Below are 56,068 nucleotides of genomic sequence, written 5' to 3' on the forward strand. Positions count from 1 at the left end.
AGAAAACCCATGAACAAAATTATCCTGCCGGCACTGGCCATGTTGATGTTGGCGCAATCCCCGGCGTACGCCATCAACGACAAGTACCGCAAACAACTTGAGCAATCCGGTTGTACACAGGTCAGCGAAACCCAAGGCTGTGATATCCACAAGAGCAAGGCCGAAAATGCCAAGGCCGGCTTCACCAACCCCGCCGCGGACAGCTCAACCGTTCAGACGCCATATGCCGGGCAATGGGTCGCCAAGAGCGATGCCGGCGCGACCGTTGCCACCATCCGCATCGATGCCAAAGAGCAGGTCTGGGTCAACGGCAAACGGGTAAACGCCAAACGCACCGATGGCACGCTGCAATTTCGCCAGGGCAAGCTCACCTTCACGATACAAGGTGATCGACGGCTGACAGGAGAGGATTACTGGACGGACAGTGATGCCAAGACGAAAGGCCCGATTGAGATCGAGTAGTCCCGATGTGAATACAAATGCCGATCCATCTACACGGACCCTGTGGGAGCGGGCTTGCCCGCGATGAGGCCAGAACATCCAACATCTATGTTGGCTGAACCATCCCCATCGCGGGCAAGCCCGCTCCCACAGGTTTTCGGCCACACTTAAGAAACTTAAGCCTCCCATCCCGCTCCGCTGACCGCCGCCTGCGCCAACGGGTGCAAGTCTTCGCCGTGATGCTCCGTCTGCCACGCCAGCAACTCTTTGCGCATGCCGGGCGTCCAGAACATCTGCAGATGATTACGCACGCTGAGCACGGCCTGTTGCTGATCCGGTTCATTGGCGAAGTATTGGGCGATCTGGTTGACCATTTTGATCAGGTTGGCCGTGCTCATCGGCGTACCTCCGCTTTCGCCTGACGGCGGTCCTTCAGCAGACGGTGCTGTTCGTCACTGAAGGCCTGGAAGCGTTTTTGCCACTCGGAAGGGTGGTAGACGCGGCTGACTTCCACCGCCGTGACCTTGTACTCCGGACAGTTGGTGGCCCAGTCGGAGTTGTCGGTGGTGATCACGTTGGCCCCCGATTCAGGAAAGTGGAACGTGGTGTACACCACGCCCGGGGCAACCCGTTCGGTGACCCGCGCGCGCAGTACGGTCTGCCCGGCACGGCTGCCGATGCCGACCCAGTCACCTTCGTTGATACCACGGCTCTCGGCGTCGCTCGGGTGGATTTCCAGGCGGTCTTCGTCGTGCCACGCAACGTTGTCGGTACGCCGGGTCTGGGCGCCGACGTTGTACTGGCTGAGGATGCGCCCGGTGGTCAGCAGCAGCGGGTAGCGATTGTTGACCTTTTCCTCGGTGGGCACATAGCCGGTGAGCATGAAGCGCCCCTTGCCGCGCACGAATTCCTCGATGTGCATGGTCGGCGTGCCGTCCGGTGCCGCGGCGTTGCACGGCCATTGCAGGCTGCCGTGGCGGTCCAGTTCGGCGTAGCTGACGTTGGTGAACGTCGGCGTCAGGCTGGCGATTTCATCCATGATTTCCGACGGATGCCGGTAGTTCATCGGGTAACCCAGGGCGTTGGCCAGGGCTACGGTGCCTTCCCAGTCGGCCTTGCCGCCCAGCGGTTCCATGACTTTGCGCACTCGCGAGATGCGTCGCTCGGCGTTGGTGAAGGTGCCGTCTTTTTCCAGGAACGAGCTGCCCGGCAGGAACACGTGGGCGAACTTGGCGGTTTCGTTGAGGAAAATATCCTGCACCACCACGCACTCCATCGCCGACAACGCCGCGGTGACGTGCTGGGTATTCGGATCACTCTGGGCGATATCTTCACCCTGGCAATACAAGCCTTTGAAGCTGCCACCGAGGGCTGCCTCAAACATATTGGGAATACGCAGACCCGGATCCGGTTGCAGGGTGACATTCCACGCCTGTTCGAACTGCGCCCGTACCACTTCGTTGGAAATGTGTCGGTAACCCGGCAACTCGTGAGGGAAGGAGCCCATGTCGCAGGAGCCCTGAACGTTGTTCTGCCCGCGCAGCGGGTTCACGCCCACGCCTTCGCGACCAATGTTGCCCGTGGCCATGGCCAGGTTGGCGATGCCCATAACGGCGGTGCTGCCCTGGCTGTGCTCGGTAACGCCCAACCCGTAATAGATCGCCGCATTGCCGCCGGTGGCATACAGGCGCGCAGCGGCACGGATGTCGGCAGCGGGTACGCCGCAGATCTCGCCAAGCACTTCCGGTGAGTTCTCCGCGCGGCTGACGAATTCGCTCCAGTGGGCGAAATTACCGTCCTCGCAACGGGCGTCGATGAAGGCCTGATTGAGCAGGCCTTCGGTGACGATCACGTGGGCCAGGGCGTTGAGCATGGCGACGTTGGTGCCGGGGCGCAGGGCCAAATGGTATTCGGCGCGGGCATGCACCGAGTCCACCAGATCAATGCGGCGCGGATCGATCACGATCAGCCGCGCGCCTTCGCGCAGGCGGCGTTTGAGTTGGGAGGCGAACACCGGGTGGGCGTCGCTGGGGTTGGCGCCCATCACCAGGATCACGTCGGCCTGCATCACCGAGTCGAAACTCTGGGTGCCGGCGGACTCGCCCAAGGTTTGTTTCAAGCCATAGCCGGTCGGCGAATGGCAGACCCGCGCACAGGTGTCGACGTTGTTGTTGCCGAACGCGGCGCGCACCAGTTTTTGCACCAGATACGTTTCTTCGTTGGTGCAGCGGCTGGAGGTGATGCCACCAATGGAGTCGCGGCCGTAGGTTTGCTGCAAGCGGCGGAATTCGCTGGCGGCGTAGGTCACCGCTTCGTCCCAGCTGACTTCCTGCCACGGATCGCTGATGTGTTTGCGGATCATCGGTTTGGTGATGCGATCCGGGTGAGTGGCGTAGCCCCAGGCAAAGCGTCCTTTGACGCAGGAGTGGCCGTGGTTGGCGTGGCCGTTCTTGTCGGGAACCATGCGCACCAGCTTGTCGCCTTTCATCTCGGCGCGGAATGAGCAGCCCACGCCGCAATAGGCACAGGTGGTGATTACGCTGCGTTCGGGTTGACCGAGTTCGACCACGCTTTTTTCCATCAGGGTCGCGGTAGGACAAGCTTGCACACAGGCGCCGCAGGACACGCATTCCGAATCGAGGAAATTCTCACCACCGGCCGCCGCAACCCGGGACTCAAACCCGCGCCCGGTGATGGTCAGGGCAAAGGTGCCCTGGGTTTCTTCGCAGGCGCGCACGCAGCGGTTGCAGACGATGCACTTGCTCGGGTCGTAATCGAAATAGGGGTTGGACGTGTCCTTGACGTCAGCCAGATGGTTGTCGCCTTCATAGCCGTAACGCACCTCGCGCAGGCCGACCTGACCGGCGACGGTTTGCAGTTCGCAGTTGCCGTTGGCCGAGCAGGTCAGGCAATCCAGCGGGTGATCGGAGATGTACAGTTCCATGACGTTGCGCCGCAACGTGGCGAGCTTCGGCGTTTGCGTGTGCACGCTCATGCCTTCAGTGACCGGTGTGGTGCAGGACGCCGGGTAGCCGCGCATGCCGTCGATCTCCACCAGACACATGCGGCAGGAGCCGAAGGCTTCGAGGCTGTCGGTGGCGCACAATTTCGGAATGGTGGTGCCCAGCAACGCGGCGGCGCGCATCACTGAAGTGCCTTCGGGCACGCTGATGCTGCGGCCGTCGATGTTCAAGGTGACTTGCACCTGACTGTCGCGGGCCGGGGTGCCGAGATCGATTTCGGTTTTCGGGTCGAAGAGAGTAATCATTGCTCGGCCTCCGAGGCTTGCAGACCGAAGTCGGCGGGGAAGTGCTTGAGGGCGCTGACGACAGGAAAGGGGGCCATGCCACCCAACGCGCACAGCGAACCGTATTGCATCGTGTCGCACAGGTCCTTGAGGATGATCGCCTGCTCATCGCGACCGCTCTGGTCCGATGCGGCCAGCATTCGGTCGATCACCTCGACGCCACGGGTTGAGCCGATGCGGCACGGCGTGCATTTGCCACAGGATTCCTCGGCGCAGAACGCCATCGCGAAACGCGCCATCTGAGCCATGTCCAACGTGTCGTCAGCCACCACCACACCACCGTGACCGAGCATCGCGCCGATACCGGCGAAGGCTTCGTAATCCAGCGGCGTGTCGAATTGCGACGGCGGCACCCAGGCACCGAGCGGACCACCGACCTGTGCAGCCTTCAGCGGTCGGCCACTGGCGGTTCCGCCGCCGTAGTCTTCCACCAGTTCGCGCAGGGTCAGGCCAAAGGCCCGTTCCACCAGTCCGCCATGACGAATATTGCCCGCCAGTTGGAAAGGCATGGTGCCCAACGAGCGGCCCATGCCGTAATCACGATAGAACTGCGCACCCTTGGCCAGAATCAGCGGCACCGAGGCCAGCGTCAGTACGTTGTGCACCAGCGTCGGCTGGCCGAACAGCCCCTTCAAGGCGGGGATCGGCGGCTTGGCGCGGACGATCCCGCGCTTGCCTTCGAGCGAGTCCAGCAGCGCGGTTTCCTCACCGCAGATGTAAGCACCGGCACCGACGCGCACTTCCATATCGAAGGCCTGACCGCTGCCGCCGACATTGGCGCCGAGGTAACCGGCGGTCCGGGCGATGTTCAGCGCCTGGCGCAGTGTGGCCACGGCATCCGGATATTCCGAGCGCACATAGATGTAGCCGTAGGTGGCGCCGACGGTGATGCCGGCAATGGCCATGCCTTCAATCAGGAGGAAGGGGTCGCCTTCCATTAACATGCGATCGGCAAAGGTGCCGGAGTCGCCTTCGTCGGCGTTGCATACGATGTATTTCTGCGCAGCCTCGGTAGCGCGTACCGTGCGCCATTTGATCCCGGGGGGGACCGCCGCGCCGCCCCGGCCCCGCAGGCCTGAACCGACCCCAGCGGCCGCAGTCTGCTCACCGCCAATGGCGACGGCTCTTGTTAACCCCTCGAAACCGCCGTGGGCCCGGTAATCGTCCAGCGACAACGGTCGGGTAATGCCGGCGCGGGCGAACAGCAGGCGTTGTTGAGTCTTCAGATACGGAAACTCTTCCACCAGGCCCAAGGCCAGAGGATGAGCAGACGGATCGCCACGCAGGGCTTCGAGTACCGACGGCACATCGTCAGCGGTCAGCGGGCCGAAGCCGATTCGGCCTTGCGGGCTGTCCACTTCCAGCAGCGGTTCCAGCCAGTACAAGCCGCGCGAACTGGTGCGTTGCAACTCCAGCGGTAGATTGCGCTCCTGAGACTGAGTGATAAGGGCGACCGCCACCTCATCGGCACCCACGGCACGGGCCAGGGAGTCACTAGGTAAGTAGAGGCTCATACGTCCTCCCGACAAGCATCAAGTAGGGCATCCAGACGCTCGGCGCTGAGCCGCGCATGCACCTTGCCGTCCAACTCCAGGGCCGGCGAACAGGCGCAGGCACCGAGGCAATAAACCGGCCGTAAACTGATGCTGCCATCGGCACTGCTGCCGTGATCATCCAGTTGCAGGCGCTCGCGCAACTGCGCCGCCAACTGCTCGGCACCGCGACTCGTGCACGACTCGGCGCGGCACAGACGCAGGATATGCCGGGCCGGCGGCGCGGTACGGAAGTCATGGTAAAAGCTGATCACCCCGCGAATCTCGGCCTGACTCTGATTGAGGGCGTGGGCAATTTCGGGGACGGCCACATCGGGGATGTAACCGATGCGTTCCTGAATATCATGAAGGATGGGCAACAGTGCACCCGGGGAGCCCTTGTGGCGCTCCAGCAGGTTGTTGACCAAAGGCACGTGCAACATCTCATCAGGCATACAGCATTCCTCACGGTCACGGACAAACCAGAGGGTTGTCGGTCGTCCGAAAGTGTCGGCTGCGGCACTCACACCACGTCACGGAATCGTGGCAATTTCAGGCCGTCGGCCAGGGCACCCTGAGCGGGCATCTTGTTGTGCCCGGCACGATCTTCGTCGCACCTCTACTGGGCATAAAGGGCAGCTTGCCACGCTGCTATTGATCAAACTGCACCAAAGCGACGTGTTCGGTTCTGCCTACGACTCTCCATTAAGTCTAGATGAGTGCGGCGCGGGGCGTTCACTCACTGGCGTAATGCCCTTCGGGCTTGTCGATGAGTGATGTATAGCAAGCATTGCAGGTTAGAAGAAGCATCAGATCGGTGGGTAATTCTAGGGAGCAGATGCGTTGATTTTCCGCCGGTGGTGTGGGGGCTGGCTATCAAGTCATACTCAAGCTATTCATTTGAAAAGGAGGGAAAGACCGATGATTGATTTCAACAACAAGGGATTCTTCAAACTCAAGCAAAACAACGAATACGCCGAACGCGTATCCGACCTGTTGATCGAAGGCGAACACGTCATCGACGCCTACAAATCCATGCGCGACGGAGTAGTGTTTACCAACAAACGCATCATCGCCGTCAACGTCCAAGGCCTCACCGGCAGCAAAAAAGACTTCACCTCGTTGCCGTATAAAAACATCGTCGCGTACTCGGTAGAAACCTCAGGCACGTTCGACCTGGACTCCGAATTGGAGATCTATTTCTCGTCGTTGGGAAAGGTGAAATTCGAATTCACCGGCAGGACATCGATGGTGGAAGTCTCAAAGCTGATCTCCCAACATCTGCTCTGAGCTGAATACTAAAAAGCCCCGAAAACTCGGGGCTCCAGCTAGCTAAATGCAATCCAATGTGGGAGCGGGCTTGCCCGCGAAAGCGCCAGAGCAGCCACCACAAAAAGCTGAACTGAACCACAAAGCCCTGTAGGAGCGAGCTCGCTCGCGAAAAAAGCAAGGCACCTGCTGACCCGCAGAATGCCCCCCATCTTCGCGAGCAAGCTCGCTCCTACAAGTGTCATGCATCACTCGAATGCCAGACAGCGTCCCATCTAGTTATCCGCTATCCCTCAGCCTTAGCCCCCGCCCGCTTGGCCGCTAGCTCATTGTCCCGATCCCGCGTCAGTACCTTCACCGCATCATCCACCACCGCCTTACTCATCGCCGTCAAATAATGCGCGGCCCAGGCGTGGTAATCCGTGTCTTTGTCATAAGCCGCATCTTTGGTTAGCTTCTTTGCGAGGAAGAGAAAGTCAGACGCCATGCCCAATGCATCGCCGAGTGGGACGTTGCGAGTGACATGGAACAGCGCTTGATCCCCACAGTAGATCGCGGGTGTAAGGCCGATGGTTTTGAGTTCGGGTTGTTCGGTCATTTGCCACCTCCGATGAGGGAGAGGCGGCCGGGGAGGGTGTTACGCGATTGGGAATTGCGTAGAGGGAAAAGCCAAATTTTGTACGGATTCATGCTGCGCATTATCAGACTCCTTGATATGAGGAGCTGCCACGTTCGTTTCCACACGAATGGGTGACAGCTGTGCGCAGGGTGGAAAACCGGGAATCAAGGAAACCGGCACGCCCGAAGACGTCCCACGCACAGCCGCCATAACTCACGCCGCCGGCATAAAAAAAGCGCCGGCAAACGTGATGGGGGCGCTGTTGCGCCTTGAATTACGCGGGTTTCCACACCCGGTCGCTGAATTTGCAGCGACGGTGGAAGGGTAGCGTGCAGGCCTCATTACTGCAACGTTCATAAGCTCTTTGCTCAGCGCTTTCTCTGGAAAAACTAGCATCAGGTATCGAAGGGAATATCCCTACAGCACTCTCTGAATGGCCTGACAACAATCCGCAGCGCACTGTTTGATGATCACGAAGCTTTCCTACCCTTGAGCTGCTCGCCGGTATCGCGTAGTTAAACGCGCTAATCTTGATGGCTGGTGGAATTTAAAGAACATGAGCGGAGCAACGATCATGGAATACGACGATAAACTGATTGAAGAGGCTGTGCTTGCCCTGTTGGCAACCTTTAGTTTTGATAACGGCAATGCTTGGAAAGGGTTCGACTTCGAGACCATGAACCGATTGCATGAACATGGTTTCATCAGTAATCCTGTAAACAAGAACAAATCGATTTGGTTGACGGCTGAAGGGCTGGAGCGAGGTCGGCAGATAGCCGACCAGTTGTTTGGGAAAAGAACACAAGTGGAACATGTATCCGACTCGGACACCTGATTTCATATTACGGTTATACGGTAGGTGTGGTTTATGGATCCCATACGATGGTTTTGAGTTTTGGTTGATCGGTTATTGGCCACCTCCGATGACGGAGAGGTGGTGGGAGAGGGGGAGCGGTGGGGCGTGACGCAATTGGGAGTTGCGTAGAGGGAGGCCAAATTACGGACTTGTTCTAGTCATGGTCAACGTCCTTGAGGGGCTGCCACGAGTCTTTTCACGGGCTTGGGTGACAGCCCGTGCGCGGGGTGAGAATCCGGCAATCAAGGCAACCGGTAGACCCGAAGGTCTCCCACGCACAGCCGTCATAAAGCCATATCGCAGACGAAAAAAAACGCCGCGATAGGTTTTGGGGCGCTTCTTGCCTTGATTGTTGCGGACTCTTACACCCTGTCACTTAATTTGCAGCGATGCACCGAGGTTATCGTGCAGACTCTTTTTCTGCAATAAAATTTGGGGCGAATTTTTTCTTCGTGGTTATGTTGTTGAGTTGGCAGTGCTCGGCTTTTAGTGTGCTCTGTAAAGTCAAGATAGCACTTGATTGGTAACAATATTTTGGGGGGTGATAATGGTAAATGAAACTGAATCAGCAGTGGTTAAGAAGGGCAAAGGTGGTGGAGGTTTAATAAAAATTCTATCTGTATTTTTTGCGGTTTTAGCACCGTTATTTTATATGGCTGGAAAGGTTTACTATGAGGGTTATCTTTTTTATTTTCATTTAAAGCCAACCATGTTCCCGATGGATGTTTACGAAACATTTTCTACAGCGACCATGGCGCTAATCTATGCATCATTAGAAGGTTTAAATGGTGCTCAACGGATTTTTGAAAAGCACTGTCAAGCTTTGGTGGTGCTTTTCTTGTTGTTGGTTTTTGGTTTGTTGTTATATCGATTTTTTGTTCGGCGTATGATGAGTAGGCTCAATGCTTGGCGCCCTGCGTATAGATGGTCCCCCCGAGTTCTATTCTGCATCGAAGAGTTTTTCAAATGTTTTGCTTTGGTGTTTATGCCTTTTTATATTTTGTTTTTTTGTATGTTTGCTGTTGCGTTCTTGCTGTTTTTGATTTTGGCACCTTTCGATTCTGTAGGTAAGCAGCAAGCTGAAAGAGATCTACGTGGAGAGTTTAAAAATTCTCCATTAGTTGGTGTGTTGGGACCAGAAGGTGACTTTGCGCGTTACAGGTTGATGGAGTGCTCGTCTAGTTTCTGCGCGTTATACGCCAAAGGATTAGTGGTGACAGTTCCTGTCTCCGATGTTAAGTGGGGCGTATCTGATGTGCGGGAGAAAACCAATTCTTATCGCTGTTGGAAAGCGGCAGAGCTTGAGCAGCGTCTAGTCAATAAGTCTGTCTATGTTGTATTTCCTAAAGTTTGGGGTGTAAGACCTTCAGCTGTTTATTTTTTATATTTTCCATCGCTGAGCCGTCTTGCTGACCATTGTAAGAAAGTCGATCGGTTATCTGTTATTTAGTCTATGCGGGGGAGGCGTCACGTGCATGGGAAAAAGATGATAGGGATACAAGGGGCAGTCCCCGCATTTTCTGTCGTATGCGCTGTGCGGCCGGTGTCAGCGTTTCCGCCGCACGCTTCAGAAATTGTTGTTCGGTCAGATCATCTATACCGGGTAATGCAGCCATGTGGCTAAACCCGCTGGAAGCTTAGGCCAATATCCAATCGAGTGCGTCCCGGAATACATTCACATGCGGAGTGTGGGAATGCTCAAGGTAGGGTTGGATTGAGTGTGATTCGATCAATTAAAGAATGTCTTTCAGATAATCCTTGAGCGCGATAAGTGGGGCATCAAGCTGCTCCATCGCCTGCGCAGCACTGAAATCTGCCGTCAATCTATACAGCTCGCGGCCCAAGACTGTGTCCGCACCGCCGATAGCGTTCAGCGCCAACTTCAGGCATTCATCCACTTTACTGTGGATCATCTCGACATCCCGCCGCCGCACCAGCAACCCAAACACCTCCCGCTCATAATCACTCATCATCAGATCATCCCGCAGAATCGGGCTTGAATCTTCAGTCTCGTAAGCCAGCTTGAGGCAGAACAGAGCAACAGTTTCCAGCAGCAGTTCCATGGGTGAATCCTTGGGAATTGTCGTACCCGCCGAGAGCGAGAAGGTCAAAAGCATCGCCAGCAAGCCGGCTCCTACAGGTCGGTGGGGCGTCATGTGCTTTTTTGCAGGCGAAAAAAAAGGCCTTGCAAAGCAAGACCTTTCTTAATTTTGGTGCCCCGAGGGAGACTCGAACTCCCACTTCTTGCGAAAACGGATTTTGAATCCGCCGCGTCTACCAATTCCGCCATCAGGGCTCAATGGCGGCGAAGTATAGAGATGAGATTACCGTCGGTCAATCAGGTACATAGAGAATTTTCACTATTTCGGCTAGACTTCCGGCCCCTGCTAGACGACACCCCATCATGCGCGTTGCTGACTTTACTTTCGAACTCCCTGATTCGCTGATTGCTCGCCACCCTTTGGCCGAGCGTCGCAACAGTCGCCTGTTGACCCTGGATGGGGTCAGCGGCGCCCTGGCACACCGTCAATTCACTGATTTGCTGGAGCATTTGCGCCCTGGCGATTTGATGGTGTTCAACAATACCCGGGTGATTCCGGCGCGGCTGTTTGGCCAGAAGGCTTCCGGCGGCAAGCTGGAAATCCTGGTGGAGCGGGTGCTCGACAGTCATCGCGTGCTGGCGCATGTGCGTTCCAGCAAGTCGCCCAAGCCTGGGTCGAAGATCCTGATCGACGGCGGTGGCGAGGCTGAAATGCTGGCGCGTCACGATGCGTTGTTCGAGCTGGGGTTCGCCGAAGAGGTGTTGCCGCTGCTTGATCGCGTCGGGCACATGCCGTTGCCGCCTTATATAGACCGCCCGGATGAAGGCTCGGACCGCGAGCGTTATCAGACGGTCTACGCCGAGCGCCTGGGTGCGGTGGCGGCGCCGACGGCGGGGCTGCATTTCGATCAGCCGCTGATGGAGGCGATTGCCGCCAAGGGCGTCGAGACGGCGTTCGTGACCTTGCACGTCGGTGCTGGCACCTTCCAGCCGGTGCGTGTCGAGAAGCTCGAAGACCACCACATGCACAGCGAATGGCTGGAAGTCAGCCAGGACGTGGTCGATGCCGTCGAAGCCTGTCGCGCTCGCGGTGGTCGCGTGGTGGCGGTGGGGACCACCAGCGTGCGTTCCCTGGAAAGCGCCGCGCGCGATGGCGTGCTCAAGCCGTTCAGTGGCGACACCGATATCTTTATCTACCCGGGCCGGCCGTTTCATGTGGTCGATGCCTTGGTCACCAACTTTCATTTGCCCGAATCCACGCTGTTGATGCTGGTTTCGGCGTTCGCCGGTTATCCCGAAGCCATGGCTGCCTATAAAGCAGCGGTGGAGCATGGTTACCGCTTTTTCAGCTACGGTGATGCGATGTTTATCACCCGTAATCCTGCGCCGACTGCCCCTAAAGAATCGGGCCCTGAGGACACTGTATGAGTCGTATGTCGTTTGAACTGCTGGCCACTGACGGCAAGGCTCGTCGCGGTCGTTTGACCTTCCCACGCGGTACGGTAGAAACCCCGGCCTTTATGCCGGTGGGCACGTACGGCACGGTCAAGGGCATGTTGCCGCGGGATATCACCGCCACCGGCGCGGAAATCATTCTGGGCAACACCTTCCACTTGTGGCTGCGTCCTGGCACCGAAGTGATCAAGAAGCACGGCGACCTTCACGATTTCATGCAGTGGAAAGGCCCGATTCTTACAGACTCCGGCGGTTTCCAAGTGTTCAGCCTCGGCGCCATGCGCAAGATCAAGGAGGAGGGCGTGACCTTCGCCTCCCCGGTCGACGGCGCCAAAGTGTTCATGGGCCCGGAAGAGTCGATGCAGGTCCAGCGTGACCTGGGCTCGGACATCGTGATGATTTTCGACGAATGCACCCCGTACCCGGCCGATGAAGACGTCGCTCGTGTGTCCATGGAGCTGTCGTTGCGCTGGGCCCAGCGTTCGAAAAACGCCCATGGCGATAACACGGCGGCGTTGTTCGGCATTGTGCAGGGCGGCATGCACCAGGATTTGCGCATGCGCTCCCTGGAAGGCCTCGACAAGATTGGCTTCGACGGCCTGGCCATCGGTGGTCTGTCGGTGGGCGAGCCCAAGCACGAGATGATCAAGGTGCTGGATTACCTGCCGGGCATGATGCCGGCTGACAAACCTCGTTACCTTATGGGCGTTGGCAAACCGGAAGATCTGGTTGAGGGTGTGCGCCGCGGTGTGGACATGTTCGATTGCGTGATGCCAACCCGCAATGCCCGCAATGGGCATCTGTTCATTGACACAGGCGTGCTGAAGATCCGTAACGCGTTCCATCGCCATGATGATTCGCCGCTCGATCCGACCTGCGATTGCTACACCTGCCAGAACTTCTCCCGTGCTTATCTGCACCATCTGGACAAGTGCGGTGAAATGTTGGGTAGCATGTTGAATACCATCCACAATTTGCGCCATTACCAGGTGCTTATGGCTGGTTTGCGCGAGTCTATTCAACAGGGTACATTGGCCGCCTTTGTCGATGCCTTCTACGCCAAACGCGGGTTACCTGTTCCGCCTTTGGACTGAGTTTTCTGACCCCAAGATTCAACATTTGCAACTGGAGTGCTAAATGAGCTTTTTTATCTCTAATGCCATGGCCGATGCTGCTGCACCTGCTGCTGCAGGCCCGATGGGCGGCGGCTTTGAGTGGATTTTCCTGGTCGGCTTCCTGGTCATCTTCTACCTGATGATCTGGCGTCCACAGGCCAAACGCGCCAAAGAGCAGAAGAACTTGCTCGGCAGCCTGCAAAAAGGCGATGAAGTTGTGACCACCGGTGGTATCGCCGGCAAGATCACTAAAGTGGCAGACGATTTCGTTGTTCTGGAAGTTTCCGACACTGTCGAAATGAAATTCCAGAAAGGCGCCATTGCCGCCACGCTGCCAAAAGGCACGCTAAAAGCGATCTAAGTTTCAACTTCTACTCAATCGACGGGGCGCGCAAGGCGCCCCGCGTCATAAGCGGGCGGCGTGATGCTGAACAAATACCCTCTGTGGAAATACATTCTGATCCTGGCGGTGCTGGCGGTCGGTCTGATTTATTCCGCTCCCAATTTATATCCTGATGACCCGGCCATTCAGGTCAGCGGTGCAAGCACTGCACTGTTGGTCAATCAGGCTGATCTGGATCGTGTGAGCACAGCGCTCAAGGAATCCGGGATCAACGTCAAGGCTGCCACCCTGGCAGCGAACGGCAAGGGCGGTCTGATTCGCCTGACCAAGGCTGAAGACCAGCTGCCGGCCAAAGACGTCGTGCGCAAGGCATTGGGTGATGACTACGTCGTTGCACTGAACCTGGCGCAAACCACCCCGCAATGGCTGCGCAGCCTGGGCGCGCACCCGATGAAGCTGGGTCTGGACTTGTCCGGTGGTGTGCACTTCCTGCTGGAAGTGGACATGGACAAAGCCCTCGACGCCCGCCTGAAAGTCTACGAAGGCGATGTGAAGAGCCTGTTGCGTAAAGAGAAACTGCGCTATCGCAGCCTGCCGCAACTGGGCGGTGCCATTCAGCTGGGTTTCAGTGATGAAGCATCCCGCGAACAAGCCCGTGCACTGATCCGCAAGAACTTCAACGATTTCGACATTGTTCCGGCTGACCTCAATGGCCAGGCGGTGCTGCGTCTGGCGATGACCCCGGCCAAGCTGGCGGAAATCCGCGAATACTCCATCAAGCAGAACTTGACCACGGTACGTAACCGCGTCAACGAGCTGGGTGTTGCCGAACCGATCGTTCAGCGTCAGGGCGCCAACCGCATCGTGGTTGAGCTGCCGGGCGTACAAGACACCGCAGAAGCCAAGCGTATCCTCGGCAAGACGGCCAACCTTGAGTTCCGTCTGGCGGCTGAGCCGGGTGCTTCGAAAGCCACCTCCGAAACCTTTGAATTCCGTGAAGGCAAGCGTCCGCCGGCGCAGATCGAGCGTGGCTTGATCATCACCGGTGACCAGGTAACCGACGCCAAGGCCGGTTTCGGCGAGCACGGCACGCCAGAAGTGAACATCCGTCTGGATGGCCACGGTGGCGAGCTGATGAGCCGTGCGACTCGCAGCAACGTCGGTCGCAGCATGGCGGTGATCTTCATCGAGCAGCGCCCGGTGACCACTTACGTCAAGCAAGTGGTTAACGGCGTCGAGAAAGACGTCGCGGTTCAAACGTTTAAAGAAGAGAAGAAGATCATCAGCCTGGCGACCATCCAGTCGCCGCTGGGTGCTCAGTTCCGCATCACTGGCCTGAATGGTCAGGGTGAGTCGTCCGAACTGGCGCTGCTGTTGCGTGCCGGTGGTCTGGCGGCCCCGATGTACTTCGCTGAAGAGCGCACCATTGGCCCGAGCCTGGGTGCCGACAACATCACCAAAGGTATCGATGCATCGCTGTGGGGCATGCTGTTTGTCTCGCTGTTCATCATCGCCATCTACCGCTTCTTCGGCATCATCGCCACCGTCGCGCTGGCGGTGAACATGGTGTTGTTGCTGGCCTTGATGTCGCTGCTGGGGGCAACGCTGACCCTGCCGGGTATCGCCGGTATCGTATTGACCATGGGTATGGCGGTCGACGCCAACGTGCTGATCTTCTCGCGGATACGTGAAGAGATCGCGGCGGGCATGACCGTACAACGGGCCATCAACGAAGGCTTCGGCCGGGCATTCACCGCGATTCTCGACGCCAACCTGACAACATTGTTGGTCGGCGGGATTCTCTTTGCGATGGGCACAGGCCCCGTCAAAGGCTTCGCAGTGACCATGTCCCTCGGGATCTTTACCTCGATGTTCACGGCCATCATGGTGACCCGCGCGATGGTCAACCTGATCTTCGGCGGTCGTGACTTCAAGAAGTTGTGGATTTAAGGGGCTGCCATGTTACGTACAATCAACTTCATGGGCGTTCGCAACTTCGCGTTCGGCGTCACATTGTTCCTGACCGCACTGGCATTGTTCAGCTGCTGGCACAAGGGCATGAACTGGGGCCTGGACTTCACCGGCGGTACGCTCATCGAGCTGACCTACGAGCGTCCGGCCGATGTCACCAAGGTGCGTGAGCAACTGACTTCGTCGGGTTACCACGAAGCCATCGTCCAGAGCTTCGGTGCAACCACCGATTTGCTGGTGCGTATGCCAGGTGAAGACCCGCAATTGGGTCACCAGGTCGCCGAAGCGTTGCAGAAGGTCGGTGGCGATAACCCGGCAACGGTCAAGCGCGTCGAGTTCGTCGGCCCGCAGGTGGGTGAAGAGCTGCGCGACCAGGGCGGCCTCGGCATGCTGATGGCGTTGGGCGGCATCCTGATCTACCTGGCTTTCCGCTTTCAGTGGAAGTTCGCGGTCGGCGCCATCGTTTCGCTGATCCACGACGTGATCGTGACCATCGGTATCCTGTCGTTCTTCCAGATCACCTTCGACCTGACGGTGCTGGCGGCGGTATTGGCGATCATCGGTTACTCGCTCAACGACACCATCGTGGTATTCGACCGGGTTCGTGAGAACTTCCGTGTGCTGCGCAAGGCCAACCTGATCGAGAACATCAACATCTCAACCACGCAAACCCTGTTGCGGACCATGGCGACGTCGATCTCCACCTTGCTGGCGATCGCGGCCCTGTTGTTCTTTGGTGGCGACAACCTGTTCGGCTTCTCCATTGCCCTGTTCATCGGTGTTCTGGCGGGTACTTACTCGTCGATCTACATCGCCAACGTGGTGCTGATCTGGCTGAACCTTAACAGCGAGGATTTGATTCCTCCTGCGGCTACCGACAAGGAAGTCGACGACCGCCCATAGCGGCTATCGTTTTTCCAGCTGTCAGCCGAAAAGGCGCGAGTATTGAACTCGCGCCTTTTTTTGTGCTCCAAGGCTGGGAGAAGCGCGGGCTTTGACCCGCATGTGATGGTCAGGAGGTTCATGTGAACAAGTCGTTGCTGGTTGGTGCGGTACTGGGTGCTGTCGGTGTGACTGCCGGGGGCGCTGTTGCCACCTACAGCCTGGTTAAAAGCGGCCCTGAGTATGCGCAAGTATTGGCCGTTGAACCGGTTAAAACACAGATCAAGACGCCACGTGAAGTCTGCAAGGACGTTGCAGTGACCCGGCAAGCGCCGGTCAAAGATCAACACCAGATCCTCGGTACTGCCATCGGTGCCGTAGCGGGTGGTTTGCTGGGTAACCAGATCGGCGGCGGCACGGGCAAGAAGATTGCCACCGTTGCAGGTGCGGTCGGCGGTGGTTACGCCGGCAACAAGGTCCAGGAAGGTATGCAGAATCGTGATACCTACACCACGACTCAAACTCGCTGTAACACAGTGAATGACATCAGTGACAAGGTTGTTGGTTACGATGTGCGTTATTCGCTGGATGGCAAGGAAGGCAAAGTGCGGATGGACCGCGATCCGGGTAATCAGATTCCGGTCGACAAGGAAGGTAAATTGATCCTGTCGCAGAACGAACCGGCTCAATAATTAGCTGATTCAGATTCAAAAAGAAGCACCCTGCGGGGTGCTTTTTTTGCGCCCAAAATAGATGACTCGACGCAACCCACTGTAGGAGCGAGCTCGCTCGCGATGGATTCCGAAACACCGCTTTTATCCCGCAAGCATAAGTTTTCGTTGACGACCTTTGCGAGCAAGCTCGCTCCTACAGGGAGGGATTTCCGAAGCCGAAATCCAGGCATAAAAAAAGCACCCCTAAGGGTGCTTTTTTTGTGGCTGAACGCTTAGCGCTTCAGCGAGGCCGGCAGGTGCGGCTGGATCGCCGTCAGCACTGCTTTGAAGCACTTGGTGTTGCCGGCAACGACGTGGCCTTTTTCAAGGAAGTCGTGGCCGCCGGTGAAGTCGCTCACCAAGCCACCGGCTTCCTGGATCAGCAGGGCGCCTGCAGCCATGTCCCACTCGGACAGGCCCGACTCCCAGAAGGCGTCGAAACGGCCGGCAGCCACGTAAGCCAGGTCCAGGCTCGCCGAGCCGGCGCGACGGATGCCGGCGGTCTGGCCAACCAGGGCGCGGAACATGCCCAGGTAGTTGTCGAGGTTGTCCATCTGGTCGTCACGGAACGGGAAGCCAGTACCCAGCAGGGCGCCATCCAGGCTGGTGCGGCCGCTGACGCGCAGGCGGCGACCGTTCAGTTGAGCGCCGCGACCACGGCTGGCGGTGAATTCTTCCTGGCGAACCGGGTCCAGAACAACAGCGTGTTCCAGGCGACCACGGTATTTGCAGGCGATGCTGACAGCGAAGTGAGGAATGCCGCGCAGGAAGTTGGTGGTGCCGTCCAGCGGATCGATGATCCACAGGTACTCTTCGCCTTCGATGCCGCTACCGGCGTGCATGCCGGTTTCTTCACCGAGGATCGAGTGGTTCGGGTAAGCCTTGCGCAGCGCGTCGATGATTTTTTGCTCAGCGGCGCGATCCACCTCGGATACGTAATCCTTGGCGTCTTTTTCGTCGACCTTGATGGTATCCAGGCGCTCGATGGAGCGGAAGATCAATTCACTGGCGCTGCGGGCGGCGCGCAGCGCGATATTCAGCATGGGCTGCATGGATGTGTCACCTAAGGTTGTTAAAGAAAGCCGAGCATTCTATCAGAAAGTTTCTACAGGAGAAGGTCGGTGTTCGCTTTCATAGCTTAACGGTAGTAGGAACTGTAAGATTCGGCTCCCGATTATTGTGTTCGAGAACGCCTCCCGTGCTGCAAAACATTCGTGTCGTCCTGGTCAATACCAGCCACCCCGGCAATATCGGCGGTGCTGCGCGTGCCATGAAGAACATGGGCCTGTCGCGGCTGGTGCTGGTCGAACCGCGTTTGTTCCCGCACCACGAGGCCGATGCACGTGCGTCTGGCGCCGGGGACATCCTTGAAAACGCGCAAGTCGTCGCCACCTTGGAAGATGCCTTGGTCGGCTGCAATCTGGTGCTTGGCACCAGCGCCCGTGATCGTCGCATTCCCTGGCCGCTGCTTGACCCCCGCGAATGCGGTACGAAAGTGGTCGAGGAGGCTGCGCAGGGCGCCGAGATTGCCTTGGTATTCGGTCGTGAAGATTCCGGCCTGACCAATGAAGAGCTGCAGCGATGTCATTATCACGTGCACATCCCATCAGACCCTGAGTTCAGTTCGCTGAACCTTGGGGCAGCGGTGCAGGTGTTGAGCTATGAAGTGCGCATGTCCTGGTTGGCAGCCCAAGGGCAGCCGAGCAAGGTCGAGAAGGAAGAAGTGGCCTCCGTCAAAAGCGCTGAGCTGGCGACCATGGATGAGCTGGAGCGATTCTATGAGCACCTGGAGCAAACCCTGGTGGCCATCGAATTCCTCGACCCGGAAAAGCCGCGGCACTTGATGGCGCGCCTGCGTCGGTTGTACGGACGAAGCTCGGTCAGCCGGGCGGAAATGAATATATTGCGTGGCATCCTCACGGAAACCCAGAAAGCGGCCCGTGGCGAGCTTCTAAAGCGGAAGGATTAATGATGTTCGAGCGTTTGCGTGAAGATATCCAGAGTGTTTTCCATCGTGACCCGGCGGCGCGTAACGCTTTTGAAGTCCTGACTTGCTACCCGGGCATGCACGCCATCTGGATCCATCGCCTGTCGTCTGCTCTGTGGGGGATGGGCTGGAAGTGGCTGGCGCGGCTGGTGTCGAACTTCGGTCGCTGGTTGACCGGGATCGAGATTCATCCGGGGGCCAAGGTGGGTCGTCGCTTCTTTATTGACCATGGCATGGGCATCGTCATCGGTGAAACCGCTGAGATCGGCAACGACGTCACTATTTACCAGGGCGTGACCTTGGGCGGCACCAGCTGGAACAAGGGCAAGCGTCACCCGACTTTGGGTGATGGCGTAGTGGTCGGGGCGGGCGCGAAGGTGCTCGGCCCCTTCACTGTCGGTGCCGGTGCCAAGGTGGGTTCCAATGCTGTCGTGACCAAGGAAGTGCCTCCGGGTGCGACTGTGGTCGGGATTCCGGGGCGGATAATCGTCAAATCCGACGAAGAGCAGGATGCCAAGCGCAAGGCCATGGCCGAGAAGATTGGTTTTGATGCCTACGGCGTGACTGAAGACATGCCTGATCCGGTGGCTCGCGCCATCAACCAGTTGCTCGATCACTTGCAGGCGGTCGATGGGCGTCTGGAGGGGATGTGCGGTGCGTTGAAGGATCTGGGTAGTAATTACTGTGCGAAAGATCTGCCTGAACTGCGCGAAGAAGACTTCGCCTGCGTGAAGGACAAGGATCAGAGCCAGGCTAGCTAAACCGAGTCAACTTCATCGCGGGCAAGCCCGCTCCCACAAGGTCTCTGCTGAGACGCCGATTGTGTGAATACCGACAATCACTGTGGGAGCGGGCTTGCCCGCGATGAACGATAACTCGGTACTGCTGGCTGTACGCAGCCAGCCTTTGCTATGATGCGCGCGCTCTTTTGCGGGTAAACCCGACTAAAGCACTAGGTCTTATAGTTGACTTAAATACTCGGGAATTGCATACTCGCCCCATTCCGAACTCCGTGGTAATTGTCCATGCGACTGACTACAAAAGGCCGATACGCCGTGACCGCCATGCTCGACCTGGCGTTGCACGCGCAGCACGGGCCGGTGTCCCTGGCCGATATCTCCGAGCGCCAAGGCATCTCCCTGTCCTACCTCGAACAGCTCTTCGCCAAATTGCGCCGCAGCAATCTGGTGTCCAGTGTCCGCGGTCCGGGCGGTGGCTACCAACTGTCCCGCGACATGCAGGGCATCCAGGTCGCCCAGGTGATCGATGCGGTAAACGAATCGGTCGATGCAACCAAATGCCAGGGCCAGGGCGATTGCCATCAAGGCGACACCTGTCTGACCCACCACTTGTGGTGCGATCTGAGCCTGCAGATTCACGAATTTCTGAGCGGTATCAGCTTGGCTGACCTTGTCACTCGCCGTGAGGTACAAGAAGTAGCCCAGCGTCAGGATCAGCGCCGTTGCAACAGCAAGGCGCCACGCCTGGACAAGATTGAAGCGTCCGCCGTCGAATGACAGCCGAAGAGCTAAGCGGCACGCCAGCCAGCCTGATTTAGGAGATAGTCCATGAAATTGCCGATTTACCTTGATTACTCTGCGACCACCCCGGTTGATCCGCGTGTCGCGCAAAAGATGAGTGAATGCCTGCTGGTCGACGGAAACTTCGGTAACCCGGCGTCCCGTTCCCACGTGTTCGGCTGGAAAGCTGAAGAGTCCGTCGAAAACGCTCGTCGTCAGGTCGCTGACCTGGTTAATGCCGACCCGCGTGAAATCGTCTGGACCTCCGGTGCCACCGAGTCCGACAACCTGGCAATCAAGGGTGCGGCGCATTTCTATGCCACCAAGGGCAAGCACCTGATCACCACCAAGATTGAGCACAAGGCTGTCCTCGACACCATGCGCCAACTGGAGCGTGAAGGCTTCGAAGTGACCTACCTCGAGCCTCAGACTGATGGTCTGGTCACGCCCGCCATGATCGAAGCTGCCCTGCGTGACGACACCATCCTGGTATCGGTCATGCACGTGAACAACGAAATCGGCACCATCAACGACATCGCAGCCATCGGCGAACTGACCCGCTCCAAGGGCATTCTGTTCCACGTTGACGCTGCTCAGTCCACTGGCAAGGTCGACATCGACCTGTCGAAGCTGAAAGTCGACATGATGTCGTTCTCCGCACACAAGACCTACGGCCCTAAAGGCATCGGCGCACTGTACGTCAGCCGCAAGCCGCGTGTTCGCATCGAAGCGACCATGCACGGCGGCGGTCACGAACGCGGCATGCGTTCCGGCACCCTGGCGACCCACCAGATCGTCGGCATGGGCGAAGCCTTCCGCGTAGCCAAGGAAGACATGGCTGCCGAAAACGTGCGCATCAAAGCCTTGAGCGATCGCTTCTTCAAACAGGTCGAAGGCCTGGAAGAGCTGTACATCAACGGCAGCATGACCGCCCGCGTACCGCACAACCTGAACCTGAGCTTCAACTATGTCGAAGGCGAGTCGCTGATCATGGCGCTCAAGGACCTGGCGGTTTCGTCCGGTTCGGCCTGCACCTCGGCATCCCTTGAGCCTTCGTACGTACTGCGCGCCCTGGGCCGCAACGACGAACTGGCACACAGCTCGATTCGCTTCACCTTCGGCCGTTTCACTACCGAAGAAGAAATCGACTACGCCGCGCAGAAAGTCTGCGAGGCCGTTACCAAGCTGCGCACCTTGTCGCCGCTGTGGGACATGTACAAAGACGGTGTCGACATTTCGAAGATCGAGTGGGCGGCACACTGATTTCAAGTCGCCGCAAACCGGCCCTGTAAACCCAGGTTTCAGGGCTCAAGAGCGACTCTCTGATGAGTGAGGATTAAGAATCATGGCTTACAGCGAAAAGGTCATCGACCACTACGAAAACCCGCGTAACGTCGGCAAGATGGACGCGGAAGACCCGGATGTTGGCACCGGCATGGTCGGCGCTCCGGCGTGCGGCGACGTGATGCGCCTGCAGATCAAGGTCAACGAGCAAGGCATCATCGAAGACGCCAAGTTCAAGACCTACGGTTGCGGTTCGGCTATCGCCTCCAGCTCCCTGGCGACCGAGTGGATGAAAGGCAAAACTCTGGATGAAGCAGAGACCATCAAAAACACTCAGCTGGCCGAAGAACTGGCTCTGCCGCCAGTAAAAATTCACTGCTCCGTACTTGCTGAAGACGCTATCAAAGCGGCCGTTCGCGACTACAAGCAGAAGAAAGGCTTGATCTGACTTTCAAGATTTGGCGACGAGTAAGGAGTCACCGATGGCTATCAGCATGACAGAAGCGGCTGCTCAACACGTGCGACGCTCCCTCAACGGGCGCGGCAAAGGTGAAGGGATTCGTCTGGGTGTCCGCACCACAGGCTGTTCCGGCCTTGCCTACGTGCTGGAGTTTGTCGACGAGGTGGTTGCAGAGGATCAGGTGTTCGAAAGTCACGGCGAGAAAGTGATCATCGACCCGAAAAGCCTGGCCTACCTGGACGGCACCGAACTCGATTTCGTCAAGGAAGGGTTGAACGAAGGCTTCAAGTTCAACAACCCCAACGTGCGCGGTGAATGTGGCTGCGGCGAAAGCTTCAACATCTGAGGCTGCTCGTGGGTACTCCTTGTCATTTCGCTTTATTTGAGCTGAAACCGAGCTTCCGTCTGGATCTCGATCAGCTGGCCACGCGCTATCGTGAGTTGGCGCGCGGTGTTCATCCGGATCGCTTTGCAGACGCTTCCGAGCGCGAGCAGCGGCTGGCGCTAGAGCAATCCGCGAGCCTCAACGAGGCCTACCAGACGCTCAAAAGTCCCCCAAAGCGCGCGCGATACTTGCTCGCATTGGGCGGTGGCGAGCTGCCGCTGGAGGTCACGGTGCATGATCCGGAGTTTCTTCTGCAGCAGATGGAGCTGCGTGAAGAGCTCGAAGATCTGCAAGACAGTGCCGACCTGGCCGGTGTTGCGGTGTTCAAGCGTCGCCTGAAGAAGGCTCAGGATGAACTGAACGAAAGCTTCGCAGCCTGTTGGGATGATGCAGCGCAACGTGAACAGGCCGAACGCCTAATGCGGCGCATGCAGTTCCTCGACAAGCTCACCTACGAAGTGCGCCAGTTAGAAGAGCGCCTCGACGATTAACCCAGTGCCGCTCCGGTCGCACGCCTGATATACAGATAAGTCCTGATTACGATGGCCCTACTGCAGATCGCCGAACCCGGCCAAAGTCCTCAACCGCACCAGCGTCGTCTGGCTGTGGGGATCGACTTGGGCACTACCAATTCGCTGGTCGCTGCGTTGCGCAGTGGTCTTTCCGAGCCTCTGGCCGACGCTGACGGGCAGGTCATCCTGCCGTCTGCCGTGCGCTATCACGCCGATCGCGTCGAAGTCGGCGAGTCGGCCAAGCTGGCGGCTGCCACCGATCCCTTGAACACCGTGCTGTCGGTCAAGCGCTTGATGGGTCGTGGTCTGTCCGACGTCAAGCAATTGGGCGATCAACTGCCGTACCGCTTTGTCGGTGGCGAGTCGCACATGCCGTTCATCGAGACGATCCAGGGCCCGAAAAGCCCGGTCGAAGTCTCCGCCGATATCCTCAAGGTGCTGCGTCAGCGCGCCGAAGCGACATTGGGTGGCGAACTGGTCGGCGCGGTGATCACCGTTCCGGCCTATTTCGATGATGCTCAGCGTCAAGCCACCAAGGACGCGGCCAAACTGGCCGGTCTGAACGTGCTGCGTTTGCTCAATGAGCCGACCGCCGCTGCTGTGGCGTACGGTCTGGATCAGCACGCTGAAGGTCTGGTTGCCATTTATGACCTGGGCGGCGGCACCTTCGATATTTCGATTCTGCGCCTGACCGGCGGTGTCTTCGAAGTGTTGGCTACCGGTGGCGACAGCGCCCTGGGCGGCGATGACTTCGACCATGCAATCGCTGGCTGGATCATCGAGAGCGCCGGTTTGTCGGCTGACCTCGATCCAGGTGCGCAACGTAATCTGCTGCAAACCGCGTGTGCGGCCAAAGAAGCGCTGACCAATGTTGGGGCTGTCGAGGTCGCTTACGGCGACTGGAAAGCCGAGCTGACCCGTGAAGCCTTTAATGCGCTGATCGAGCCAATGGTCGCCCGCAGCCTGAAAGCCTGCCGCCGCGCCGTGCGTGATTCCGGCGTCGAGCTGGAAGAAGTGCACGCCGTGGTCATGGTCGGCGGTTCGACTCGCGTGCCGCGGGTTCGCGAAGCGGTTGCCGAAGCCTTCGGTCGCGAACCGCTGACTGAAATCGATCCGGATCAGGTGGTGGCCATTGGTGCTGCGATCCAGGCCGATACGCTGGCTGGCAACAAGCGCGATGGCGACGAACTGCTGTTGCTGGACGTGATTCCGTTGTCCCTGGGGCTGGAAACCATGGGCGGCCTGATGGAGAAGGTGATTCCGCGTAACACCACCATCCCCGTCGCTCGCGCCCAGGACTTCACCACGTATAAAGATGGCCAGTCGGCCATGGCGATCCACGTATTGCAGGGCGAGCGCGAGCTGATCAGCGACTGCCGCTCCCTGGCGCGTTTCGAATTGCGCGGTATTCCGGCGATGGTGGCCGGCGCGGCGAAGATTCGCGTGACCTTCCAGGTCGATGCCGACGGCCTGCTCAGCGTTTCGGCCCGCGAACTGGGTTCGGGCGTCGAGGCCAGTATCCAGGTCAAGCCGTCCTACGGCCTGACCGACGGCGAAATCGCCAAGATGCTCAAGGATTCGTTCCAGCATGCCAACGACGACAAGGTCGCCCGCGTGTTGCGTGAGCAGCAGGTCGATGCCCAGCGCCTGATCGAAGCGGTGCAAGGCGCCCTCGATGCCGACGGCGAGCGCTTGCTCGACGCCGAAGAACGCATGGTCATCGAATTGCAGATGCAGGAACTGACCGAACTGATGAAAGGCACCGATGGTTACGCCATCGAGCAGCAGACCAAGCGTCTGTCGCAAGTGACCGATGCCTTTGCTGCCCGCCGCCTGGACTCGACGGTGAAATCCGCTCTGGCGGGGCGCAACCTGAATGAAATCGAGGATAACTGATGCCGCAGGTCATTTTTCTGCCACACGATAAGTTTTGCCCGGACGGCATGGTTGTGGAGGCTGAGCCCGGCACCTCCATTCTCGAACTGGCCCACGAGCACCATATCGAGATGGAAAGCGCCTGTGGCGGCGTTTGTGCCTGCACCACCTGTCACTGCATCATTCGTGAAGGCTTTGACTCGCTGGAAGAAGCGGACGAACTGGAAGAAGATTTTCTTGATCGGGCCTGGGGTCTGGAAGCGCAATCGCGTCTAGGCTGTCAGGCGATTGTCGGGACTGAAGACCTGACCGTCGAAATTCCGAAATACTCGCTCAACCATGCCGCCGAAGCGCCGCACTGATTCAAGGGAACCGACATGAGTCTGAAATGGGTTGATGTGCTGGAAATCGCGATCCAGCTGGCTGAATCCAAGCCGGAAGTGGACCCGCGCTACGTGAACTTCGTCGATCTGCACAAATGGGTGCTGGCATTGCCGGAGTTCAGCGATGATCCGACACGCGGTGGCGAGAAGGTGCTTGAAGCCATTCAGGCCGCCTGGATCGAAGAAGCAGAGTAGGAGCTGACGAGCGAAGCGAGGCTGCGATCTTTTCCCATGCCGCTTGAATCTCAAGCGCGAGAGCGGGATCTAAGGATCGCAGCCTTCGGCAGCTCCTACAGAAGGCAGAGGTCGTGACCTTTACTCAGTTAGGCAATACCCAAGAACCCGCGTATAATTCGCGGGTTTAATTTTTCACAAATTACCGTTTCTGGAGTTACACCATGGCTGTTCAACGTACTTTCTCCATCATCAAGCCTGACGCTGTTGCAAAAAACGTTATCGGCGAGATCACCACTCGTTTCGAAAAAGCTGGCCTGCGCGTTGTAGCTTCGAAACTGAAGCAACTGTCCAAAGCTGAAGCTGAAGGCTTCTACGCTGAGCACAGCGCTCGTGGTTTCTTCGGCGACCTGGTTGCTTTCATGATCTCCGGTCCGGTTGTCGTTCAGGTTCTGGAAGGCGAAAACGCTATCGCTCTGAACCGTGAGCTGATGGGCGCTACCAATCCTAAAGAAGCTGCTGCCGGTACCATCCGCGCTGACTTCGCTGATTCCATCGACGCCAACGCTGTACACGGTTCGGACTCCGAAGCCGCTGCTGCTCGCGAAATCTCGTACTTCTTCGCAGCTACTGAAGTAACCACTCGCTAAGCATTGGCTTAAGAGTGAAGGTGAATCCATGACTACATCGACTGTTAAAACTAACCTGCTGGGTCTGACTCAGCTGGAAATGGAAAAATTCTTCGACTCAATCGGGGAGAAGCGTTTCCGTGCCGGTCAGGTAATGAAATGGATTCACCACCTTGGCGTCGATGATTTCGACGCCATGACGAACGTCAGCAAGGCCCTGCGCGACAAGCTCAAGGCCATTGCCGAAGTTCGTGGTCCCGAAGTGGTCAGCGAGGACATTTCCACCGACGGCACCCGTAAGTGGGTGGTGCGCGTGGCGTCCGGCAGCTGCGTCGAGACCGTGTATATTCCCCAGGGCAAACGCGGCACGCTGTGCGTTTCGTCTCAGGCAGGCTGTGCCCTGGATTGCAGTTTCTGCTCCACCGGCAAGCAAGGTTTCAACAGCAACCTTACCGCCGCCGAAGTCATCGGCCAGGTGTGGATTGCCAATAAATCGTTCGGCAGCATCCCGGCGACCGCCGACCGTGCCATCACCAACGTGGTGATGATGGGCATGGGCGAGCCGCTGCTGAACTTCGACAACGTCGTGGCCGCCATGCACCTGATGATGGATGACCTGGGCTACGGGATTTCCAAGCGCCGCGTGACCCTGTCCACTTCGGGCGTGGTGCCGATGATCGATGAGCTGTCCAAGCACATCGACGTCTCCCTGGCGTTGTCGCTGCACGCACCGAATGACGCATTGCGTAACCAATTGGTGCCGATCAACAAGAAATACCCGCTTAAGATGCTGCTCGAGTCGTGCCAGCGCTACATGTCGTCCCTGGGCGAGAAGCGCGTACTGACCATCGAGTACACCTTGCTCAAGGACATCAACGACAAGGTTGAACACGCGGTCGAAATGATCGAGTTGCTCAAGAACATCCCGTGCAAGATCAACCTGATCCCGTTCAACCCGTTCCCGCATTCCGGTTACGAGCGTCCGAGCAATAACGCGATTCGCCGTTTTCAGGATCAGCTTCACCATGCCGGTTTCAATGTCACCGTACGCACCACCCGCGGTGAAGACATCGATGCCGCGTGTGGCCAATTGGTAGGGCAGGTGCTGGATCGCACCCGTCGCAGCGAGCGTTATATCGCCGTGCGTGAATTGAGCGCCGAAAACGATATCGCACAGAACGCTGCGAACAATAATTAAGAGAGGATCTCTATGTCCCTGCGCTTTGCGCTGCTGTTGCTGTGGGCCAGTCTTTGTACTGGTTGTGTCCTGTCGGGCGATTTCAACCCGATGAAGACCAGCAAGGGCCGCGATGAAGCGCGTGCCGCTTACGTGCAACTGGGCCTGGGGTACTTGCAGCAAGGCATGAGCGAGCGCGCCAAGGTTCCACTGAAGAAGGCGCTGGACCTGGATGACTCCGATCCGGACGCCAACGCGGCGTTGGGCCTGGTATTCCAGGCCGAGATGGAGCCGGAGCTGGCAGACCAGCATTTTCGCAAGGCGCTGTCCTCTCGTCCCACCGATGCGCGAATCCTCAATAACTACGGTAGTTTTCTCTACGAAGAAAAACGTTACAAAGAGGCTTACGAGCGCTTCGAACAGGCCGCCGCCGATACCCTGTATCCTGAGCGTTCGCGAGTGTTCGAGAACCTCGGCATGACCGCTTCCAAGCTCGGCCAGCGTGATCTGGCCCGGCAGCAACTGGAAAAAGCCCTGCGTTTGAATCGCCAACAGCCACGTGCATTGCTCGAAATGGCTGAGTTGTCCTTCGAAGACAGGCATTATGTGCCCGCGCGTGACTATTACGACCGTTTTAGCCTGCTCACCGAACAAAATGCACGTAGTCTATTGCTCGGCGTTCGGCTGGCAAAAGTGTTTGAAGATCGCGACAAGGCCGCCAGTTTTGGCCTGCAACTAAAACGACTCTATCCCGGTACGCCGGAATATCAGCAATACCTGTCGGAGCAATGATGAAAGCGGCGCATCCCGAAGTTGTAGCAGCGAATCGCGTTAACCCCGGTGAGACCTTGCGCCAGGCCCGCGAAAGCAATGGCTGGTCGCTGGCCGAAGTGGCCCTCAAGCTCAACCTCACCGTCAATTCCCTGAGCAATCTGGAAGCCGGCGCTTTCGACAAGCTGCCTGGGCATACCTTCGCTCGCGGTTATATTCGCGCGTACGCCAAATTGCTTGGCATGGACCAGACCGTTCTGGTCCCGCAGTTCGCCCAATCCACCGGCACCGACTCCCAGGGCAGCAACGTTCATAGCCTGGGTCGCATCGAAGAGCCGGTTCGGGTGTCCCACACTATTTTGCGAATTGTCAGCCTGCTGTTGCTGATCGCGGTGATTGGCGGTGGTTTTGTCTGGTGGCAGGATCAAACCTCATCACGCAGCAAAGACCCGATCAGCCTGAGCCCGGAACACGTTGAAGTCGAAGGCGCCGACGGCACCACCCAGATCCATCCGCTGGACGAGCCGGAAGACCAGGCTGTCGCGGAAGGTCAGGCTGAAGGCTCGACGTCACTGGCATTGCCGCAAGCCGAGAATTCCACTGAAGCACCGGCCGAAGCTGAGGCCACCGCGCCTGCTGCCGCTCCGATTGCACCCGCTGCCCCGACGCACAGCACCGCCCCTGCGCCTGCTGCCCCGACGCATAGCGCGGCGCCCGTTGTGGCCACGCCAGCCACACCGGCACCAGTAGCGCCGCCAGCGACGGTGACCGCTCCGGTTCCGACCATTCCCGCTCCTGCAGCAGCGGCACCGGTTGCCGGCCAAGGCCAGGTGCAACTGCAGTTCACGGCTGATTGCTGGACGCAAGTGACCGACGGTAGCGGCAAAGTGCTGTTGAGCGGTCTCAAGCGCAAAGGCGAAAACGTATCCGTCAGCGGCAAACCGCCGTTCTCCGTGCGTCTGGGCTTCGCCCGTGGCGCGCAAGTGAGCTACAACGGTCAGGTAGTCGATGTCGCTCCGTTCACCAGTGGCGAGACTGCTCGCCTGAAGTTGGGTCAATAAGTCATGCACGGCGAATCTCCAATCAAACGTCGCGAATCTCGCAAGATCTGGGTCGGTAACGTGCCTGTTGGCGGCGATGCGCCTATCGCTGTGCAGAGCATGACCAACAGCGACACCAATGACGTGGCCGCCACTGTGGCCCAGATCAATCGTCTGGAAGCTGCTGGCGTCGATATCGTGCGGATTTCCGTACCGGATATGGATGCCGCCGAAGCCTTCGGCAAGATCAAACAACTGGTCAAGGTGCCGTTGGTCGCCGATATCCACTTCGACTACAAGATCGCATTGCGTGTAGCCGAACTGGGCGTCGACTGCCTGCGGATCAACCCGGGCAACATCGGTCGTGAAGACCGCGTCCGTGCGGTGGTCGATGCCGCGCGGGATCGCGGGATCCCGATCCGCATCGGCGTTAACGCCGGTTCCCTGGAAAAAGACCTGCAAAAGAAATACGGCGAGCCGACCCCGGCCGCGCTGGTCGAGTCCGCCTTGCGTCACGTCGAGCACCTTGAACGCCTGAACTTCCAGGACTTCAAGGTCAGCGTGAAAGCCTCCGACGTGTTCATGGCCGTCGCCGCGTACCGCTTGCTGGCCAAGGAAATCGTCCAGCCGCTGCACTTGGGCATCACTGAAGCCGGTGGTTTGCGTTCGGGCACAGTGAAATCCGCCGTGGGCCTCGGTATGCTGCTCGCCGAAGGGATTGGCGATACTATTCGCATCTCGTTGGCGGCTGACCCGGTCGAGGAAGTGAAAGTCGGCTACGACATTCTCAAGTCCCTGCACCTGCGTTCCCGTGGCATCAACTTCATCGCCTGCCCGAGCTGCTCGCGGCAGAACTTCGATGTGGTCAAAACCATGAACGAACTGGAAGGGCGCCTCGAAGATCTGCTGGTGCCGCTGGATGTCGCGGTCATCGGTTGCGTGGTCAACGGGCCGGGAGAAGCCAAGGAAGCCCATATCGGCTTGACCGGCGGCACGCCAAACCTGATTTACATCGACGGCAAGCCGTCGCAGAAACTGACGAATGACAATCTGGTGGATGAGCTTGAACGCTTGATCCGCCAGAAAGCGGCCGAAAAGGTCGAAGCCGACGCGGCAGTAATCGCCCGCGGCTGATCGAACGAATTTAAGGATTTATTGTGAGCAAGTCTCTGCAAGCCATACGTGGCATGAACGACATCCTGCCCGAGCAGACGCCCCTGTGGCGTCATTTCGAGGGCACCGTATCGCGTCTGCTGGATAACTACGGTTACAAGCAGATCCGCATGCCTATCGTTGAATTCACCGAGCTGTTCAAACGCTCCATCGGTGAAGTGACCGACATCGTCGAAAAAGAGATGTACACCTTCGACGACCGCAACGGCGATTCCCTGACCCTGCGCCCTGAAGGCACAGCGGCCTGCGTGCGTGCGGTACTCGAACACGGCATCACCGGCGGTGGCCAGGTGCAGAAACTCTGGTACATCGGTCCGATGTTCCGCCACGAGCGTCCGCAGAAAGGCCGTTATCGCCAGTTCCACCAGATCGGTTGCGAAGTGTTCAACCTCGACGGTCCGGACATCGACGCCGAGCTGATCGTGCTGACGTGGCGCCTGTGGGGCGAGCTGGGCATCCGTGATGCGGTCAAGCTCGAACTCAACAGCCTGGGCACCAGCGAATCCCGTGGTCGTTATCGCGATGCACTGGTCGAGTTCCTTTCGGCGCACCTGGATAAGCTGGACGAAGACAGCCAGCGCCGTCTGAAGACAAACCCTTTGCGGGTTCTGGATACCAAGAACGCCGACACGCAAGCGGTCCTGGTCGACGCGCCGAAAATGGCCGACTACCTCGACGAAGAGTCCCGCGTGCACTTCGAGGGCCTCAAGGCTCGCCTGGACGCCGCCGGCATTCCTTATGTGATCAACCCGAAGCTGGTTCGCGGGCTGGATTACTACAGCAAGACCGTATTCGAATGGGTCACCGACAAGTTGGGCGCCCAAGGCACCGTATGTGCCGGTGGTCGTTACGACGGTCTGGTGGAGCAGATGGGCGGCAAGCCGACCCCGGGCGTTGGTTTCGCCATGGGTATCGAGCGTCTGGTGCTGCTGCTGGAAACCCTCGAGCAGATCCCCGAAGAGATTTCCCGTCAGGTCGACGTCTACCTCTGTGCCTTCGGTGAAGCCGCCGAGCTGGCCGGTCTGGCCCTGAGTGAACGTGTTCGTGATCAATTACCCAACCTGCGCCTGCAAGTCAATGCCGGCGCCGGCAGCTTCAAAAGCCAGTTCAAGAAGGCCGACAAGAGCGGTGCGCTGTACGCGCTGATCCTCGGTGACGACGAAATGGCCCAGCAAGTGGTAGGTTTCAAACCCCTGCGTGGCCAGGGCGAACAACAAAGCATTGCCTGGGATGCGCTTGCTGCACACCTGGCCACCTGCGTCGTGCAGGGTTGAAGCTGTCAAACAGCCGATTTAGCGATTAAGGAGTATTGGGGTGTCGAGTACCGAAGACGAACATCTGGCGGATTTGAAGGACTGGTGGACACGCAACGGCAAGCCCCTGGTCACTGGCGGCCTGTTGGCACTGGTCATCGTGTTCGGCTGGCAGGCCTTTCACAAGTATCAGAGCAATCAGTCGCAAGGCGCCTCGATGCTCTATCAGCAACTGCTGGAAACCACGCTGACGCCTGACGGCAAGCCTGACGCCGCCCGTGTTGCGGACCTGGCCGGCAAGCTCAACAGCGAGTTCGGCGGTACTGCCTACGCGCAATACGGCAGCCTGTTCGTGGCGAAAGTCGCGGTCGACAGCGGCAAGCTGGATGACGCCGCCACCGAACTGAAAGCCATCGTTGCCAAACCGGCCAACCCGGCGTTGGGCGAAATTGCCCGTCAGCGTCTGGCGCAGGTACTGGCCGCGCAGGACAAGGCCGATGAAGCGCTGAAACTGCTTGAAGGCGATGCCGACAAGGCGTTCCTGGCGACTCGCGAAGAACTCAAAGGCGACCTGCTGGTGCAGCTGGGTCGTACCGACGAAGCGAACACGGCGTATCAAAAAGCCAAGGCCGCGCTGTCGGATGAAGCGGCGGTCGGTGGCCTACAAATCAAGCTGGACGACCTGGCCAAAGGGGATGCGTGACGTGATTCGTTGGAAACATGCAGCATTGCTGGCTCTGGCCGTATTGGCCGCGGGTTGCAGCAGCAACAGCAAAAAAGAGTTGCCACCGGCCGAGTTGACCGACTTCAAAGAAGAAGTGGTTTTGCAAAAGCAGTGGAGTCGTTCGGTCGGTGACGGTCAGGGCGAAACGTACAACATGCTGGTTCCGGCGATCGAGGGCGATACCATCTATGCCGCCGACGTCACCGGCGTGGTGATGTCGATGGATCGCAGCAACGGCGACGTCAAGTGGAAGAAAGATCTCGATCTGCCTGTTTCCGGCGCTGTCGGCGTTGGTTACGGTCTGCTCCTGATCGGTACGACCAAGGGCGAAATCGTTGCCATGGACGCTACCAACGGCGAAGAGAAATGGCGCGCTCGCGTGTCCAGTGAAGTCCTCGCGCCACCGGCCAACAACGGTGACGTGGTGGTGGTCCAGACTCAGGATGACCGTCTGATCGGTCTGGATGCCGCTACCGGCAACCAGCGCTGGTTGTATGACAGCACTCCGGCGGTCCTGACCCTGCGCGGCACCAGTGCGCCGATCGTCACCAACCGCCTCGCGGTGGCTGGCCTGTCGACCGGTAAAGTGGTCGCTCTCGACATTTCCAACGGCGTGCCGGTGTGGGAACAACGTGTAGCGATTCCACAAGGCCGTTCGGAACTGGAGCGCGTTGTCGATATCGATGGCGGTCTGCTGCTGTCCGGCGAAACGCTATACGTCGCCAGCTACCAGGGTCGCGTTGCGGCACTGGACCTGCAAAGCGGTCGTCAGCTCTGGCAGCGTGATGCTTCCAGCTATGCCGGCGTCGCCCAGGGTTTTGGCAGCGTTTACGTGAGCCTGTCTTCGGGCACCGTTGAAGGCGTCGACGAACGTTCCACCACCGCTTTGTGGAGCAACGATTCGCTGGCCCGCCGTCAATTGTCGGCTCCGGAAGTGTTTTCCAGCTACGTTGCAGTCGGCGATATGGAAGGCTACCTGCACCTGCTGAGCCAGGTTGACGGTCGTTTCGTCGGCCGCGAACGCATCGACAGCGACGGCCTGCGTGCCCGTCCGCTGGTGGTGGGTGACACGATTTATCTGTATGGCAACAGCGGCAAACTGGAAGCCCTGACCATCAAGTAAAGGTTTGACTATGCTTGGGTTAATCCCAAGCGGCTTCACCGTTTGCAGGACTGTAGGAGCGAGCTTGCTCGCGATGGACGTCAACGATTACGTTGGCAACCTGGAAAAACGCGGTGTTTTGGCGTTTTTCGCGAGCAAGCTCGCTCCTGCAGAAAAGCACGCAGTGATTGCCCCGAGCACCAGCCGCTGCCTCGCAGCGGCTTTTGTATTTTCTGAAATAACGAAGTGGAGAGCCGCATGGTTCCCGTAATCGCCCTGGTGGGCCGACCGAACGTCGGCAAGTCCACCTTGTTCAACCGCCTGACCAGGACGCGTGACGCCATCGTCGGCGACTTGTCCGGTCTGACCCGTGATCGCCAATACGGTGAGGCCAAGTGGCAAGGGCGTTCCTACATTCTGGTCGACACCGGCGGTATCTCCGGTGACGAGCACGGTATGGACGAAAAAATGGCCGAGCAGTCGCTGCTGGCCATTGAAGAAGCAGATGTCGTTCTGTTCCTGGTAGATGCCAAGGCCGGTTTTACCGCCGCCGACCAGATGATCGCCGAGCATTTGCGCAAACGTAACAAGCGTTCCTACGTGGTTGCCAACAAGGTCGACAACATCGACCCTGAAATGGCCCGCGCCGAATTCGCCCCGTTGGGCATGGGCCACGCGATCCCGATCGCCGGTGCTCATGGTCGTGGCATCACCCAGATGCTGGAAATCGCCCTGAGCGACTTCCCCAAAGACGATGACGAGCTGGAAGAAGGCGAGGAAGAGATCGTTGCCGAAGGCGAGGAAGCCAAGCGCATTCCTGGCCCTAGCGAAAAAGACGGGATCAAGATCGCGATCATCGGCCGTCCGAACGTCGGCAAGTCGACCCTGGTCAACCGCATGCTCGGTGAAGACCGGGTCATCGTCTATGACGAGCCCGGCACCACCCGCGACAGTATCTACATCCCGTTCGAGCGTAACGACGAGAAGTACACGCTGATCGACACCGCCGGTGTGCGCAAGCGCGGCAAGATCCACGAAGAAGTCGAAAAATTCTCCGTGGTCAAAACCTTGCAGGCGATCAAAGACGCCAACGTGGTGATCTTCGTGATGGACGCCCGCGAAGGCGTGGTCGATCACGACCTCAACCTGCTGGGCTTCGCCATTGAGTCGGGTCGTGCGCTGGTGATCGCGATCAACAAGTGGGACGGCATGACGCCGAGCGAGCGCGACTTCGTGAAGGTCGAGCTGCAACGTCGACTGTTCTTCGTGGACTACGCCGACATTCACTTCATCTCGGCCCTGCACGGCACGGGCGTGGGCAACCTCTACGCCTCCGTACAGAACTCGTTCAAGTCTGCGGTCACCCGCTGGCCAACCAACCGCCTGACCACAATTCTGGAAGACGCGGTAGGTGAGCACGCGCCGCCGATGGTCAACAACCGCCGGATCAAGCTGCGTTACGCCCACTTGGGTGGCGCCAACCCGCCGATCATCGTGATTCACGGTAACCAGATCGAGAAGGTGCCGAAGTCTTACGTGCGTTACCTGGAAAACACTTATCGTCGTGTCTTGAAGCTGGTTGGTACGCCGATCCGCATCGAGTTCAAGGGCGGCGAGAACCCGTACGAAGGCAACAAGAACTCGCTCACCGATCGCCAGGTCAACAAGAAGCGTCGGATGATGTCGCACCACAAGAAAGCCGACAAAAAGCGCCGCGACAAGAAGTGATTGAATCCGTAGGAGCGAGGCTTGCCCGCGAAGAACGATAACGCGGTCTACCGATGTACCGCGGTGTGGCTTTCGCGGGCAAGCCTCGCTCCTACAGGATCGGGTTAAAGAAGGGCGCTTATGGCGCCCTTTTTTTATGGGCGCCGCACCGCGACAAGCGCTGATTGAATCCGTAGGAGCGAGGCTTGCCCGCGAAGAACGATGACGCGGTCTACCGATGTACCGGGGTGTGGCTTTCGCGGGCAAGCCTCGCTCCTACAGGATCGGGGTTAAAGAAGGGCGCTTTATGCGCCCTTTTTTTATGGGCGCCGGATGGGCTATCCTCGGGCTCTCCCGTGCCGTGTTTAGAGCCGGGTGTAGAGCAGGGACTCACCGATGATCACCAGTAAGCTGCCGAATGTCGGCATCACTATCTTCACTCAGATGTCTCAGCTCGCGGCACAAACCGGGGCGCTGAACCTGTCCCAGGGATTTCCCGATTTCGATGCGCCGCAGGCCCTGTGCGATGCGGTCGGTCGGCATATTGCCAGCGGCCACAACCAGTATTCACCGATGACCGGCTTGCCGGCGTTGCGTCAGCAGATTGCGGCGAAAATTGCTCGCAGCTACGGCGTCAATGTCGATGCCGATCACGAAGTGACGGTCACCCCCGGCGCGACCCAGGCGATCTTCTGTGCGATTCAGGCGGTTATCCACAGTGGCGACGAAGTCATCGTGTTTGATCCCGCCTACGACAGCTATGAGCCTTCGGTGGAGCTGGCCGGTGGTCGTTGCGTGCATGTGCAACTAGGCCTGGGCGATTTCTCCATCGACTTCCAGAAGCTCGGTGAAGCCATTACGCCGCGCACGCGGATGATCGTCCTCAACAGCCCGCACAACCCCAGTGGCGCACTGATCAGCCGTGCCGAGCTGGATCAATTGGCGGCGTTGATCCGCGACCGTGACATCTATGTGGTCAGCGACGAAGTCTACGAACACCTGGTGTACGACGGTGTGCCGCACGCCAGCGTGTTGAATCACGAAGAACTTTATCAGCGCGCCTTCGTGGTCAGCTCCTTCGGCAAGACCTATCACGTCACCGGCTGGAAAACTGGCTACGTGGTCGCACCGCCGGCGCTCACCGCAGAGCTGCGCAAGGTTCACCAGTACGTCAGTTTCTGCGGCGTGACCCCGCTGCAATATGCGTTGGCCGACTACATGGCCGAGCATCCGGAACATGTGGAAGAGCTGCCGGCGTTCTATCAGGCCAAGCGTGATCTGTTCTGCGATTTGCTGACGCCGTCGCGCTTCAGTTTCACCCGCGTGACCGGCACCTACTTCCAGTTGGTCGATTACTCGCAGATCCGCCCGGACCTCAACGACGTCGAGATGGCGCTGTGGATGACCCGCGAACATGGCGTGGCAAGCATCCCGATCTCGGTGTTCTACCAGACCCCACCCGAAGGCCAGCGCCTGGTGCGCTTGTGCTTCGCCAAACGTGAGGAGACCCTGCGTGAAGCGGCGGAGAAACTATGCGTGATCTGAGTGCACTGCCCAATCTGACCATCGCGCTGATCCAGACCACCCTGGCCTGGCACGACCGCCAAGCCAATCTGGAGCATTTCGAGCAATTGTTCGAGCAGGCTCGCGGGGCTGATCTGATCATCCTGCCGGAGATGTTCACGACCGGTTTTTCCATGGAGTCGGAAACCCTCGCCGAGGCGGAAAACGGCCCGACCAGCAAATGGTTGCGCGCTCAGGCGGCAAAGCTGGACGCGGTGATTACCGGCAGCTTGATCGTCCAGGCGGCCGACGGCAGTCATCGCAATCGCCTGTTGTGGGCGCGGCCGGACGGGGAGGTGTTGCATTACGACAAGCGCCATTTATTCCGTATGGCCGGCGAGCACAACCACTACACGCCCGGCGAGCGTCAAGTGCAATTCGAGCTAAAGGGCTGGCGAGTGCGGCCGCTGATTTGCTACGACCTGCGTTTCCCGGTGTGGAGCCGTGATGCTCAGGACACTGACCTGCTGCTGTACACCGCCAACTGGCCGGGTGCACGGCGTCAGCACTGGAACCGTTTGCTGCCGGCGCGGGCGATTGAAAACCTGTGCTACGTGGCGGCGGTGAACCGCATCGGGACCGATGGCAAAGGCTTCGCCTATACCGGCGACAGTCAGGTGCTGGATTTCCAGGGCGAGACGTTGCTCAGCGCGGGGGAGGCGGATGGGGTGTTTCAGGTGGTTCTGAATGCTGCCGACCTTCAGGCTTATCGCACGCGGTTTCCGGCGAATCTGGATGCCGATACCTTCGAATTCACCTGAGATCTTCGCTGTCAGGCCCGGCCTCATCGCGGGCAAGCCCGCTCCCACAGTGAGCTTTGGTGTGCACGAAATCTGTGTTCACAGCGGTCTACTGTGGGAGCGGGCTTGCCCGCGATGAGGCCGGTACAGTCAACACAAAACACTCAGACAAAAAAAGGCCCCAAGGTTCGCACCAAGGGGCCTTTGTCATTTCAGCGAAGGCTTACGCCGCTTTCGCTTCCGGCTGGCTCAGCGAGCGGTTCAGCGCGCTGAACAGTGCCTTGAAGCTGGCCGTGGTGATGTTTTCATCGATACCCACACCATGCACCGCACGTTCACCGTTCACGCGCAGTTCAATGTAGGCCGCAGCCTTGGCATTGGTGCCCGCGCCGATGGCGTGTTCGTTGTAGTCCATGATTTCCACCGGGATCGGCAGACCGGCCACCAGCGCTTCCAGGGCGCCGTTGCCCTTGCCACGCCAGTGCAGGTTGGTTTCGCCCTGGCCTTGGCCGGAGACTTCCACTTCCACGGCGCTGTGACCGTTTTCTTCCTGCAGGCGATGGCTGACCAGCGCGTACGGGGTGTTGGCCTGCAAATACTCGCTGTGAAGCAGCGCGTGGATCTGCTGGGCCGTCATCTCCAGGCCCAGGCGATCGGTTTCACGCTGCACGACCTGACTGAATTCGATCTGCATGCGACGCGGCAAGTTGATGCCGTATTCCTGTTCCAGCAGGTACGCGATACCGCCCTTGCCCGACTGGCTGTTGACGCGGATCACCGCCTCGTAGCTGCGGCCAATGTCGGCCGGGTCGATCGGCAAGTACGGCACTTCCCACAGGGCGTCCGGTTTCTGCTGGGCGAAGCCCTTGCGAATGGCGTCCTGGTGGGAGCCGGAGAACGCGGTGTGAACCAGGTCGCCGACGTACGGGTGACGTGGGTGCACCGGAAGCTGGTTGCACTCTTCGACGACTTTGCGCACGCCGTCGATGTCGGAGAAGTTCAGCTCAGGGTTTACGCCCTGGGTGTAGAGGTTCAACGCGACGGTCACCAGGTCGACGTTACCGGTGCGCTCGCCGTTGCCGAACAGGCAGCCTTCGACACGGTCCGCGCCGGCCATCAGGCCCAGCTCGGTGGCCGCAACGCCAGTGCCACGGTCGTTGTGGGTGTGCAGGCTGATGATCACACTGTCACGACGGTTGATGTGACGGCCGAACCATTCGATCTGGTCGGCATAGATGTTCGGGGTGGCGCATTCGACGGTAGCCGGCAGATTGAGGATCATCTTGTGCTCAGGCGTCGGGTTCCACACGTCGATCACGGCGTCGCAGACTTCCTTGGCGAACTCCAGTTCGGTGGCGCTGAAGGTTTCCGGCGAGTATTCGAAGGTCCACTCGGTGTCGGGCTGCTGGGCGGCGTATTTGACGAACAGCTTGGCCGCGCTCACGGCGATTTCCTTGATCCCGTCCTTGTCCTGGTTGAAGACAATGCGGCGGAAGGAAGGGGAGGTGGCGTTGTACAGGTGAACGATGGCTTTTTTCGCCCCGCGCAGGGATTCGAAGGTGCGCTCGATCAAATCTTCACGGCCCTGGGTCAGCACCTGAATAGTGGTGTCGTCCGGGATGTGATTGCCTTCGATCAGGGTGCGAACGAAGTCGAAGTCGGTTTGCGAAGCGGCCGGGAACGACGCTTCGATTTCTTTGACGCCCACCGACACCAGGGTTTTCCAGAAACGCAGCTTCTTCACCGCGTCCATTGGCTCGATCAGCGACTGGTTGCCGTCACGCAAGTCCGAACTGCACCAGATCGGTGCGGCGGTGATGGTCTTCGACGGCCAGGTGCGATCCGGGATATCAATGGTCGGGAACGCGCGGTATTTCGAAGACGGGTCTTTGAGCATGCTCATCGGGAAATCCTTATTGTGTGGGCCGAAAAAAGGCGGCCTGCCGGTGGATCAAATGTTAAGAGGATAAAGCGTGGGACGAGGCACCGCGATTCAGCCCGGCAGTCGTGCACTGACAAGGCACAGGCTGCGGTGCTGGCGAAGCTGAATGAGGGTGTGAGAGGTTTTCATGCCTTCAACCCTAACCGCGAGGGGGAAGGATGGCAAGCAGTCGAAAAAAATTGAGAGGAATCCTCGTAAAAGCGTAATTGCCGCGATTTTATTGTTGTGGATGACGCTGATTCTTTGGAAGTTTGCGCGAGGTTTGAACGATGCGCAATCGAAGGCTGCAGCTTATGGGCCGTGCCAGCCCAGCTATTCTTAAAGCCTCAACAGACGACTGGCAGTCAGGAGTCGGCAATGAACGAGTCGGATTGGAAACTTTATAGCGCGCTGCGCCCATTGGCCCATGAGCGGATGTGTATCCGTATCATGGAAGCGGTCGAGCGCACGGTGCTGGATAGAAGCCTGGCGCCGTATGAGCGGATAGAGGCCAGCGAAGAATTGCTCAAGGCTAGCCAAAAGGAGCTGTATTGGGCGTTTGGCGCTTTCAGGTTCTCACGAAATGAGGCCAGTTCGCACTTGCTTGGGTTGTGTGTGCGGGAATTGATCACGCCTGACGAATTGACCGGGTTTTCAGAGGAAACCCAGGGATGGATCAATCATTGCCTGGCGGATCGGGAGGTTCATGGGATTGAGGACCTTGACGCGGAATAGTTGGCGCCTGTTAGGCCGCCTTCGCGGGCAAGCCTCGATCCTACATACATCGAAGATCCATTGTAGGAGCGAGGCTTGCCCGCGAAGAGGCCGGTAGCCTCACCGCAGATTCAAGGCTGAAAGGCACCAATGAAAATCGCCGGATCCACCCGCGCATCATTCAAGCTGATATTCCAGTGCATATGCGGCCCGGTCGCCCGCCCGGTGGAACCGACTTTGCCAACCACCCCACCCCGAGCCATCTGCTGCCCAACCTGCACGTCAATCTTCGACATGTGGCAAAACATGCTGATAAACCCCTGGCCGTGGTCGACAAACACGGTGTTGCCATTGAAGAAGTAGTTGCCGATCAGAATCACCTTGCCGGCGGCCGGGGTCTTGATCGGTGTGCCAGCGCCCACGGCGAAATCCAGGCCGGAGTGGGGGTTACGTTCTTCACCGTTGAAGAAGCGGCGCACGCCGAACTTGCTCGACAGCGGCCCGTTCACCGGTTTGTCCAACAGCAGATTGCTCGGCGTATTCGGGCTGAACGTGCGGTAGGCAGCAATCTGCTCGGCCAGTTCGCGCTCGATGCGCTTGAGGTTTTCCGGGTCTGGATTGACCTGCTGCGTATTCTTCAGGGTGATGCGCTGTTCCGGGTATTTCTTATTGCCGACGGTGAAACTCAGATTACGCCCGCCGCTGCTGACCTGCTGTGTGCCTGGTTTAACCGTCAATGGCACGCCAACAATCGCCAGCCAATTGTTCTGTTCCTTGACCACCAATACCGGTTTGCCTTGATAGCTGGCTTTTGGCGCCTGGGCGGAGGTGCCCAGATCCACCACAGCCACGCCCCCCGGCACCGGTTTGTTCAACAGGCGGGTGATGTAACTGTCGGCGTGGGCGTTGAAGGTCAGGCACAGCAACAGCAGCGGAGCGAAAAAACGCGGCATGGATCAATCCAGTAAAGAAAGGGTGACGGGCGTCAGGTGATTGTCTTCGACCCGCACTTGCAGTTCGCCTTCACCAAGTCTGGCTTTCAGGCGTTGACCGGTGTGGGTCTGCGCGGCGTTGCGGATCGCGTTGCCGCGCTCGTCCAGCAGAATGCTGTAGCCACGGCCGAGCGTCGCCAAGGGGCTGACCACATGCAGCGTCTGCATCTGGCTTTGCAGTTGCAGGCGGCGGCCCTTGAGGCCTTCACGCATGGCGCGGGGCAGGCGTTCGGCGAGGCTGTCGAGGCGCTGGCGGAGCATCGCCAGTTGCCGGCCGGGGTGTTGCCCGGCGAGGCGGGTTTCCAGACGAATCAGGCGTTCGCGACGAGTGTTGAGGCTGCGTTCGAACGCGCGGCGCATGCGCATGTCCAGGTCATCCAGGCGCTGCGCTTGCTGGCGCAGGCGTTCGCCGGGATGGCGCAGACGTCGGGAGATGCCTTCCAGACGCAGGCGATCACGCATCAAACGGTCGCGCATGCGCATCACCAGCCGTCGATGCAGGCTTTCGACCCGCCGTACCAGGTCGCTGGAATCCGGCGCGAGCAATTCGGCGGCGGCGGAAGGCGTCGGGGCGCGGACGTCGGCCACGAAGTCGCTGATCGAGACATCGGTTTCATGGCCGACGGCGCTGACAATCGGCGTCACGCAGGCATCCACGGCCCGGGCCACGGCTTCTTCGTTGAAACACCAGAGGTCTTCCAGCGAACCGCCGCCACGGGCCAGGATCAGCGCATCGAAGCCACGGGCATCCGCCAGTTTCAGTGCGCGGACAATCTGCGCGGTGGCTTCGCGGCCCTGCACGGCCGTGGGGATCAGCGTCAGTTGGATCTGCGGCGCACGGGGGCGGAACACGCTGATGATGTCGCGGATCACCGCGCCGGTGGGCGAGCTGATGATGCCGATGCGTTGCGGGTGCGTCGGCAGCGGCACTTTACGTTCGGCACTGAACAGGCCTTCGGCGCTGAGCTTTTCTTTCAGGGCATCGAAGGCCAGACGCAGGGCGCCGTCGCCGGCCGGCTCCACGGTGTCGAGGATCAGTTGATAGTCGCCACGGCCCTCGAACAGCGAAACCTTGCCGCGCACCTTGACCGCCAGGCCGTCCTTCAACGCCTGACGAACCCGCGCCGCGTTCTGCCGGAACAGTGCGCAACGCACCTGGGCGCCGCTGTCCTTGAGGGTGAAATACACGTGGCCGGACGCCGGGCGGGCGAGGTTGGAGATTTCGCCTTCGACCCAGATGTTGCTGAACACGTCTTCCAGCAACACCCGCGCGCGGCCGTTGAGCTGGCTGACAGTCAGGACTTCACGGTCCAGGCCGAGTCTTGCAAAGGGATCTTTAATCATGGGGCGCATGATAAAGGCATTTTCCAACCGAATGCACGATCCCTTGTAGGAGCTGCCGAAGGCTGCGATCTTTTGATCTTAAAAAACAAAATCAAAAGATCGCAGCCTTCGGCAGCTCCTACAGTGATCATGGATTTCAAGGAGGATGAGCGTGCTTGAGTTGTTAAACCAATGGCCATTCGGGGCGGTGGGTTGGCTGGTGATCGGGTTGGGTATTGCCCTGGCCTACATCGTGTTTGGCATCGCCGGTTTCGGCACGGCGCTGGTGGCCGGGCCGATTCTGATTCTGTTCATGCCGCTGTCGAAGATCGTGCCGCTGCTGGTGCTGCTGGATTTCGTCGCGGCGTTTGGCAACCTGCTGCCCTCGCGGCGGGATGTGGCGAGGCCGGAACTGCTGCGGTTGCTGCCGTGCATGGCGGTGGGTTGCACGTTGGGGGTGATTTTTCTGCTGAACCTGAAATCCGATCTGTTGCTGCTGTTGATGGGGCTGTTTATCAGCACCTATGCGATTTACAGCCTGTGGGTCAAAACCCGTCCGACGCAATTATCGGCGGGTTGGGCAGTGCCGATGGGCACGGTGGGTGGGATGTTCGGGGCGTTGTTTGGCAGTGGCGGCTTTTTGTATGCGATTTATTTGAACAGTCGCTTGCCCAAGGACGCGGCTCGGGCGACGCAGAGTGCGCTGATCAGTTGCAGCACTGTGGTGCGGTTGAGCCTGTTTGCTATCGCGGGTGTTTATGCCGAGCTACCGCTGTTGATGCTGGCGCTGTGTTTGTTGCCGGCCATGGCGCTGGGGCTGTGGATCGGCCGGAGGTTGACCCTGCGCCTGTCCCGCGAAGCGTTCATGCGGTTGGTGACGTGGTTGGTGCTGGCGAGCGGGATCGCCTTGATCGGGCGCTATCTGAGCAGCTGAGCAAGCCACGCTCTTCGTAGGAGCCAGGCTTGCCGGCGAAGGCGTCCTTGAGATCGCCTTCCTGTAGGAGCGAGGCTTGCCCGCGAAGGCGATCTCGAGGACGCCTTCGCGGGCAAGCCTCGCTCCTACAAAAAGAAGTCCGCGTACACGCGAGGGTCAGTCGTTGTACTGGCTCAACAACCGTTCCAGACGCGCACTAAGGCGGCGTTTGATTTCGGTTTCGATGTGCGGGGCGAAGTCGTCGATCACGTCTTGCATGATCAATTGCGCGGCGGCGCGCAGTTCGCTGTCCAGGTGCAGCAAGTCGTCTGGACTTTTGCTGACGACCGGAGCCGGTTGGACGGCTGGGGCGGGCGGCGTGGGTTCGACGGTCTGCGGTGCAGCGGCGACCGTGTCGAACAACATCGGAATCTGTTCCTGATCACCGTCCTCGACCGTGTCGGTCAGCAGCGGTGGTTGCAGGTTGTCATCGCCGAGCAGTTGGCGGATCGACTCAAGGTCATCCAGCAGGTGCGCGGACTGTTGTTGCGGTTTTGGAGTGTCCATCGGAATGCTCAGAGTCGCTGTAATCGGTGATCTTGCAGAGGATAGCCCTGTTCGCGGTAGAAACGGAAACTCTCCCGCGCGGCCTGTCGAATCGTCGGGTCTTCCACCACCACTTCCGCCACGCGGGCGAAACGCTGGGCGAAAGCCGGGACTTTCAGGTCGAGGTTGACCAGCAGATCCTGATGCTGACCGCAGTCATCGCCAAGACCCAACACAATCAAACCGTCTGGTTCGCTTTCGGCGGGGCCATGGGGCACGAAGCTTTCGCCCTTGAACGCCCACAGACGCGCATCGAGATCCTCGCGCTGGGCGGCATCGCTGCAATGCAGGTAGATGCGATGGCCCATGCGCCAGGCTTTTTCGGTGAGCTTGCAGGCGAAATCCAGCCGCGCCGAAGGATCGGCGCTGGGCAGGATATAGAAGTCGACTTTGGTCATTGCGGTTCCTTGACCGTGGAGCGGCGCTGCCCGCAAGCAACGCCGCCCAGGGTCATCGGTGTCAGGCTTTGGCGCGGTCCAGCAGGTATTGGGTCAGCAGGGGAACCGGACGGCCAGTGGCGCCCTTGTCCTTGCCGCCGCTGGTCCAGGCCGTGCCGGCGATGTCCAGGTGCGCCCAATTGAGGTTCTTGGTGAAGCGCGACAGGAAGCAGGCCGCGGTGATGGTGCCGGCTTTCGGGCCGCCAATGTTGGCGATGTCGGCGAACGGGCTGTCCAGCTGTTCTTGATACTCATCGAACAGCGGCAGTTGCCAGGCGCGGTCGTCGGCGGACTGGCCGGCGCTCAGCAGTTGGCCGATCAGTTCGTCGTTGTTGCCCAGCAGGCCCGAGGTGTGGGCACCCAATGCAACCACGCAAGCACCGGTCAGGGTGGCGATGTCGATCACCGCTTGCGGCTTGAAGCGCTCGGAGTAGGTCAGGGCATCGCACAGCACCAGACGGCCTTCGGCGTCGGTGTTGAGGATTTCCACGGTCTGGCCGCTCATGGTGGTGACGATGTCGCCCGGGCGCGAAGCGTTGCCGCTCGGCATGTTCTCGGCGCAGGCGAGGATGCACACCAGGTTGATCGGCAGTTTCAGTTCGAGCACGGCACGCAGCGTACCGAAGACGCTGGCAGCGCCGCCCATGTCGTACTTCATTTCATCCATGCCGGCGCCCGGCTTCAGGCTGATGCCGCCGGTGTCGAACGTGATGCCTTTACCAACCAGTGCATACGGCTTCTCGGATTTCTTGCCGCCGTTGTATTGCATGACGATCAGGCGCGGTGGCTGGGCGCTGCCCTGGCCAACGGCGTAGAACGAGCCCATGCCCAGGTCCTTGATCTTCTTCTCATCGAGGACTTCGACTTTCAGGCTTTTGAATTCTTTGCCCAGGTCTTTTGCCTGTTCGCCGAGGAAGGTCGGGTGGCAGATGTTCGGCGGCAGGTTGCCCAGGTTGCGGGTGAATGCCATGCCGTTGGCGATCGCGGTGGCGTGGGCCACGGCGCGCTCGATTTCAGCCTGCGCCGCCTTGATGGTCACCAGGGTGACTTTCTTCAGGGCGCGAGGCTCGGCTTTCTGGCTCTTGAACTGGTCGAAGGTGTATTCGCCGTCCACCAGGGTTTCGGCCAGCAGGCGGGTCTTGCCGTAGCTGTCGCGGCCCTTGACCACGACTTCGTCCAGGGCCAGCACTGCATCGCTGCCGCCCAGGCCTTTCAGGGTGTTGAGAATGCCGGCAATGATTTTACGGAACGGGCGATCGCCCAGCTCTTCGTCCTTGCCCACGCCCACCAGCAGCACGCGTTCGGCCTTGAGGTTAGGCAGGCTGTGCAGCAACAGGCTCTGGCCGACCTTGCCGGCCAGGTCGCCGCGCTTGAGCACAGCGCTGATCGCGCCGCCGCTCAGTTCGTCGAGTTGTTTGGCGACGGCGCCGAGCTTGCGGCCTTCGCCGACGGCGACCACCAGAGTGGCGGTTTTCAACGTTTCTGGGCTAACGCTTTTTACAACCAGTTCCATGTCCGGGTCCCTGAATGATTGGGTCAACACGCAAGTGCTCGAGGAAATGTCTTCGAGCTTGCTTATAAATAGAAAGACGCAAGGCACGGCTTGCGACAAAGGCCGCAGTTTGAACCTCGCTACCGGCGCCTGACAACCCTCGGTTGTACGATCTTCAACGATTTGCCGGCACCTGTAGGAGCTGGCTCGCCAGCGAAGAACCCGAGAGCGCCGCTGGGTGTCAGGATTCCCTCGTTATCGTTGGCGACCTTCGCGAGCAAGCTCGCTCCTACAGGTTTGGCCGGCGCCTGTAGGAGCTGGCTTGCCAGCGAAAAGCCCGAGAGCGGCGTGGGGTGTCAGGATTTACTCGTTAGCGTTGACGACCTTCGCGAGCAAGCTCGCTCCTACAGGTTTGGCCGGCGCCTGTAGGAGCTGGCTTGCCAGCGAAAAACCCGAGAGCGCCGTGGGGTGTCAGGATTTACTCGTTAGCGTTGACGACCTTCGCGAGCAAGCTCGCTCCTACAGGGTTTGTCGGCGCCTGTAGGAGCTGGCTTGCCAGCGAAAAACCTGAGCGCGGCGCGGGGTGTCAGGATTTACTCGTTAGCGTTGACGACCTTCGCGAGCAAGCTCGCTCCTACAGAACACCGCAGGGTGTCTGACTTACCGCTTTATCGTCGACGACCCTCGCGAACAAGCTCGCCCCTACAGCCCTCATGCCAACGCATTGCGCAGTGACAGGCGCACCCAATCACAGGATAATGCGCCATCTTTTTCGGCGGCTCTGCCCTGCGGGCTGACTGATACGTTTGCTTGTTTGGCCGCCTTAGCCTGACAACCCTGGAGTGTCTGGTTTGATTGTCTTCCGTTATTTGTCCCGCGAAGTCCTGTTGACCTTGAGCGCCGTCAGCGCCGTGCTGCTGGTCATCATCATGAGCGGTCGCTTCATCAAATACCTCGCCCAGGCGGCTTCGGGTCTGCTGGATCCGGGCTCACTGTTTTTGATCATGGGCTTCCGTCTGCCGGGTTTCCTGCAGCTGATCCTGCCATTGGGGCTGTTCCTGGGGATTCTGCTGGCGTATGGCCGGCTGTACCTGGAAAGTGAAATGACTGTGCTGTCGGCTACCGGCATGAGTCAGCAACGCCTGTTTGCCATGACCCTGTTTCCGGCCACCCTGGTCGCATTGGTCGTGGCCTGGCTGAGCCTGAGCCTGGCGCCGCAAGGGGCCAATCAGTTCCAGTTGCTGCTGAACAAACAGGACGCGCTGACCGAGTTCGACACCCTTGAACCGGGCCGCTTCCAGGCGCTGCGTGACGGCACTCGGGTGACCTACACCGAGACGCTGTCGGATGATCGCATCAACCTCGGCGGTGTATTCATCTCGCAAAAGAACGTCAATTCAGACGATAAGGATCGCGGGATTTCCGTGCTGGTGGCTGAAAAGGGCCGTCAGGAAATCCGCCCCGACGGTAACCGCTACCTGATTCTCGACAACGGCTATCGCTACGACGGTAATCCGGGTCAGGCCGACTACCGGGCGATCAAGTACGACGAGTACGGCGTATTACTGCCTAAACCGGACGTCAGCGACGAAGTCACTGATCGTGATGCCTTGACGACCCGTTCCTTGCTGGACAATGACGACATCCGCTCGAACGCCGAATTGCAGTGGCGCCTGTCCCTGCCATTGCTGGTGTTCATCGTGACCCTGATGGCGGTGCCGCTGTCGCGGGTCAATCCGCGTCAAGGCCGTTTCCTCAAGCTGCTGCCGGCGATTCTTCTTTATATGGCTTACCTGAGCATCCTGATTGCCGCTCGCGGCGCCCTCGAAAAGGGCAAGATACCGCCCGCGCTGGGTTTGTGGTGGGTGCACGCGATCTTCCTGGTCATTGGCCTGGGCTTGCTCTATTGGGAGCCTTTGCAGTTGAAACGAGCGAGTCGCCGCAGCGCGCTGGAGGTGGCCCGTGGTTAAGCTCGATCGCTACATCGGTAGCAGCGTATTCGTAGCGATCCTGGCGGTACTGGGGATCATTCTCGGTCTGGCGACGCTGTTTGCCTTCATCGACGAGATGAGCGAAGTCAGCGACACCTACACCCTGGTCGATGTGCTGAGCTACGTCCTGCTGACCGCGCCGCGTCGTCTTTACGATATGTTGCCGATGGCGGCGCTGATCGGTTGCCTGATCGGCCTCGGCAGCCTGGCCAGCCACAGCGAGCTGACCATCATGCGGGCTGCGGGTGTGTCGATCGGGCGAATCGTCTGGGCGGTCATGAAGCCGATGCTGGTGCTGATGGTGGTGGGGGTTCTCATCGGCGAGTACATCGCGCCGGCGACAGAAGTCACGGCTCAGGCCAATCGCTCACTGGCTCAGGGCAGCGGCGATGCGCAAAGCGCCAAGCACGGCCTGTGGCACCGTCAGGGTGACGAGTTCATCCACGTCAACTCCGTGCAGCCCAACGGTTTGCTGTATGGCGTCACCCGCTATCGCTTCGACGATCAACGCCACATGCTGTCTTCGAGCTTCGCCAAGCGCGCGGAATTCGACAAGGATCACTGGCAGCTAAGCGACGTCACGACCACGCTGTTCCACGAAAAAAGGACGGAAGTGGTCACCGCACCGGTCGAGCGCTGGAACGTGGCGCTGAGCCCGCAATTGCTCAGTACCGTGGTGATGTCGCCGGATTCGCTGTCGATTAGCGGTCTGTGGGGCTACATCCACTACCTGGCTGACCAGGGGCTGAGCAATGGCCGCTACTGGCTGGCGTTTTGGGTCAAGGTATTGCAGCCGTTGGTCACTGCGGCCTTGGTACTGATGGCGATCTCGTTCATTTTCGGTCCGCTGCGCTCGGTCACCCTCGGTCAGCGGGTATTCACCGGTGTGCTGGTGGGCTTCACCTTCCGTATCGTCCAGGATCTGCTGGGGCCTTCGAGCCTGGTGTTCGGCTTCCCGCCGCTGGTGGCGGTGCTGTTGCCGGCCAGTGTGTGTGCCTTGGCCGGGCTCTGGATGTTGCGCCGCGCCGGTTGATCCCGGGTATTTTCTGGCCTGGCTGATGAGCAAAAACGCCCCTGTCGCAAGACCGGGGCGTTTTTGTACGCACCGTCTGACCTGCGAACGTGACGCTTGCGCCGTGGATCAGGTACAATTCCCGGCTATTTTTCGGCGGGCTATGCCTGCAGCCTTTTTGAGTGTTGATCCGTGAGTGATTTGAGTCATATCCGCAATTTCTCCATCATCGCCCACATTGACCATGGCAAGTCGACGCTGGCCGATCGCTTCATCCAGATGTGCGGCGGCCTTGCCGAGCGCGAAATGGAAGCCCAGGTGCTGGACTCCATGGACCTGGAACGTGAACGCGGGATCACCATCAAGGCCCACAGCGTCACCCTGTATTACACCGCCAAAGACGGCATCAAATACCAGCTGAACTTCATTGACACCCCGGGCCACGTTGACTTCACCTATGAAGTCAGCCGGTCGCTGGCGGCCTGTGAAGGTGCGTTGCTGGTGGTCGATGCCGGTCAGGGCGTTGAAGCGCAGTCGGTTGCCAACTGCTACACGGCGATCGAGCAGGGCCTGGAAGTCATGCCGGTCCTGAACAAGATCGACCTGCCACAGGCCGATCCGGACCGCGTCAAAGAAGAAATCGAGAAAATCATCGGCATCGATGCCACCGATGCGGTCGAGTGCAGCGCCAAGACTGGCCTGGGCGTCGACGAGGTGCTCGAGCGTCTGGTCAAGACCATTCCTGCGCCGACCGGCAACTACGAAGATCCGCTGCAAGCGTTGATCATCGACTCCTGGTTCGACAACTACCTGGGCGTTGTCTCCCTGGTACGTGTACGTCACGGTCGTGTGAAGAAGGGCGACAAGATCCTGGTCAAGTCCACCGGCAAGATCCACCTGGTGGACAGCGTCGGTGTCTTCAACCCGAAACACACTGCTACCGTTGATCTGAAGGCCGGCGAAGTAGGCTTCATCATCGCCGGTATCAAGGACATCCACGGTGCGCCGGTCGGTGACACCCTGACCTTGAGCTCCACCCCCGACGTTGACGTGCTGCCAGGCTTCAAACGCATCCAGCCACAGGTTTACGCCGGCCTGTTCCCGGTCAGCTCCGACGACTTCGAAGATTTCCGTGAAGCCCTGCAAAAGCTCACGCTCAACGATTCGTCCCTGCAGTACACCCCGGAAAGTTCCGACGCCCTGGGCTTCGGCTTCCGTTGCGGGTTCCTCGGCATGCTGCACATGGAAATCATCCAGGAGCGCCTGGAGCGCGAGTACGACCTGGACCTGATCACCACGGCGCCGACGGTAATTTTCGAGCTGTTGCTGAAAACCGGTGAAACGATTTACGTCGATAACCCGTCGAAGCTGCCGGACCTGTCCTCGATCGAAGACATGCGTGAACCGATCGTGCGGGCCAATATTCTTGTGCCGCAAGAGCACCTGGGCAACGTCATTACCCTGTGCATCGAGAAGCGTGGCGTGCAACACGACATGCTGTTCCTCGGTACTCAGGTCCAGGTGACCTACGATTTGCCGATGAACGAAGTGGTCCTGGACTTCTTCGACCGTCTGAAATCCACCAGCCGCGGCTATGCTTCGCTGGATTACCATTTCGATCGTTATCAATCGGCTAATCTGGTGAAACTGGATGTGCTGATCAACGGTGACAAGGTCGACGCCCTGGCGCTGATCGTGCACAAGGATAACGCGCACTACAAAGGTCGCCAGTTGACCGAGAAAATGAAAGAACTGATTCCGCGCCAGATGTTCGATGTCGCGATCCAGGCCGCCATTGGCGGGCAGATCATTGCGCGGACCTCCGTCAAGGCACTCAGAAAGAACGTATTGGCCAAATGCTACGGCGGTGACGTTAGCCGTAAGAAAAAACTGCTTGAAAAGCAAAAGGCCGGTAAGAAACGCATGAAGCAAGTCGGCAACGTGGAAATTCCACAGGAAGCCTTCCTTGCAGTGCTCAGGTTGGATAGTTAGGTCCTATGTCACTAAATTTCCCGCTGTTGCTGGTCATCGCCGTGTTCGTCTGCGGCCTGTTGGCGTTGCTCGATCTGGTTTTCCTGGCGCCGCGTCGGCGTGCCGCCATTGCCTCCTATCAGGGCAGCGTCAGCCAGCCTGACGGGTTGGTGGTCGAGAAACTGAACAAAGAGCCGCTGCTGGTCGAATACGGCAAGTCGTTCTTCCCGGTGTTGTTCATCGTGCTGGTCCTGCGTTCGTTCCTGGTGGAACCGTTCCAGATTCCGTCCGGCTCGATGAAACCGACCCTGGACGTTGGCGACTTCATTTTGGTGAATAAATTTTCTTACGGGATCCGCCTGCCGGTGATCGACAAGAAAGTCATCGAAGTCGGTGATCCGCAGCGCGGTGATGTGATGGTGTTCCGCTACCCGAGCGATCCGAACGTCAACTACATTAAACGTGTGGTCGGCCTGCCGGGTGACCAGATTCGTTACACCGCTGACAAGCGTCTGTTCGTCAATGGCGCGTCGATCGCCGAACAATTGGTCGGCTCCGAGCCGGGCACATTGGGCAGCGCCGAGCTCTACAAGGAAAAACTCGGCGTCGCCGAGCACCTGATCCGCAAGGAAATGAGCCGTTATCGGGCGTCGCCGGACCATACCTGGACCGTGCCTGCCGGGCACTACTTCATGATGGGCGACAACCGCGACAACTCGAACGACAGTCGCTACTGGGATGATCCGAGCATTCCCAAGGATCTGCTGGGCATGGTTCCCGACAAGAATATCGTCGGCAAGGCCTTCGCAGTCTGGATGAGCTGGCCGGAACCTAAACTCAGTCACCTGCCGAATTTCTCGCGGGTTGGCCTGATCAAGTAATCACACACGGCGCTGTTGAACACAGCGCCGAATGCATTTCTGGAGTCGGCACAATCGGCACCGGAAGCATGAAAACAATGATATTCAGGACGTAATTTTTGAACACAGCGTTAAGTGTCCCAAGCCTGCGCCGCATCACGGCGATGGCGGTGGAATCCAACCACGAACTCAGCGTGGGTAAACCGTGAGCGTCTCCTTAAGCCGTCTCGAGCGTCAGCTCGGCTACACCTTCAAGGATCAGGAACTGATGGTCCTGGCCCTGACTCACCGCAGCTTTGCCGGGCGTAACAACGAACGCCTGGAATTCCTCGGTGATGCCATCCTTAACTTCGTCGCCGGCGAGGCGCTGTTCGATCGCTTCCCGCTGGCACGCGAAGGCCAGCTGTCGCGTTTGCGCGCCCGCCTGGTGAAAGGTGAGACCCTGGCCGTGCTGGCCCGCGGTTTCGATCTGGGCGATTACTTGCGCCTGGGTTCCGGTGAGTTGAAAAGCGGCGGTTTCCGTCGCGAGTCGATTCTGGCCGATGCCCTCGAAGCGCTGATTGGTGCGATCTACCTGGACGCCGGCATGGACATGGCGCGCGAGCGCGTGCTGGCCTGGCTGGCCGGTGAGTTCGAAGGCCTGACGCTGGTCGACACCAACAAAGATCCGAAAACCCGCCTGCAAGAGTTTCTGCAGTCGCGGGGCTGTGAGCTGCCACGTTACGAAGTGGTGGATATCCAGGGTGAGCCGCATTGCCGGACGTTCTTCGTCGAATGTGAAATCACCTTACTGAATGAAAAAAGCCGAGGTCAGGGTGTGAGCCGTCGTATTGCCGAACAGGTAGCGGCCGCCGCAGCACTGATTGCCCTGGGCGTGGAGAATGGCCATGACTGATTCAACTGCAACTCGCTGTGGCTATGTCGCCATCGTTGGCCGTCCGAACGTGGGCAAGTCCACGCTGCTGAACCACATCCTCGGTCAGAAGCTGGCGATCACCTCGCGCAAGCCTCAGACCACTCGCCACAACATGCTGGGCATCAAGACCGAAGGCGCCGTTCAGGCGATCTACGTCGATACCCCGGGCATGCACAAGGGCGGCGAAAAGGCCCTGAACCGCTACATGAACAAGACCGCTTCGGCAGCGTTGAAAGACGTCGACGTGGTGATCTTCGTGGTGGACCGCACCAAGTGGACCGACGAAGACCAGATGGTCCTCGAACGCGTCCAGTACGTGACCGGCCCGCTGATCGTGGCGCTGAACAAGACCGACCGCATCGAAGACAAAGCCGAGCTGATGCCGCACCTGAGCTGGTTGCAGGAACAGCTGCCGAACGCGCAGATCATGCCGATCTCGGCCCAGCACGGGCACAACCTCGAAGCGCTGGAGCGGGTGATTGCCGGTTACCTGCCGGAAAACGATCACTTCTTCCCGGAAGACCAGATCACCGACCGCAGCAGCCGCTTCCTCGCCGCTGAACTGGTGCGCGAAAAAATCATGCGCCAGATGGGCGCCGAGCTGCCGTACCAGATCACCGTGGAAATCGAAGAGTTCAAGCAGCAGGGGAAAACCCTGCACATCCACGCGTTGATCCTCGTCGAACGTGACGGTCAGAAGAAAATCATCATTGGCGACAAGGGCGAGCGGATCAAACGCATCGGCACCGAGGCGCGCAAGGACATGGAGCTGCTGTTCGACTCCAAGATCATGCTCAACCTCTGGGTGAAAGTGAAAGGCGGCTGGTCCGACGACGAGCGCGCCTTGCGTTCGCTGGGTTACGGCGACTTGTAACCCCGATCTGCGCTACACCGTAGAACCCTGTGGGAGCGGGCTTGCCCGCGATGAGGATGTAACATTCAGCAGAGATGTCGAATGTGAATCCGCCATCGCGGGCAAGCCCGCTCCCACATTTGGTTTGTGTTGATTTCAAGACGGCATTCCTTCAGCGAGACTTCCATGTCCTCAGCTCCGCCTCCCGGCCAACTCGCCTACGTGCTCCACAGCCGCGCCTACCGCGAAAGCAGTGCGCTGGTGGATTTCCTCACGCCGCAAGGTCGGCTGCGGGCGGTGTTGCGCAGTGCGCGGGGCAAGGCCGGGACACTGGCGCGGCCGTTCGTGCCGCTGGAAGTCGAGTTTCGCGGTCGTGGTGAGTTGAAGAATGTCGGCCGCATGGAAAGTGCCGGCATTTCTACCTGGCTCAATGGTGAGGCGCTGTTCAGCGGTCTCTACCTCAATGAACTGCTGATTCGCCTGCTGCCCGCCGAAGATCCGCATCCTGGGGTCTTCGATCACTACGCCGCGACATTGCTGGCTCTGGCCGAAGGCCGTCCGCTGGAGCCGTTGCTGCGCTCCTTCGAATGGCGGTTGCTGGATGATTTGGGTTATGGCTTTGCCCTGACCACCGACATCCACGGCGAGCCCATTGCGTCAGACGGGCTTTACCGTTTGCAGGTGGATGCGGGGTTGGAGCGGGTTTACCTGCTGCAACCCGGTCTGTTCAACGGCACCGAACTGCTGGCCATGGCCGAAGCCGACTGGACCGCGCCCGGCGCGCTGTCCGCCGCCAAGCGTCTGATGCGCCAGGCGCTGGCCGTTCATCTGGGCGGTCGTCCTTTAGTCAGTCGCGAGTTGTTCCGAAAGCCGTAGTCTCCCCGTATGCTGTGCGCCGAATCTTTAAATTCAGGAGTGCTTCCGTGACCACCAGCAATCGCATTCTTCTTGGCGTGAACATCGACCACGTTGCCACCCTGCGTCAGGCCCGGGGCACTCGCTATCCCGATCCGGTCAAGGCAGCACTGGACGCGGAAGAGGCGGGCGCTGACGGCATCACCGTGCACCTGCGCGAAGACCGCCGGCACATTCAGGAGCGCGACGGGCTGCTGCCCCAGGGTGTGCTGCAGACCCGCATGAATTTTGGAATGGGCGTCACCGAAGAGATGATGGCGTTCGCCGGACGCCTCCGGCCGGCGCACATTTGCCTGGGGCCGGAAACCCGCCAGGAGCTGACCACCGAAGGCGGCCTGGACGTGGCGGGGCAGGGAGCGCGGCTCAAGGCAGCGGTTGATCGCTTGGCGAAAATCGGCTGTGAAGTATCGCTGTTCATCGATGCGGACGAGCGGCAGATTGCGGCGTCCAAGCGTGTCGGTGCGCCGGCGATCGAGTGGCACGCCGGCCGTTACGCAGACGCCGAGACGCCGACTGAAGTGGCGGAAGAACTCAAGCGCGTCGCCGATGGCGTGGCGTTTGGTCTGGCACAGGGCTTGATCGTCAATGCCGGCCACGGTCTGCACTATCACAACGTTGAAGCCGTGGCGGCGATCAAGGGCATCAACGAATTGAACATCGGCCATGCGCTGGTGGCCCATGCGTTGTTTGTCGGGTTCAAGTCGGCGGTGTCGGAGATGAAGGCACTGATTCTGGCTGCTGCTTTGAAAGGCTAGATCGGCGGCGCTGCCTTCGCGGGCAAGCCTCGCTCCTACAGGTCCGTGTTGAGCCTCAACGTTGTGTTCGACGCAGATCTGTAGGAGCGAGGCTTGCCCGCGAAAGCGTCCTCGAATCACCAAAAATCTAAAGCGGTGGGGTTTCCTGGTTCGGCTTGGTCTTGTCGACCCCCGGCACGTGCAGGTTGCCCTCGGCCACCTGATCGCCTTCCAGCTGCGGCTGCGTGACCCAGGTCAGGATGTCGTAGTAGCGACGGATGTTCGCCACAAAATGCACCGGCTCACCGCCCCGGGCGTAGCCATAGCGGGTTTTGCTGTACCACTGCTTCTGCGACAGGCGCGGCAGGATTTTCTTCACGTCCAGCCACTTGTCCGGGTTCAGCCCTTCCTTCGCCGCCAGTTTGCGCGCGTCATCCAGGTGACCGCTGCCGACGTTGTAGGCCGCCAGTGCAAACCAGGTGCGATCCGGCTCCTGAATCGACTCGTCCAACTGATCCTTCATGTAGGCCAGGTACTTGGCGCCGCCCATGATGCTTTGTTTCGGGTCGAGTCGATTGGACACGCCCATGGCCTGGGCGGTGTTCTGGGTCAGCATCATCAGCCCGCGCACGCCGGTCTTCGACGTGACGGCTGCTTGCCACAGGGATTCCTGATAACCGATCGCCGCCAGCAGGCGCCAGTCGACTTGCTCTTTCTTGGCGTACGCCTTGAAGTGCTGTTCGTACTTGGGCAGCCGTTGCTGCAAGTGCTGGGCGAAAGTGGTGGCGCCCATGTAGCCGAGTACATCGACGTGGCCGTAATAGCGGTCCTTCAGACGTTGCAGGGTGCCGTTTTTCTTGACCTTGTCGAGGTAACTGTTGATTTCATTGAGCAGGCTGTTGTCATCGCCTGCGGCCACGGCCCAGCTCTGGTTGCTGGCGTCACCGAGGTCGAAGGCGACGCGAATGTTGGTGAAGTACACCTGGTTCATCGCCACTTCATTGGAATCGACCAGCGTCAGGTCAATCTGGCCCTCATCCACCATCCGCAGCAAGTCGACGACTTCAACTGCGTCGGACTCTTCGTATTCAATGCCGGGAAATTTCTTTTTCAGCGCCGCCAACTGCTCGGCGTGGGTGCTGCCCTTGAGCACCATGATCTTCTTGCCGACCAGATCGCCCGCATCGGTCGGCCGCGATTGGCCGTTGCGGTAGATGATCTGTGGAGTGACTTCCAGGTACGAATGGGAAAACCGCACCTGCTTTTTGCGTTCCTCGCTGCTGACCAGACCGGCAGCAGCGATCACCGGCCCGTTGGGCTTGCCCACCTGATTGAACAGGTCGTCGAGGTTGTCGGCGGTTTCGATTTTGAGTTCGACCCCCAGATCGTCGGCGAAACGCTTCACCAGCTCGTAT

57 protein-coding genes and 1 tRNA gene (2 of these 58 cut by a window edge) are annotated in these 56,068 nt (G+C 59.2%); 43 read left to right on the forward strand and 15 right to left on the reverse strand.

From position 1 onward, the window contains the following. Both AEQ67_RS08115 and AEQ67_RS08120 read left to right on the forward strand, forming a co-directional pair. A protein-coding gene (locus AEQ67_RS08115; RefSeq protein WP_059403363.1) for a LysR family transcriptional regulator crosses the window boundary here: on the forward strand, positions 1–13 show its 3' portion. 893 nt of this gene lie to the left of the window's left edge; the window shows 13 of its 906 coding nt (coding positions 894–906); the start codon falls outside the window, past its left edge; the stop codon is at positions 11–13. Then, entirely contained in the window at positions 10–462 is a 453-nt protein-coding gene (locus AEQ67_RS08120) for a hypothetical protein (protein WP_059403364.1), read from the forward strand. Before AEQ67_RS08115 ends, AEQ67_RS08120 begins: the two co-directional genes overlap by 4 nt. Before the next feature lie 155 nt (positions 463–617). Here the strand turns inward: AEQ67_RS08120 and AEQ67_RS08125 are convergent, their stop codons facing one another. From AEQ67_RS08125 to AEQ67_RS08140, 4 genes are read right to left on the reverse strand one after another with little or no spacing between them, the layout of a single operon-like run. After that, a complete protein-coding gene (locus AEQ67_RS08125; RefSeq protein WP_059403365.1) occupies positions 618–839 on the reverse strand; it encodes a formate dehydrogenase subunit delta in 222 nt (73 codons plus the stop codon). Beyond that, positions 836–3,709 carry a formate dehydrogenase subunit alpha gene (gene fdhF, locus AEQ67_RS08130; protein ID WP_059403366.1) on the reverse strand — a complete coding sequence of 958 codons (2,874 nt, stop codon included), beginning with the start codon at positions 3,707–3,709 and terminating at the stop codon, positions 836–838. Before fdhF ends, AEQ67_RS08125 begins: the two co-directional genes overlap by 4 nt. Further along, positions 3,706–5,262: a formate dehydrogenase beta subunit gene (locus tag AEQ67_RS08135; protein ID WP_059403367.1), complete on the reverse strand. Its 1,557-nt coding sequence runs from the start codon at positions 5,260–5,262 to the stop codon at positions 3,706–3,708. Before AEQ67_RS08135 ends, fdhF begins: the two co-directional genes overlap by 4 nt. Then, positions 5,259–5,735, reverse strand: coding sequence for a formate dehydrogenase subunit gamma (locus AEQ67_RS08140; RefSeq protein WP_059403368.1), 477 nt, complete (start codon positions 5,733–5,735; stop codon positions 5,259–5,261). Before AEQ67_RS08140 ends, AEQ67_RS08135 begins: the two co-directional genes overlap by 4 nt. 466 nt (positions 5,736–6,201) lie before the next feature. Between AEQ67_RS08140 and AEQ67_RS08145 the strand changes: the two genes are divergently transcribed. After that, positions 6,202–6,570: a PH domain-containing protein gene (locus AEQ67_RS08145; protein ID WP_059403369.1), complete on the forward strand. Its 369-nt coding sequence runs from the start codon at positions 6,202–6,204 to the stop codon at positions 6,568–6,570. 265 nt (positions 6,571–6,835) lie between these two features. On the opposite strand, the gene AEQ67_RS08150 is transcribed toward AEQ67_RS08145, so the two are convergent. After that, positions 6,836–7,147 (reverse strand): DUF3077 domain-containing protein, encoded by a 312-nt coding sequence (locus AEQ67_RS08150; protein WP_059403370.1) that lies wholly within the window; start codon positions 7,145–7,147, stop codon positions 6,836–6,838. Between the two features lie 595 nt (positions 7,148–7,742). Between AEQ67_RS08150 and AEQ67_RS08160 the strand changes: the two genes are divergently transcribed. Continuing rightward, positions 7,743–8,003 (forward strand): DUF6429 family protein, encoded by a 261-nt coding sequence (locus AEQ67_RS08160; protein ID WP_059403419.1) that lies wholly within the window; start codon positions 7,743–7,745, stop codon positions 8,001–8,003. A gap of 568 nt (positions 8,004–8,571) precedes the next feature. Then, complete coding sequence (locus tag AEQ67_RS34855) at positions 8,572–9,474, forward strand: hypothetical protein (protein ID WP_152974810.1); 903 nt, start codon at positions 8,572–8,574, stop codon at positions 9,472–9,474. A 283-nt stretch (positions 9,475–9,757) separates the two neighbouring features. Here AEQ67_RS34855 and AEQ67_RS08165 read toward each other — a convergent pair whose 3' ends face one another. Next, positions 9,758–10,087 (reverse strand): hypothetical protein, encoded by a 330-nt coding sequence (locus AEQ67_RS08165; RefSeq protein ID WP_059403372.1) that lies wholly within the window; start codon positions 10,085–10,087, stop codon positions 9,758–9,760. 148 nt (positions 10,088–10,235) lie between these two features. Then, positions 10,236–10,320, reverse strand: a tRNA-Leu gene (locus AEQ67_RS08170). A gap of 108 nt (positions 10,321–10,428) precedes the next feature. On the opposite strand from AEQ67_RS08170, the gene queA reads away from it, so the two are divergent. From queA to AEQ67_RS08200, 6 genes are all read left to right on the forward strand, one after another. Next, positions 10,429–11,493 (forward strand): tRNA preQ1(34) S-adenosylmethionine ribosyltransferase-isomerase QueA, encoded by a 1,065-nt coding sequence (gene queA / locus AEQ67_RS08175; RefSeq protein WP_059403373.1) that lies wholly within the window; start codon positions 10,429–10,431, stop codon positions 11,491–11,493. Positions 11,494–11,498: 5 nt separating this feature from the next. Continuing rightward, entirely contained in the window at positions 11,499–12,614 is a 1,116-nt protein-coding gene (gene tgt, locus AEQ67_RS08180) for a tRNA guanosine(34) transglycosylase Tgt (protein WP_161807460.1), read from the forward strand. A 43-nt stretch (positions 12,615–12,657) separates the two neighbouring features. Further along, a complete protein-coding gene (gene yajC, locus AEQ67_RS08185) occupies positions 12,658–12,996 on the forward strand; it encodes a preprotein translocase subunit YajC (protein WP_003185175.1) in 339 nt (112 codons plus the stop codon). 63 nt (positions 12,997–13,059) lie between these two features. Beyond that, complete coding sequence (gene secD, locus AEQ67_RS08190; protein ID WP_059403375.1) at positions 13,060–14,928, forward strand: protein translocase subunit SecD; 1,869 nt, start codon at positions 13,060–13,062, stop codon at positions 14,926–14,928. A gap of 9 nt (positions 14,929–14,937) precedes the next feature. Next, complete coding sequence (gene secF / locus AEQ67_RS08195) at positions 14,938–15,852, forward strand: protein translocase subunit SecF (protein WP_059403376.1); 915 nt, start codon at positions 14,938–14,940, stop codon at positions 15,850–15,852. 122 nt (positions 15,853–15,974) lie between these two features. Continuing rightward, positions 15,975–16,523, forward strand: a complete 549-nt coding sequence (locus AEQ67_RS08200) for a glycine zipper 2TM domain-containing protein (protein WP_059403377.1) — start codon at positions 15,975–15,977, stop codon at positions 16,521–16,523. Between the two features lie 254 nt (positions 16,524–16,777). On the opposite strand, the gene suhB is transcribed toward AEQ67_RS08200, so the two are convergent. Further along, positions 16,778–17,596 carry a type III secretion system regulator SuhB gene (gene suhB, locus AEQ67_RS08205; protein WP_008057724.1) on the reverse strand — a complete coding sequence of 273 codons (819 nt, stop codon included), beginning with the start codon at positions 17,594–17,596 and terminating at the stop codon, positions 16,778–16,780. 146 nt (positions 17,597–17,742) lie between these two features. Here suhB and trmJ point away from each other — a divergent pair, with 146 nt between their 5' ends. The 22 genes from trmJ to AEQ67_RS08315 all read left to right on the forward strand — a co-directional run bounded on the left by trmJ (position 17,743) and on the right by AEQ67_RS08315 (position 37,024). Further along, positions 17,743–18,513, forward strand: coding sequence for a tRNA (cytosine(32)/uridine(32)-2'-O)-methyltransferase TrmJ (gene trmJ, locus AEQ67_RS08210; RefSeq protein WP_059403378.1), 771 nt, complete (start codon positions 17,743–17,745; stop codon positions 18,511–18,513). Positions 18,514–18,515: 2 nt separating this feature from the next. Beyond that, entirely contained in the window at positions 18,516–19,292 is a 777-nt protein-coding gene (cysE, locus tag AEQ67_RS08215; RefSeq protein WP_059403379.1) for a serine O-acetyltransferase, read from the forward strand. A 264-nt stretch (positions 19,293–19,556) separates the two neighbouring features. Continuing rightward, entirely contained in the window at positions 19,557–20,048 is a 492-nt protein-coding gene (gene iscR, locus AEQ67_RS08220; protein ID WP_007903581.1) for a Fe-S cluster assembly transcriptional regulator IscR, read from the forward strand. A 51-nt stretch (positions 20,049–20,099) separates the two neighbouring features. Further along, complete coding sequence (locus AEQ67_RS08225) at positions 20,100–21,314, forward strand: IscS subfamily cysteine desulfurase (protein WP_059403380.1); 1,215 nt, start codon at positions 20,100–20,102, stop codon at positions 21,312–21,314. 82 nt (positions 21,315–21,396) lie between these two features. Then, entirely contained in the window at positions 21,397–21,783 is a 387-nt protein-coding gene (gene iscU / locus AEQ67_RS08230) for a Fe-S cluster assembly scaffold IscU (protein WP_003443374.1), read from the forward strand. A 34-nt stretch (positions 21,784–21,817) separates the two neighbouring features. After that, complete coding sequence (iscA, locus tag AEQ67_RS08235; protein ID WP_007903589.1) at positions 21,818–22,141, forward strand: iron-sulfur cluster assembly protein IscA; 324 nt, start codon at positions 21,818–21,820, stop codon at positions 22,139–22,141. Between the two features lie 8 nt (positions 22,142–22,149). Further along, positions 22,150–22,671, forward strand: a complete 522-nt coding sequence (gene hscB, locus AEQ67_RS08240) for a co-chaperone HscB (protein ID WP_059403381.1) — start codon at positions 22,150–22,152, stop codon at positions 22,669–22,671. A 51-nt stretch (positions 22,672–22,722) separates the two neighbouring features. Further along, a complete protein-coding gene (gene hscA, locus AEQ67_RS08245; protein WP_059403382.1) occupies positions 22,723–24,588 on the forward strand; it encodes a Fe-S protein assembly chaperone HscA in 1,866 nt (621 codons plus the stop codon). Further along, the gene (fdx, locus tag AEQ67_RS08250; protein WP_059403383.1) at positions 24,588–24,929 is read left to right on the forward strand and encodes an ISC system 2Fe-2S type ferredoxin; all 342 of its coding nucleotides are present in this window, start codon (positions 24,588–24,590) and stop codon (positions 24,927–24,929) included. The genes hscA and fdx overlap by 1 nt, the downstream gene beginning before the upstream one ends. 15 nt (positions 24,930–24,944) lie before the next feature. Continuing rightward, the gene (iscX, locus tag AEQ67_RS08255; protein ID WP_059403384.1) at positions 24,945–25,145 is read left to right on the forward strand and encodes a Fe-S cluster assembly protein IscX; all 201 of its coding nucleotides are present in this window, start codon (positions 24,945–24,947) and stop codon (positions 25,143–25,145) included. A 203-nt stretch (positions 25,146–25,348) separates the two neighbouring features. Next, a complete protein-coding gene (gene ndk / locus AEQ67_RS08260) occupies positions 25,349–25,774 on the forward strand; it encodes a nucleoside-diphosphate kinase (RefSeq protein WP_007916882.1) in 426 nt (141 codons plus the stop codon). Between the two features lie 28 nt (positions 25,775–25,802). Then, positions 25,803–26,951, forward strand: a complete 1,149-nt coding sequence (gene rlmN, locus AEQ67_RS08265) for a 23S rRNA (adenine(2503)-C(2))-methyltransferase RlmN (protein WP_059403385.1) — start codon at positions 25,803–25,805, stop codon at positions 26,949–26,951. A 12-nt stretch (positions 26,952–26,963) separates the two neighbouring features. Then, positions 26,964–27,722 carry a type IV pilus biogenesis/stability protein PilW gene (gene pilW, locus AEQ67_RS08270; RefSeq protein WP_059403386.1) on the forward strand — a complete coding sequence of 253 codons (759 nt, stop codon included), beginning with the start codon at positions 26,964–26,966 and terminating at the stop codon, positions 27,720–27,722. After that, the gene (locus AEQ67_RS08275; protein WP_059403387.1) at positions 27,722–28,762 is read left to right on the forward strand and encodes a RodZ domain-containing protein; all 1,041 of its coding nucleotides are present in this window, start codon (positions 27,722–27,724) and stop codon (positions 28,760–28,762) included. Before pilW ends, AEQ67_RS08275 begins: the two co-directional genes overlap by 1 nt. Before the next feature lie 3 nt (positions 28,763–28,765). Continuing rightward, entirely contained in the window at positions 28,766–29,875 is a 1,110-nt protein-coding gene (gene ispG / locus AEQ67_RS08280; RefSeq protein ID WP_010457850.1) for a flavodoxin-dependent (E)-4-hydroxy-3-methylbut-2-enyl-diphosphate synthase, read from the forward strand. A 23-nt stretch (positions 29,876–29,898) separates the two neighbouring features. Beyond that, the gene (gene hisS / locus AEQ67_RS08285) at positions 29,899–31,188 is read left to right on the forward strand and encodes a histidine--tRNA ligase (protein WP_059403388.1); all 1,290 of its coding nucleotides are present in this window, start codon (positions 29,899–29,901) and stop codon (positions 31,186–31,188) included. A gap of 40 nt (positions 31,189–31,228) precedes the next feature. Further along, positions 31,229–31,870: a tetratricopeptide repeat protein gene (locus tag AEQ67_RS08290; RefSeq protein WP_059403389.1), complete on the forward strand. Its 642-nt coding sequence runs from the start codon at positions 31,229–31,231 to the stop codon at positions 31,868–31,870. Next, positions 31,863–33,014 (forward strand): outer membrane protein assembly factor BamB, encoded by a 1,152-nt coding sequence (gene bamB / locus AEQ67_RS08295; protein WP_059403390.1) that lies wholly within the window; start codon positions 31,863–31,865, stop codon positions 33,012–33,014. Before AEQ67_RS08290 ends, bamB begins: the two co-directional genes overlap by 8 nt. A 64-nt stretch (positions 33,015–33,078) precedes the next feature. Further along, a complete protein-coding gene (locus tag AEQ67_RS35945; protein ID WP_152974812.1) occupies positions 33,079–33,264 on the forward strand; it encodes a hypothetical protein in 186 nt (61 codons plus the stop codon). Beyond that, positions 33,252–34,721: a ribosome biogenesis GTPase Der gene (der, locus tag AEQ67_RS08305; RefSeq protein ID WP_059403392.1), complete on the forward strand. Its 1,470-nt coding sequence runs from the start codon at positions 33,252–33,254 to the stop codon at positions 34,719–34,721. Before AEQ67_RS35945 ends, der begins: the two co-directional genes overlap by 13 nt. Positions 34,722–35,096: 375 nt before the next feature. After that, positions 35,097–36,245: a pyridoxal phosphate-dependent aminotransferase gene (locus AEQ67_RS08310; protein WP_059403393.1), complete on the forward strand. Its 1,149-nt coding sequence runs from the start codon at positions 35,097–35,099 to the stop codon at positions 36,243–36,245. Then, entirely contained in the window at positions 36,233–37,024 is a 792-nt protein-coding gene (locus AEQ67_RS08315) for an amidohydrolase (protein ID WP_059403420.1), read from the forward strand. The genes AEQ67_RS08310 and AEQ67_RS08315 overlap by 13 nt, the downstream gene beginning before the upstream one ends. A gap of 202 nt (positions 37,025–37,226) precedes the next feature. Here AEQ67_RS08315 and leuA read toward each other — a convergent pair whose 3' ends face one another. After that, entirely contained in the window at positions 37,227–38,906 is a 1,680-nt protein-coding gene (gene leuA / locus AEQ67_RS08320) for a 2-isopropylmalate synthase (RefSeq protein WP_059403394.1), read from the reverse strand. Between the two features lie 396 nt (positions 38,907–39,302). Between leuA and AEQ67_RS08325 the strand changes: the two genes are divergently transcribed. Next, on the forward strand, positions 39,303–39,659 hold the full coding sequence (locus AEQ67_RS08325) for a hypothetical protein (protein ID WP_059403395.1): 357 nt from the start codon (positions 39,303–39,305) through the stop codon (positions 39,657–39,659). Between the two features lie 110 nt (positions 39,660–39,769). Here AEQ67_RS08325 and AEQ67_RS08330 read toward each other — a convergent pair whose 3' ends face one another. Both AEQ67_RS08330 and xseA read right to left on the reverse strand, forming a co-directional pair. Continuing rightward, positions 39,770–40,591, reverse strand: a complete 822-nt coding sequence (locus tag AEQ67_RS08330) for a M23 family metallopeptidase (RefSeq protein WP_059403396.1) — start codon at positions 40,589–40,591, stop codon at positions 39,770–39,772. Positions 40,592–40,594: 3 nt separating this feature from the next. Next, positions 40,595–41,974 carry an exodeoxyribonuclease VII large subunit gene (gene xseA, locus AEQ67_RS08335; protein ID WP_059403421.1) on the reverse strand — a complete coding sequence of 460 codons (1,380 nt, stop codon included), beginning with the start codon at positions 41,972–41,974 and terminating at the stop codon, positions 40,595–40,597. 145 nt (positions 41,975–42,119) lie between these two features. Between xseA and AEQ67_RS08340 the strand changes: the two genes are divergently transcribed. After that, complete coding sequence (locus AEQ67_RS08340) at positions 42,120–42,887, forward strand: sulfite exporter TauE/SafE family protein (RefSeq protein ID WP_059403397.1); 768 nt, start codon at positions 42,120–42,122, stop codon at positions 42,885–42,887. Positions 42,888–43,043: 156 nt separating this feature from the next. Here the strand turns inward: AEQ67_RS08340 and AEQ67_RS08345 are convergent, their stop codons facing one another. From AEQ67_RS08345 to AEQ67_RS08355, 3 genes are all read right to left on the reverse strand, one after another. Continuing rightward, on the reverse strand, positions 43,044–43,433 hold the full coding sequence (locus AEQ67_RS08345) for a hypothetical protein (protein ID WP_059403398.1): 390 nt from the start codon (positions 43,431–43,433) through the stop codon (positions 43,044–43,046). An 8-nt stretch (positions 43,434–43,441) separates the two neighbouring features. After that, positions 43,442–43,870, reverse strand: a complete 429-nt coding sequence (locus AEQ67_RS08350) for a DNA polymerase III subunit chi (protein WP_059403399.1) — start codon at positions 43,868–43,870, stop codon at positions 43,442–43,444. 61 nt (positions 43,871–43,931) lie between these two features. Then, positions 43,932–45,422 carry a leucyl aminopeptidase gene (locus AEQ67_RS08355; protein WP_059403400.1) on the reverse strand — a complete coding sequence of 497 codons (1,491 nt, stop codon included), beginning with the start codon at positions 45,420–45,422 and terminating at the stop codon, positions 43,932–43,934. An 830-nt stretch (positions 45,423–46,252) separates the two neighbouring features. Here AEQ67_RS08355 and lptF point away from each other — a divergent pair. From lptF to pdxJ, 8 genes are all read left to right on the forward strand, one after another. Beyond that, positions 46,253–47,371: an LPS export ABC transporter permease LptF gene (gene lptF / locus AEQ67_RS08360; RefSeq protein WP_059403401.1), complete on the forward strand. Its 1,119-nt coding sequence runs from the start codon at positions 46,253–46,255 to the stop codon at positions 47,369–47,371. Further along, a complete protein-coding gene (gene lptG, locus AEQ67_RS08365) occupies positions 47,364–48,425 on the forward strand; it encodes an LPS export ABC transporter permease LptG (protein WP_059403402.1) in 1,062 nt (353 codons plus the stop codon). Before lptF ends, lptG begins: the two co-directional genes overlap by 8 nt. Before the next feature lie 171 nt (positions 48,426–48,596). Further along, entirely contained in the window at positions 48,597–50,396 is a 1,800-nt protein-coding gene (gene lepA, locus AEQ67_RS08370; RefSeq protein ID WP_059403403.1) for a translation elongation factor 4, read from the forward strand. A gap of 5 nt (positions 50,397–50,401) precedes the next feature. After that, the gene (gene lepB, locus AEQ67_RS08375) at positions 50,402–51,256 is read left to right on the forward strand and encodes a signal peptidase I (RefSeq protein ID WP_059403404.1); all 855 of its coding nucleotides are present in this window, start codon (positions 50,402–50,404) and stop codon (positions 51,254–51,256) included. 184 nt (positions 51,257–51,440) lie between these two features. After that, a complete protein-coding gene (gene rnc / locus AEQ67_RS08380) occupies positions 51,441–52,130 on the forward strand; it encodes a ribonuclease III (protein ID WP_059403405.1) in 690 nt (229 codons plus the stop codon). Continuing rightward, on the forward strand, positions 52,123–53,025 hold the full coding sequence (gene era / locus AEQ67_RS08385; RefSeq protein WP_059403406.1) for a GTPase Era: 903 nt from the start codon (positions 52,123–52,125) through the stop codon (positions 53,023–53,025). The genes rnc and era overlap by 8 nt, the downstream gene beginning before the upstream one ends. A 165-nt stretch (positions 53,026–53,190) precedes the next feature. Continuing rightward, on the forward strand, positions 53,191–53,880 hold the full coding sequence (recO, locus tag AEQ67_RS08390; RefSeq protein ID WP_059403407.1) for a DNA repair protein RecO: 690 nt from the start codon (positions 53,191–53,193) through the stop codon (positions 53,878–53,880). Between the two features lie 47 nt (positions 53,881–53,927). Then, positions 53,928–54,674, forward strand: a complete 747-nt coding sequence (gene pdxJ, locus AEQ67_RS08395) for a pyridoxine 5'-phosphate synthase (protein ID WP_059403408.1) — start codon at positions 53,928–53,930, stop codon at positions 54,672–54,674. Positions 54,675–54,801: 127 nt separating this feature from the next. Here pdxJ and mltF read toward each other — a convergent pair whose 3' ends face one another. Further along, on the reverse strand, positions 54,802–56,068 hold the 3' portion of the coding sequence (gene mltF, locus AEQ67_RS08400) for a membrane-bound lytic murein transglycosylase MltF (protein ID WP_059403409.1). 194 nt of this gene lie beyond the right edge of the window; only the last 1,267 of its 1,461 coding nucleotides appear in the window; its start codon lies off the right edge, out of view — the gene reads right to left on this strand; its stop codon occupies positions 54,802–54,804.

This window comes from Pseudomonas sp. RIT-PI-q (genome assembly GCF_001297125.1).
Taxonomy (GTDB): Bacteria; Pseudomonadota; Gammaproteobacteria; order Pseudomonadales; family Pseudomonadaceae; genus Aquipseudomonas.

Coding starts and splice junctions, on each gene's coding strand:
- AEQ67_RS08120 (WP_059403364.1), top strand. CDS start 10: ATGAACAAAATTATCCTGCCGGCACTGGCCATGTTGATGTTGGCGCAA.
- AEQ67_RS08325 (WP_059403395.1), top strand. CDS start 39,303: ATGAACGAGTCGGATTGGAAACTTTATAGCGCGCTGCGCCCATTGGCC.
- AEQ67_RS08135 (WP_059403367.1), bottom strand. CDS start 5,262: ATGAGCCTCTACTTACCTAGTGACTCCCTGGCCCGTGCCGTGGGTGCC.
- pilW (WP_059403386.1), top strand. CDS start 26,964: ATGTCCCTGCGCTTTGCGCTGCTGTTGCTGTGGGCCAGTCTTTGTACT.
- AEQ67_RS08315 (WP_059403420.1), top strand. CDS start 36,233: ATGCGTGATCTGAGTGCACTGCCCAATCTGACCATCGCGCTGATCCAG.
- queA (WP_059403373.1), top strand. CDS start 10,429: ATGCGCGTTGCTGACTTTACTTTCGAACTCCCTGATTCGCTGATTGCT.
- AEQ67_RS34855 (WP_152974810.1), top strand. CDS start 8,572: ATGGTAAATGAAACTGAATCAGCAGTGGTTAAGAAGGGCAAAGGTGGT.
- AEQ67_RS08140 (WP_059403368.1), bottom strand. CDS start 5,735: ATGCCTGATGAGATGTTGCACGTGCCTTTGGTCAACAACCTGCTGGAG.
- AEQ67_RS08275 (WP_059403387.1), top strand. CDS start 27,722: ATGAAAGCGGCGCATCCCGAAGTTGTAGCAGCGAATCGCGTTAACCCC.
- fdhF (WP_059403366.1), bottom strand. CDS start 3,709: ATGATTACTCTCTTCGACCCGAAAACCGAAATCGATCTCGGCACCCCG.
- AEQ67_RS08145 (WP_059403369.1), top strand. CDS start 6,202: ATGATTGATTTCAACAACAAGGGATTCTTCAAACTCAAGCAAAACAAC.
- recO (WP_059403407.1), top strand. CDS start 53,191: ATGTCCTCAGCTCCGCCTCCCGGCCAACTCGCCTACGTGCTCCACAGC.
- der (WP_059403392.1), top strand. CDS start 33,252: ATGGTTCCCGTAATCGCCCTGGTGGGCCGACCGAACGTCGGCAAGTCC.
- AEQ67_RS08165 (WP_059403372.1), bottom strand. CDS start 10,087: ATGGAACTGCTGCTGGAAACTGTTGCTCTGTTCTGCCTCAAGCTGGCT.
- yajC (WP_003185175.1), top strand. CDS start 12,658: ATGAGCTTTTTTATCTCTAATGCCATGGCCGATGCTGCTGCACCTGCT.
- lepB (WP_059403404.1), top strand. CDS start 50,402: ATGTCACTAAATTTCCCGCTGTTGCTGGTCATCGCCGTGTTCGTCTGC.
- era (WP_059403406.1), top strand. CDS start 52,123: ATGACTGATTCAACTGCAACTCGCTGTGGCTATGTCGCCATCGTTGGC.
- iscA (WP_007903589.1), top strand. CDS start 21,818: ATGGCTATCAGCATGACAGAAGCGGCTGCTCAACACGTGCGACGCTCC.
- AEQ67_RS08160 (WP_059403419.1), top strand. CDS start 7,743: ATGGAATACGACGATAAACTGATTGAAGAGGCTGTGCTTGCCCTGTTG.
- bamB (WP_059403390.1), top strand. CDS start 31,863: ATGCGTGACGTGATTCGTTGGAAACATGCAGCATTGCTGGCTCTGGCC.
- iscR (WP_007903581.1), top strand. CDS start 19,557: ATGCGACTGACTACAAAAGGCCGATACGCCGTGACCGCCATGCTCGAC.
- iscX (WP_059403384.1), top strand. CDS start 24,945: ATGAGTCTGAAATGGGTTGATGTGCTGGAAATCGCGATCCAGCTGGCT.
- AEQ67_RS08340 (WP_059403397.1), top strand. CDS start 42,120: ATGAGCGTGCTTGAGTTGTTAAACCAATGGCCATTCGGGGCGGTGGGT.
- fdx (WP_059403383.1), top strand. CDS start 24,588: ATGCCGCAGGTCATTTTTCTGCCACACGATAAGTTTTGCCCGGACGGC.
- cysE (WP_059403379.1), top strand. CDS start 18,516: ATGTTCGAGCGTTTGCGTGAAGATATCCAGAGTGTTTTCCATCGTGAC.
- AEQ67_RS08150 (WP_059403370.1), bottom strand. CDS start 7,147: ATGACCGAACAACCCGAACTCAAAACCATCGGCCTTACACCCGCGATC.
- suhB (WP_008057724.1), bottom strand. CDS start 17,596: ATGCAGCCCATGCTGAATATCGCGCTGCGCGCCGCCCGCAGCGCCAGT.
- tgt (WP_161807460.1), top strand. CDS start 11,499: ATGTCGTTTGAACTGCTGGCCACTGACGGCAAGGCTCGTCGCGGTCGT.
- leuA (WP_059403394.1), bottom strand. CDS start 38,906: ATGAGCATGCTCAAAGACCCGTCTTCGAAATACCGCGCGTTCCCGACC.
- AEQ67_RS08225 (WP_059403380.1), top strand. CDS start 20,100: ATGAAATTGCCGATTTACCTTGATTACTCTGCGACCACCCCGGTTGAT.
- AEQ67_RS08355 (WP_059403400.1), bottom strand. CDS start 45,422: ATGGAACTGGTTGTAAAAAGCGTTAGCCCAGAAACGTTGAAAACCGCC.
- secD (WP_059403375.1), top strand. CDS start 13,060: ATGCTGAACAAATACCCTCTGTGGAAATACATTCTGATCCTGGCGGTG.
- ispG (WP_010457850.1), top strand. CDS start 28,766: ATGCACGGCGAATCTCCAATCAAACGTCGCGAATCTCGCAAGATCTGG.
- secF (WP_059403376.1), top strand. CDS start 14,938: ATGTTACGTACAATCAACTTCATGGGCGTTCGCAACTTCGCGTTCGGC.
- AEQ67_RS08310 (WP_059403393.1), top strand. CDS start 35,097: ATGATCACCAGTAAGCTGCCGAATGTCGGCATCACTATCTTCACTCAG.
- hscA (WP_059403382.1), top strand. CDS start 22,723: ATGGCCCTACTGCAGATCGCCGAACCCGGCCAAAGTCCTCAACCGCAC.
- xseA (WP_059403421.1), bottom strand. CDS start 41,974: ATGATTAAAGATCCCTTTGCAAGACTCGGCCTGGACCGTGAAGTCCTG.
- ndk (WP_007916882.1), top strand. CDS start 25,349: ATGGCTGTTCAACGTACTTTCTCCATCATCAAGCCTGACGCTGTTGCA.
- AEQ67_RS08350 (WP_059403399.1), bottom strand. CDS start 43,870: ATGACCAAAGTCGACTTCTATATCCTGCCCAGCGCCGATCCTTCGGCG.
- rlmN (WP_059403385.1), top strand. CDS start 25,803: ATGACTACATCGACTGTTAAAACTAACCTGCTGGGTCTGACTCAGCTG.
- AEQ67_RS08330 (WP_059403396.1), bottom strand. CDS start 40,591: ATGCCGCGTTTTTTCGCTCCGCTGCTGTTGCTGTGCCTGACCTTCAAC.
- iscU (WP_003443374.1), top strand. CDS start 21,397: ATGGCTTACAGCGAAAAGGTCATCGACCACTACGAAAACCCGCGTAAC.
- AEQ67_RS08125 (WP_059403365.1), bottom strand. CDS start 839: ATGAGCACGGCCAACCTGATCAAAATGGTCAACCAGATCGCCCAATAC.
- AEQ67_RS08345 (WP_059403398.1), bottom strand. CDS start 43,433: ATGGACACTCCAAAACCGCAACAACAGTCCGCGCACCTGCTGGATGAC.